Source organism: Bacillus sp. FJAT-14266 (genome assembly GCF_001719225.1).
Classification (GTDB): Bacteria; Bacillota; Bacilli; order Bacillales; family Bacillaceae; genus Bacillus; species Bacillus subtilis.
In genome coordinates this window covers 3171134-3227683 of the sequence record NZ_CP017072.1, presented here as the reverse complement: position 1 = coordinate 3227683, position 56550 = coordinate 3171134, and the positions used below count along the sequence as shown (strand labels likewise).

Genomic DNA, 56550 nt, shown 5'->3' with positions numbered 1-56550 from the left:
GTCGCTTAAGCTGAACCAAAAGAGCGAAACGGCTTCATCTGTCGGCGGATTCCTTAATTTGACCGACGTATCTGCAACCACTGTCATCTATGCTGTCATTTTCTTTTTGCTCGGATACTTTTTGTACGCGACACTTGCCGCGTTTCTTGGCAGTGTCGTCAGCAGAATAGAGGACGTGCAGCAAACGATCACGCCGATGACGCTTTTGGTTGTCGCCGGTTTTATGATCGCGATGTTCGGTTTGAATGCGCCTGACGCAGGATTTATTACGGTAACTTCGTTTATTCCGTTCTTTACGCCAATGATTATGTTCCTGCGCGTCGGCATGCTTGATATTCCGTTCTGGCAGGCGGCTGTCGGAATCGGAATCACACTGCTCACCATTGTCATACTGGCCGTTATCGGCGCCAGAATTTATAAAGGCGGTGTATTAATTTACGGCAATTCAAGCGCGTTCAAAGCGATCAAACAAGCGCTACGTTTAGCGAAAAACTGATTGGAAAACAGCCTGGGGATTCTCAGGCTGTTTCTTTTTTGACAGAACGTGCATTCGCAAGAATTCGGTGCTAAAATAAGGGTACTTCATCCTGGAAAGGAGCAGAATGTTGACTGATCTAACCTTTATTCATGCGGCAGATCTTCATCTTGACAGCCCGTTTTACGGGATATCGCACCTGCCGGAGCCGATTTTTGCCCGGATTAAAGAAAGCACGTTTGCAAGCGTGAGACATATGATAGACGCCGCAGTGAGAGAGCACGTTGATTTCATTTTGCTGGCGGGAGATCTGTTTGATGAAGCCAATCGAAGCTTAAAGGCTCAGCTCTTTTTGAAAAAACAGTTTGAAAGACTCAGAGAGTGCGGAATTTCGGTATATGTCATCTTTGGGAATCACGATCATCTTGGCGGGGAGTGGACGCCGATTGAATGGCCTGAGAATGTCCATATTTTTTCGTCCGCTGTTCCAGAAGAAAAATCGTTTTTTAAAGAAGGCAGGCGCATAGCAAGCATTTACGGCTTCAGCTATCAAGCCAGAGCAGTGACGGAAAACCAAGCCGCCCGCTATCGGAGATCAACTGACGCACCGTTTCATATCGGCATGCTCCACGGCACGCTGTCAGGATCTGAAGGACACGATCCGTATTGCCCGTTTACACATGACGACCTCGTGAAAAGCGGGATGGATTATTGGGCGCTTGGCCATATACATAAACGCCAGGTTCTATCTGCCGAGCATCCGGCAGTCATTTACCCGGGAAACACGCAAGCACGCCATATGAAGGAGACGGGAGATAAAGGCTATTATCTCGTTCATGTGACAAACGGAGATATATCTTATGAATTTCAGAGAGCGCATGATGTCCTGTGGGAAAAAGCGGCGGTTGATGTGACGGAGGCAAAGAATATGACAGCCCTCTTCCAAATGGTGGAGGACACGTTTTCGAAGCTGCGGAAAAAGGGGAGCCCTGTTTGTGTAAGGCTTGTTTTACAAGGGACGGCGCCGGAATGGCTGCTGGAGGCGCCAAAAGGCACCTTGGATGAGTTTCTTGAAGCTCTTCAGGAACAAGAAGCGGAAGAGGAACATTTCGTTTGGCCTCTTAGATTGGACGATGAGACAGAAAACGAAGCAAACCTAACAAACCTTGATCCTTTTTTTGGCGGTTTATTTGAAGACATTGATCGCAGCGATCTGTCAGACGTGCTGGAAGGGCTTGAGCGGCATCCAGTGTATAGAAGGCACGCGGACCGGTTTAGCCAAGAGGAGGTAAAGGAAATAAAAGAGCAGGCACAGATATTATTGAAAAGACAGCTTAAGGTGCTTGATACATGAGGCGGTGACAGCTTTGCGAATTATATCTTTACATATCTACCAATACGGAAAATTTTCCAATCGGACCTTTGACTTTTCCGCCTCTCCTGTCCAAGTCATCTACGGATTAAATGAGGCAGGAAAAACGACGATGATGTCATTCATTGAAAGCATGCTGTTCGGTTTTCCGAAAACGAAAAAGTATGAACCGAAAACAGGCGGTGTCTACGGCGGTGTTCTTGAAGCTGAACATCCTGAGTATGGGGTGCTGAAGATCGAACGGACGAAAGGGACTGCCGAAAAACTAAGCGTGTACACAGAAAAGGGCGAAGTAAAGCAGGGAGATGTTTTAAAGCAGCTGTTCCAGGGCACAGACAGGTCGTTGTACAAAGCCATATATTCGTTCGACGTATTCGGGCTGCAGGAAATTCACGCCTTTAATCGGGACAAGATAGGGGAATTTTTGCTCTTTTCCAGCTTGTTTGGTGCTGAAGCCGTATCAAAGCTTGATTCAAGGCTGACGAAGGAAAGCGAAAGGCTCTATAAACCAAATGGGCGAAACCCTCAATTGAATCAGGAGCTGGAAACGCTTAAGCAGCTGGCAGTTAAGCTAAAACAGGCTGAAGCAGAGGAAGCGGGCTATCATCAGCTTCTCGAGGAAAAACGAACGCTTGAAGCCCGCCTTGCAGCCGCGGAAACCGAATTGAAAGAGACGGCGGGACATATCCGAATGATTGAGGGAGCGATTGAGCGAAAGCCGCTGCTAAATGAAAAAGCGACACTCGAACAGGTGATTGCAGAATTTCCGGAACACGCAGGACAATTTCCTGCTGACGGACTGCATCAGCTGGAAAAATATGAATCCCATCTTCACCCGAAATCAGCACAGCTTGAGGCGCTTCGGGTGAAGATGGCGGAGTTGGACAAACAGAGGCAAAAGCTTATCCCCGATAAAGAACTATTGGCGAAAGAAACGCTGATACAAGAGCTTTCGGCAGCGTTTCATATGTACCAATCCTGGGGAGAACAGCTGGCAGCCATTCAGGCACAGCTGCGCCAGACGTCTGCGCAGACAGCGGCAGGGCTGGAACAGCTCAATAAAACGGATGAAAATGAGCTCCTGAATATGAACACCTCATATGATTATGAATGGCAGCTTCAGCAAGCGGTGCAGCAATATGTACAGGCAAGAGACAGAAAACGGCAGCTTGACGAGACGTTTGAACTTGCCCGGCAAGAGCTGGAAGACGCGGAAAAGGCCGTTCGTGCCGCTTCGTCCGTGATTCTTGAAAACAGCCAAAGAAAAGATAAAGAAGCAGCTCTTAGAGCATATGATGAAACACAGGGGCAGCACCAAGAGCAAGCGAAGCTCAGAGAACAGCTAACGTTTTTTGAAAGACAGCAGGCTAAACAGAAAAAGACTGTCATTGCAGCTGGTATGTTGTTCATCGTTCTCTTTTCTCTGCTGCAGCAATGGATTCCCGCCATAAGTTTCGGCGCTGCACTTATTGTGTATTGGCTTGTTTCAGGAAAATCGTCTTCTCGAAACAGCCGAGAGACAAGACAGCCCATGACGGATATTTCACCAGCAGAAGCTGAAATGCTTAGAGAAGCGTTATGGGAGGATGACCGCAATAAGCAGCACCTTCTCACACAGCGTGCAGCGCTCCAGCAAAAAGAGGCGGCGTATGAAAGGGTCATCCAGCAGTTTGAACAGTGGGAAGCCGAAATGGCGCCGTCCTTTACACAGGTTGAGCGTTTTATGAATGAGCTCGGATTTAAGGAAGATCCATCATTTTTGCTTGATGCATACAGCTTAATGAAGGATGTTAAAAAAGAAGTGAAGAAAAAGCATGAGCTGACCATAGAAGCAGGCAGGCTGAAAAAGCACCGGAGAACATTCGAAGAACGTGTCAGTATGCTTCTTCCCGTGAATCAGAGTCAGGATATCTCCATTTCGGACGCCCTTCACACATTGCGGAAAAACATTGAACGTGAAAAAGAAATTGAGAAGCAAAAAAAGGAAATTGAAACAGATATTCATTATACAAAGGAACAGATGCTTGAACTTGAGCAAGAAATACAGTATTTCCACGCACAGATTGAACAGTTATTTGCCGCGGCTGCTGCAAAAGACAGAGATGCGTTTTTTGCCATAGCCGACATCAGCAGGCAATTGAAGGATACGGAGAACAAGCTTCATCACGTAAACGCACAGCTTCAAGGCGAGCACCCGGAGGAACTTGAACTGGCGGATTCCAATACGCTTTCTGAATTGAAAGATAAGCAATTTGTTGAGAATGAAAGAAAAGAGCGGCTGACTGAGGAGATCGAGCAGCTCCGCAGCCAAATCGCACTGCTCTCAGTCAAACAGGAACAATTAGAGGCTTCGGGATTGGTCTCAGACCTCAAGCTTCAAACCGAAATGCAAAAAGAACGTGTGAAAGAAACGGCTAAAAAATGGGCCTCCATACAAATGGTCAAACAGGTGATCAGAAACAAATTGGAGCGGCATAAAAAAATCGAGCTTCCGCGCCTTCTGGAGACGGCAGGAGAATTCTTCCGCCCTCTGACTGACGGAAACTACCAAACCATTTATTTTTCCGAAACGGATGATTCGATCATGGTTATGCATCGCGATGGAACTGTCTATCATGCGGAAGAGCTGTCACAAGGGACATGTGAACAGCTGTATACAGCGATCCGATTTGCTTTGGCCGTTACGCGCCAGGATGGGTCAATGCTTCCGTTCCAGCTTGACGACAGTTTTGTTCATTTTGATCAGGAAAGGCTGAAACGTGTATTACATGTTCTGTATGATTTATCCAAAGGCGGTAGGCAGATTTTGTATTTTACATGCCATGAGCACGTAAAAGATGCATTTCATAGCAGCCAAATCATCCATTTGGTGTCATAAAAGAGGTTCTATAGCTGAAAATCGGTATGTGATATACTGGTATTATGTAAGATACGGAGGGAGCTTTAATAGAATGGCTAAAGGGATTATGCTACATGAGGTTGGCGAACAGGTGGACCAGTATCTATTGATTAAATCCTCGACGAAAGGGATTGCAAGCAATGGAAAACCGTTTCTGACGCTGATGCTGCAAGACCAGTCAGGCGATATTGAAGCGAAGCTGTGGGATGCCAAGCAAAGTGATGAAGTGACCTATGCGCCGCAGACGATTGTCAAGGTCGTCGGCGATGTTCACCATTATCGCGGACGCACCCAGCTGAAGCTAAGAAATATCAGACCGGTAAGCGAGCAAGAAAACGTCAATATTGATGATTTTTTAGAAACCGCGCCGATTCCGAAAAATGAAATGATGGATACCATCACTCAATATATATTTGAAATGAAAAATCCGAATATCCAGCGAATCACAAGGTTTTTGGTTAAAAAACACGAAGCTGAGTTTATGGATTATCCGGCGGCTACGAAAAACCACCATGAGTTTGTCTCAGGTTTGGCGTATCATGTTGTCTCTATGCTGAACCTGGCGAAAGCAATAGCAGATTTATATCCTTCTCTTGATCGTGATCTGCTTTACGCCGGTGTTATCCTGCATGATCTTGGAAAAGTGAAGGAGCTGTCCGGCCCTGTTTCCACTTCATATACGGTTGAAGGCAATTTGCTCGGCCATATTTCCATCATGGTGACAGAGCTTTCAAAAGCTGCTGAGGAGCTTCAAATCGATTCTGAAGAGGTGTTAATTCTTCAGCATTTGATTTTGAGTCACCACGGCAAAGCAGAATGGGGCAGCCCGAAACCACCGATGGTGAAAGAAGCGGAAATTCTTCACTATATAGACAATCTGGATGCAAAAATGAATATGATGGACAGAGCGCTTGAGCGCGTGAAGCCGGGCGAGTATACTGAACGTGTATTTGCGCTGGAAAACCGTTCCTTTTATAAACCGACATTTCATAAATAACTTAAAAAGGACTGATGCTGACATATTCAGCTCAGTCCTTTTTGATGCGTCTTTCCCGCACATAACTCGTCTCATTCCCGCATATGGTTAAGAATAAAGAATCTATGCAAAAGGGGGAGGAGCCCGTGTTATTTTTTCCATGGTGGGTGTATCTTTGTATTGTAGGCATCATTTTCAGCGCATATAAACTTGTGGCGGCAGCCAAAGAGGAAGAAAAAGTAGACCAGGCTTTTATTGAAAAAGAAGGGCAGATTTATATGGAGAGGATGGAAAAGGAGCGAGAACGCCGCAGTTCTCAGCAGCATGAAGAAGAAAATCAAAACCATTCCATCGCATAAAAAAAGCTGTGCGGCTCATTGAGCCGCACAGCTTTTTTATTATTTAGAATTGCTTGAAGATGAAGAAGTGCTGTTGCTTGTTGAAGATGTATTAAATGTGTCTTTCAGATCTTTATCTTTTACTTCGATGTCAGCTTTCTTCATAACTTTTTGAACAGCTTCCTGAACAGCTGCGTTGTCATTTAATTTTTGTTCAAGTACTTCAGATTTCAGTTCTTTTTTCATATCATCGTATTTGCCGCGTTCTTCTGTCTTTTTAATGATGTGGTAGCCGTATTGCGTTTTGACAGGATCACTGACTTCACCTGTTTTTAATTTGAATGCAACTTTGCTGAAATCAGCTATCATACCGTCTTTTGCGAACCAACCAAGATCCCCGCCTTTTGAAGCAGAGCTGTCTGTTGAGTATTCTTTCGCAAGGTCTTCAAACTTCTCGCCTTTTTTCAGCTTTTTCTCTACTTCTTCAGCTGTCTTTTTATCAGCAACAAGGATGTGGCTTGCACGGATTTTGCCTTTTAAGCCTTCCCAGTACTCTTTGATATCGGCGTCTGTTACTTTGATGTTATCTTTAGCCGCTTTTTGTGTCAGCAATTCATATTTTACTTGTTCTTTCAGGTAATCTTTGCCATATTGCTTTTCGAGGGCAGTATATTGATCGCCAAGCTGCGTTTTGTATTCTTTCAGCTTGTTGTCAATTTCTTTATCCGAAACTTTATACTTCTTGTCCAATACTTTTTCTTGCACTAGCTGTGTCAGTACGCTTGCGCCAGCTGTTTTCTTCATGTTTGTGTAAAGCTCGCCTTTTGTGACATCGCCTGCGTCAGTTTTTGCGATGACTTCTTTGTCGCCGCTGCTGCATGCACTGAGAGCGAGGATGCTTGTAGCAGTGATAGCTGCTATTGCGATTTTCTTCATTGTTTTCAAACACTCCTAATCATTCCAAATTAAATTACCTATGCGTATCATAACATATTGTGGCTTTCTGTAAAAAGATTTTAAATAAAGGGCATTCGTCTAGTCAAACTTTTGCTGATGACATACTTATATATTGATCAAGAAAAGGAGGTATGTAACATGAGCGGAGGATACTCTAACGGATTCGCGTTGCTCGTAGTACTGTTCATTTTGCTTATCATCGTAGGTGCAGCTTACATCTACTAAGCAGCCCGAGGATCGCTTGCAACATAAGCGATCCTTTATTTTCACTAGCGCCTAATCGTTTCAAACATGAATTGCATAACATGTAATTGGTAAATAAAGCTTATTACAGGAGGTGCTTTTTAAGATGGGTGAAGTATTTGCAGGCGGATTCGCTTTATTGGTTGTGTTATTTATTTTATTGATTATCATCGGCGCTTCTTGGCTGTACTAATCAACATAAAAAAGCATAGCTGCTTAATCAGCAGCTATGCTTTCTTTCGTATTTACACTGTAAAGGAGATCTCCACAAACGAAGAGATCAGTAAAATTAATATAGATACATTAATAAATCGGAATACCTTATCTTGCCGCTCTTCAGGAATCTCTCTGACAAGGCATAATGTATTGGTGAGCCTGTTTATGAAATATAAAATAAACACGGCAGCCACGATAAAATAGAATAAAATGATGGGAGATTCCCCCTCTCTCTGAACTGTCCCATATTACATTACCAAATATTTATTAAAAAAGATAGAATGCAAATTGAAAAATCGCCACCAGCACCAGGGTTTGACTACTTTTCAACAAGAATATCCAAGCCGTCAGCTTCCTGATCAATAAAAGCGGTTTTCGGTGCTTTTATCAGCTTGAGAGCCAGCAGGAAATCAGGCAGACAGTAGCCGGCGTGAATGCCCAAGATCATGCAGAAATAATGAGCATGATTCGGAAATGCCAGTGCTGCGTAAAACAATACCGGTGTAATCAGCAAGAACGGGCTGACGAGTGAAATCAGCATTGTTGTTTTTGGTATACGTTTCCATGTGCGCATGCGCAATATGTAAAACTTTTTTTCTATTTTTCTTTTTTTGCAGATGATTGGCAGGACATGGATGACTTTATGTACAAATAAAATAACGACGAGCAAACCGCCGAATAAAGATACATATTCATCGCTTAAGCTTGTGCCAGGCCGCAGCAGCTCAAAAGCTAAAAAGGTAGATATAAAAACCAAAATCATAAAACATACAGCAGTTAATATTATGCGAACGGCGCCATAATCCTTCATGAGATTTATGGTCTTCCAGCAATTCATCAAAGTCATCCTTCCATACATCTTGAATAGAATCTCAAAATAATTTACTCCTCCCAAGAGAAAAAATCAATGCTTTTTTAAGAAAAAATATCATCCGGCAGGTATTTTTTTGAAACAAGCAAACAAACTGCGAAATATGGGGTTAGAACTTTCTTCTCAGTGAATTATCAGCTAAAATAAGATTAAAGATAGAAAGAAGTGGTGTGGATGGATTCGATGGATCATCGCATTGAGCGATTAGAATATTACATACAATTATTAGTGAAAACAGTAGATATGGACAGGTACCCCTTCTATGCGCTTCTCATTGACAAAGGGCTGAGCAAGGAAGAAGGGGAAGCGGTTATGAGGATATGCGATGAATTGACGGAAGAGCTGGCAACACAAAAAGCGCAAGGATTTGTAACCTTTGATAAGCTCCTTGCGCTTTTTGCCGGACAGCTGAATGAAAAATTAGATGTTCATGAAACGATTTTTGCCCTGTATGAGCAGGGGCTTTATCAAGAGCTGATGGAAGTCTTTATCGACATCATGAAGCATTTTGATTAACTGTTTACAGGTTCAAGCTCTTCAGCCGGTTCATCCGCAACACTGTCCTTTGCTTTTTTCTTCAGTTTTCCGTTTACGCTTTCAAAGTCATTGTCAATATTGGTGAGTGACGTTTCGAAAATTTCCATAAAATCATCGCCGTAGATATGGCGTATCATACACATCATTTCTGCCACTTCAGGAAATTTTCCGAATAAATGATACAAAGGCTGTGACCCTTTAAAAACAGCGTTGCGTGTCGGATCAAATTCCTCAAGCAAGCTCCAGAATACCTCGGTACCTTCCTCAGTCAATTGGACATATGTGTTCCGTTTATCATTCAGCCGTTTGGAGAACCTTAAATATCCCCGTTCTTCCAGCTTTTTTGAAAAGTTGAATGCGGTTGATACGTGCATGACCCCGAACTTCGCGATTTCAGAAATGGAAGCTCCATTCAATTGATACGCAATCCATAAAATATGATGCTCATTAATATTCAGGTCATACGGTTTGAGCCATTGCTGCCAATCCTTCTCGATCGATTTCCAAAGAGCTTTGCTAAGCTGAGCCATTTTCTGGGTGAAAACCAGAGCTTCTTTCACATCATAGGGCGGTTCCACTCGATTCATTACGTCACCTGCTTCTCTTTTTCTTTTTCTCTATTATGCCAATAAAATAAAGATTAATAAAGATGAAAATGTAAGAATTTTTTAATAAATTCACAAACCATTGCGGCGGAAGGGTTTTTCGGCCAAAAAAAATACGGGTCCAATTTTGGCCCGCATTTTTTTCTTTTGAATAGGATATTAGTTTTGTAAGGTTTTCTCCAGCTGTCTGATTTTCTCTTCGATATCGGCAATTTCTTTTTGCAAATCCTGCTGGTGAGGCTTGATCTCTTCCTGCCATTTTTTAATTGATGTTTGGAGCTCGCCGCCCACGTCTTTAATAACATCCGTGCTTTCTTTTGCCGCTTTGATCAGCTGGTCTTTTAATGCAAGCCCGTCTGACTTTAAGCGTTTGATTGTTTCTTCAAAAGAATCATAGTTGGTTTTCATTTTTTCACGCAGCTGCTTTCCTGAGGAAGGTGCAGTAAGAAGAACCGCTGCTCCTCCGATGATGCCGCCTACGAATAGTCCTGTTAATAGAGAACGTCCGCTCGCCATTACAATCACCCCGTCTTTTTCTTCAAAATAGGATTCATTCAGCATTTTTCATTTTTGTTGAAAGCCTGAACTTCTATACATAGCTTGCTTTATTTTAGCATATTTTTTAAGTGAAAAGGAGGGAGAAGGTTGTCTGTCTTTTTGATTGTGTTATCTTGCATCACCCTTGCCTTCGCTTCAGGCGCTGTTTACTATATCAGACTTCTCAGCCAGGCTGCTTCTTATCCGCCCAAGAAAGTCATCCGGCAGAAAGCGCTTGTTTGTTCAACCGGAACCGCCTTTACACTATGTCTTATCTTTTTCACAAAACTCCTCGCTTAAAACATGCTGACATGCTGCGGGCGCTCTGTTCAAAAAAACCTCTCCCGGAAGCGGAAGAGGTTTTGTGTGACAATTATTTAGCAGCTTCCATAAAGCTTGAACGCCTTAAAATGGTTTGCACAATCGGATAAATAATGATCATTGAGATTGTATTCAGCACAGCGGCCGGCAGAACAACAGCCGCGAACAATGCGGCTAAACCGCCCGGTAAACCGACGATCAATAAAGCTGACGATAAAAACACAATTCCTGATAAGATGGTCCCGATCACTGTCAGCACAGCGGCTGCACCTGTTTTCCGGCTCTTTCTGAACAAGAGAAACAGGGAGAAGAACAGAAATGCTGATACGGGTTTATCAATGATGTTAGGGATCTGTCCGGCTGGAAACGCGGTTGTAAGCGCGGAAATGATTCCAGTCACGATCCCGATGACGAGTACATTTTGCACCCGCGGGAACAGCAGAATGCCCATGAACATCATGATCAGCATCATATCTGGTTTCATGCCGCCTAAAAAGGGCGGAATAATGGAATGAAGCGCTGCGCCGATTGCGGCAAACAGAGCCATAATGACTAACTCTTTTGTTTTCATAACTATGCTCTCCTCTGCTAAGCTTTTTGCCCTCCAATAATATGCTCATCATTTATTGCGAAGGCTTTACAGAATGTGTTATGCAAACAGTATACCAAACGGACGGTTTGCATAGCCAGACTTTTTACTCATTTTCCTGCTGGAATTTCTTCATGAACGCAGCTAATTTTTCACAGTCTTCGAGAGAGACCGCGTTATAAATAGAAGCGCGGCAGCCTCCCACCGAACGGTGTCCGCCAAGGCCGATCATCTTCTCATCTTTTGCTTTCTGAACGAATGTTTTCGTTAATTCGTCATCCCGAAGCGTGAAGGTGACATTCATGCGTGAGCGGCTGTCCTTTCTGGCATGTCCTTTATAGAAGCCGTTGCTTTCATCAATACAGCTGTAGAGAACCTGCGCTTTTTGTTCATTGCGCTGTTCAGCAGTTTCCACACCGCCGTTTTCCTTGAGCCACTCCAGAACAAGGCTCAGCATATAAATCGCAAATGTCGGCGGAGTGTTGTAGAGTGAATCCGCTTTGACATGCGTGGAATATTTCAGGATTTTTGGGACGTTCGCATTTTCATTTTTCAGCCAGTTTTTTTTCATGATGACTACAGTCACGCCGGAAGGGCCGAGGTTCTTTTGGGCGCCTCCGTAGATCACGTCAAATTTAGACACATCGATTTTTCTGCTTAAAATATCGCTGGACATGTCGGCTACGAGCGGAATTGGAGAATTCGGAAACTCCTGCCACTGAGTGCCGAAAATTGTATTGTTGGATGTGATATGTAAATATGCGCCGTCTTTTACATCCGTAAGGTCAACCTCTGGAATATAGCTGTAATTGTCTGTTTCACTTGTAGCGGTGATAGACGTGTTCCCGAACAATTTCGTTTCTGCCAGTGCTTTTTCAGACCAAGCGCCTGTCATGACAAAATGTGCGGTTTTTTCAGGTGTTAAAAAGTTCATCGGAAGCATTGAGAATTGAAGGCTTGCCCCGCCTTGAAGAAACAAGATATCGTAATCTTCCGGAATGCCCATCAGTTCGATTAAGAGGCTTTTCGCTTTTTGGTGCACCGCTTCATACTCTTTGCTGCGGTGGGAAAGCTCCATAATAGACATGCCGGATTCGTTAAAATCAATAAATTCTTTCTGTGCTTTTTGCAGAACTTCCAGTGGCAGCGCTGCAGGACCTGCGTTAAAATTCGTTGTACGTTCCATTATGATCTCTCCCTGTTTTCCACGTTAATGTATAAAATAATACAATTATCCTATCACAAAAATTCAGTTTTTTGATAAAAAATTAGAATTATCAAAAGAAATTGACGGATGTTTGCGAAATGTTCACAAAATAAAATAACCTCATCTTATGATGAGGCCAGGCGTTTTGCGATAGAGGAAGAGATGTTCTGCAGATCCTCCGGTTTATAATCATCAGCATGCGTTTTCCAAACCGCTCCGAATCCATCTCCTTTTCCGTAGCGAGGGATAATATGCATATGGTAGTGGAACACAGATTGTCCAGCTTTTTCGCCGTTATTGTTCAGCGTATTTAAGCCGATCGGTTCAAATTCATCCCGGATAGCGCGGGCGATTTTCGGAACAGCATGGAAATATTGTTTTGCTAATTCATCTGTAAATTCATATACATTCTCAATATGTGTTTTCGGAATGACAAGCGTATGGCCTTTTGTCACTTGGCTGATATCAAGAAAGGCAAGTACATGTTCATCTTCATACACCTTCGCGGATGGAATGTCGCCGGCGATAATTTTACAAAAGATACAATTTTCTGCACAATGCATGAGGGTTCCTCCTTATGAAATTGTTTAGTATGTATACACTCATCGTACCACAGAAATGCAGAAAATAGAAAACAGGATGAACGGCGAGCGTTCACCCTGAATGCAGAGGAAGAGCTTATATGAAGAAAATGTGTTATGCCTTTGGTAAGCACCTCATTTGTCAATAAAATGAAGACTTGTTTAATGCCTAACGATTCCTGCGATAAACACCTCATTTGACAATTTGCTTCATACATGAAGAATTCATCAATTCAGTGAAGAGAAATGGTTTGAGCATTGGACATGTTTATTTTCTATCCAACTGTTTCTAAGACGTCTTTGACAAACACCTCATTTTTCAGTTGATATGCTTTTCCTCTACAACTATTATGATGTCCAGAACCCTGTCTCTTTATGACAGCAAATTCATCATTTGTTAAAAGGGAATTGTTTCAAATCAGGCCTTGTTTTTGGTACTATGAAGAAAAACACTATAAGGGGAGAAACTATGTCTCTGCTATCGGTAAAAGACTTGACCGGCGGATATACAAGGAATCCGGTTTTAAAAAACGTATCATTCACCCTTGAACCGAATCAAATTGTCGGATTAATCGGGCTGAATGGTGCTGGTAAAAGTACAACAATCAGACACATCATCGGGCTGATGGACCCGCATAAAGGTTCAATCGAATTAAACGGTAAAACGTTTGCTGAGGATCCGGAAGGCTACCGTTCACAATTTACCTATATACCTGAAACACCTGTTTTATACGAAGAATTGACGCTGATGGAGCATCTTGAACTAACAGCCATGGCATATGGACTGTCAAAAGAAACAATGGAGAAAAGGCTGCCTCCGCTACTAAAGGAATTCCGAATGGAAAAGAGGCTGAAGTGGTTCCCGGCCCATTTTTCTAAAGGAATGAAGCAGAAAGTTATGATTATGTGCGCATTTTTGGCAGAGCCTGCGCTCTACATTATTGATGAGCCTTTTCTAGGGCTTGATCCGCTTGCCATTAACGCGCTGCTTGAACGGATGAATGAAGCGAAAAAAGGCGGGGCGAGCGTGCTGATGTCAACACACATTTTGGCAACGGCAGAACGCTATTGCGATTCGTTTATTATTTTACATAACGGCGAGGTGCGGGCGCGCGGCACGCTGTCAGAGCTCAGAGAGCAGTTTGGAATGAAGGACGCGGCGCTGGACGATTTGTATCTTGAGCTTACAAAGGAAGACGCTGGCCATGAATAATATGCTTGATATTTGGCAGTCGCGGCTGCAGGAGCATATCAAAGAAACAAGAACATACATGAAATATATGCTCAATGATCACCTCGTCATTGTTTTGATTTTTTTTCTAGCGGGCGCTGCAAGCTGGTACAGCAAATGGATACGGGACATTCCCGCTCACTTTCCATCCTTTTGGGTGATGGCCGTGCTGTTTTCGCTCGTGTTGACAAGCTCTTATGTGCGAACGCTTTTGAAGGAGGCTGACCTTGTTTTCTTATTGCCTCTTGAAGCAAAAATGGAGCCTTACTTGAAGCAGGCGTTTGTCTACAGCTATGTGTCTCAGCTGTTTCCGCTTATTGCGCTGAGCATCGTTGCGATGCCGCTTTATTTCGCAGTCACACCGGGGGCTTCGCTCGTATCGTATGCCGCGGTCTTTGTCCAACTGTTGCTGCTGAAAGCGTGGAATCAGGTAATGGAATGGCGAACGACTTTCCAAAACGACCGCAGCATGAAACGGATGGACGTCATCATTCGCTTTGCGGCGAATACACTCGTTCTTTATTTTGTTTTCCAATCTGTTTATATGTATGCGCTTCTCGTCTATGTCATTATGGCTGTTCTTTATCTGTATATGTCTTCCGCAGCAAAACGGAAAACATTTAAATGGGAAAGCCATATTGAGTCCGAATTGAGACGAAAGCAGCGTTTCTATCGGATTGCCAACCTGTTTACTGATGTGCCGCATTTGCGAAAGCAAGCCAAACGCAGAGCTTATCTCGACTTTTTGCTGCGGCTTGTGCCGTTTGAACAGCGCAAAACATTTGCCTATATGTTCACCCGCGCCTTTTTGCGTTCGAGCGATTATTTGGGCATTCTTGTCAGATTAACGATCGTTTTCGCGCTGATCATTATGTATGTCTCAGCTAGCCCGCTGATTGCAGCGGTTTTGACTGTGTTTGCCATTTTCATTACGGGCATTCAGCTTCTGCCGCTCTTCGGCCACTTTGACCATCTGGCGCTTCAAGAGCTGTACCCTGTGAAAAAAGAAACAAAGCTGAAAAGCTATTTCTCTCTATTAAAAACTGCACTTAGTATTCAAGCGCTGCTGATGTCTGTTGCATCTGCCTATGCAGCCGGCTTGACCGGTTTTCTGTACGCGCTGATCGGTTCTGCCGTTCTGATTTTTGTTGTTTTGCCTGCTTATATGACAACCAGGCTGAAAAAGCACGGAAAGCTGTGAACTGAAAAGAGGTAATCAAATGACAGATAATCAGCTGCTGATGCAGGAAGCTTTGGACTGGAAAATGCATTTTTTGCGAAAGGATTCCATGTTTGAACGCTTTTCGAAGCGTGTCCAGACGAAGGTGAATGAACGGATTCCTGAGAAAATCCATACGGTCGTCACCGAGAGTGTGAAAAAAATGGTAGAAGCGACAATGGCCGGCTCCAATATCATTACTTATAAAAAGGATACAAGTGCACTGTCGCTCAGTGAAAAAAACGAATTGGCGAAAAAAACGATTGTTTCTTATCAGAAAGTGGCAGCTGCTGAGGGAGTCGGCACCGGAGCGGGCGGCATTTTTTTAGGCATTGCTGATTTTCCGCTGCTGCTTTCAATTAAGATGAAGTGTTTATTTACCTTGTCTTCCATTTACGGCTTTGATGTGAAAGATGCACAAGAAAGAATGTTCTTGCTGCTCGTGTTTCAGCTTGCATTTTCGAGTGACGATGGCCGTAAATCGCTTTTTTCTGTCATCGAAAATTGGGAGACGGAGAAAAAGAGCATCGACTGGAGAGTGTTCCAGCAGGAATATCGCGATTATATCGACGTCGTGAAGCTTTTTCAGCTTTTGCCGGGTGTAGGAGCGGCAGTCGGCGGAATTGCCAATTATAAGCTGCTTGCTCAGCTTGGAGAAACGGCAAGACATGTTTTTCATCTGAGGATATTAAAGGAAACAGCCGGAGAATAAACACTCCGGCTGTTTTTTTATAGCTGATGATAGGTGATCGCAGCGCCGGCAAGGACCTTGGCCGCTGTCAGCATGGCTTTTTCGTTGATATCAAATTTCGGATGGTGGTGGGAATAGACTCGCTCTGGCTGTTCGGGAGCGGCGCCTGTAAAGAAAAAAGTGCCCTTCACGTTTTGTAAGTAATAAGCAAAATCCTCGCCGCCCATTTGTGGTTCACCGTCAATGACCTGCAGAACGCCCTCGGTATTCTTTGCGGTGCTCACCAAGTGGTTCGTTTCTGCAGGATGGTTCACAACCGCTGGATAACCCTGTTCATAGGTGTACTCATAGGACGCGCCGTGCATGCTGCATATTCCTTTTACAACCGCTTCAATTTCTTTCTCCAGAATGTCCCGGACATTTTCATCAAAAGAACGCGCTGTGCCGATGAGTACTGCTTGGTCTGCGATGACATTAAACGGATTGTCGGCGATGAAGGAGCCTGTCGAAATGACGGCGGATTGAATCGGATTGACTTTGCGGCTGACAATGTGCTGCAAAGAGGAAACGATTTGCGAACCGATCAGGACGGCGTCTTTTGTATCATGCGGATGAGCGCCGTGGCCGCCCTTTCCGAAGACTTTAATCGTAAATCGGTCCGCCGCCGCCATGACGGCACCGGGGCGGCAAAGAATGGTTCCGAGCGGCTCAGTTGCCCAAAGATGAGTGCCGAATATCACATCCGCGTTTTCGAGACAGCCGTCATCAATCATTGGCTTTGCGCCTCCCGGATAATATTCTTCTGCATGCTGGTGGATCATCACAAAAGTTCCCTTCAGTTCATGTCTGTTTTGGTGAAGGACCTTGGCCACTGCGAGAAGAGCTGCGGTGTGGCCGTCGTGGCCGCATGCATGCATGACACCAGGCACTTTGGAGGCGTAAGGGACATCTTTTTCATCTTGAATGGGGAGAGCGTCAAAGTCGGCCCTCAAAGCGACTGTAGGGCCGGGTTCGCTTCCTTCTATATATGCTAAAACCCCTCTGCCGCCAACGTTTGTGCGGATTGGGACTCCTAACGATTCATAATAGGAAGCAATAAATGCGGCGGTTTTTTCTTCTTGAAATGAGAGCTCAGGATACATATGAAAATGGCGCCTGATCTCAACCATTTCTTCAAAACAGCCGTCGAGCTGTTTGTTTATCTCTTTCTGCAGTGTGGATATGGACAAAGCCGCTTCCCCCTTTTCTATGCTTTTCCATGATTGTATAGAAAAAGTCTGAATATTTCAACTCATGCTGTTTCAAAGCATCATCACAGCTGCGAGGGTTGTCACCAAAAGGCCAATCGCGACGGGAATGAAGTTTTTTCTGGCAAGCTCAAAAGGATCAACTTTGCAAATGGCCGCGGCGGGAATCAACGCCCATGGGACCAGTGTGCCTCCGCCCACCCAGATGGCAGAGATTTGTCCGAGCGCGGTCAGAACGGCGGGATCGGCATGGAGAGCGGACGAAAAGAGCTTTGCGATGGAGCCGGCGAGAGAAATGCCAGAAAATCCTGAGCCGTCAAGGCCTGTTATGGCTCCAGCGGCAGTTAATGCAGCGGCGGCAAGCTCCTTTGACATAGGCATCATATGGGATAAAGCAATGCCAAGATCGTTGACAATGCCGTGGGAACCTTTAGGGAGTGAAGTGCCCAGTATGCTTTCATAGCCTGAGTCGCCAAGATAAAAGAAAGCGGCAATCGGGATGACGGGGCCGAAAACCTTAAAACCGAACTTAAATCCGTCAATAAAATAGCCGGTGATTTTTTCAAGCCCTTTATGCTTATACACGAAAAAATGAACGGTAAAGAGGATACAAATTGCAGACCCGCCAATTAACGCGGTTGCATCATTTCCTTGTAGGTTAAACAAGAGCATGCAGGCGATATCTGCAAGAAAGGCAAGCGGAATCAAAAAAGCCAGTATGGACCGCAGGCGTTTTGGCAAGTACAGCGAGTTGTCTTGTTCGCCGGAAAGAACGGGGGAAAAAGAAGCGGGATGCTCCTGTTTTTTGCGTTCGCGCTGAATCATGATAAAGGCAGCAGTTGTTGTTGTCACACCCATAATCAGCACAAGCGGAATGCTGGCCGAGACGACATCACCGACTGGAATGCCTGCTGCATCCGCAGTCAGCTTTGGCGCCGCTTGAATGACAAAGTCTCCTGACAGGGCAAAACCGTGTCCGAATAAGTTCATGGCCATGGCCGCGGCAAGAGGCGTCAAACCGGCACGTGCGGCTGCGGGGAGCAGGACGGCGCCGATCAAAGCGACACCCGGAGAAGGCCAGAAGAAGAGAGAAATGGCGAACATCAGGCCGCCAATCAGCCAATAGGCAGTCACAGGACCTCTCACAAGGCTTGCAAAGGGAGAAATCATCGCTTCATTTATCCCTGTTTTTGTTAACAAATCACTCATCGAAACGATAAAGCAAATGATGAAAATCGTGGGCAGCAGTTCGCCGGCCGCATAGATAAAGCTGTGGAATAAACTGCTGACAGAAGCTGAAAGTGAATGGCTGGACCATAGCGATATGATAAAAATGCCGAATAGAGAAATAAATGTCGTGTCTTTTCTCAGCAGCATAAATAGGATAATTGCTCCGATAAAAAACACATACAGAACATGGACAGACAAAATCCCGACTTCCATCATCGATCACTCCTTCCGCTTACAGATTATTCATAGGCGGGCGGAAGGTGCCGGGACAGAGGGGAGGGTTATGATGGAAGATGAACATTGATCTGTTTCAGCTGCTCAATCAGATGATGCCTTAATCCTCTATTCGCTTTTTGCAGATGTTTTGGGAAGCATTCAGGAGAAAAAATGACGCACCCTTCAGCAAGCCAGTTTTTTCTATAGGCGATGATGCTTTCCGATGGCTCTATATGAGTTATCCTCGTGCTGCATCTCGTAATCATCAAATCCGAACTGAAAACCGCAGCACGGGCAGATTTCATGAGAATGATTGCCTTCATGATCATATGGCGGTTCAGCCAATCCCTTAAACCCGCAGACTGGGCAAGTATGCTTCATTTTGCTTTCCTCCCAATAAAATAAGCTGCCGGACATGCCGGCAGCTATTCGACAGCGAAATATGTGGTGACATAGGAAGGCCGGGAGAAGATCGACGTTGTGTCAATTCCGGCAGATGTATCGCGTTTTTTGTGGGCTTCTTTGTAAGAACCGGACTGCTGCCAGTCTTGAAAGGCGCTTTCCGTTTCCCACAAGGTCAGAATGACATAGGTGTCACTGTCAAGCGGACGGAGCACTCGAATTGCTTCAAAGCCAGGCTCGTTTTCGACTTTTCCCGCTCTGTTTTTAAATCTGTTTTCAAACAGCGGACGCCCTTCCTGAGTGACGGCAATATTGTTCAATACTGCAAAACCGGGATGTTTGATCTCTCCGACTTGGTCAATGACTTCATAAGCGTGTGGTGCCTGGAAAACGGTATCTCCGTTTGTTTCATGAATCAAAATGGCGTTTTCCTGCCCCTGCATCAAAAGGATATTTTCTGAGGGATGCTTCTCTACGATCGTTTTTAAAAAATCGGCTGTCCCATATGTAATATAAACCTTCATATCAGCCACCTCCTGCTTGCTAGTATATCAAAACAATGGTATAAGTTTCTATTGGCGAGTGCTTCGAACATAATTCCAAACAATTTTTCCCATACTACCTTTAGAAAGGCGAGGTGAGTTCATGTTTAAGATAAAGAAAAAGAAACTTTTTATACCTATCATTATTTTAGTGTTAACTGCTTTTCTCGCTTTAATAGGATATATTTCAATTATTTTTCTCGGCCATTATGTCATAGATGAAAAGAAGCTGATACTTCATGCTTCTTCAAAAATTGTTGATCAAAACGGAGATGAGGTTGCAAGCCTGTATACAGAAAATCGCGAACCGGTCTCGATCAATGAGATTCCAAAGCAGGTCAGAGAAGCGTTTATCGCTGTTGAGGATAAAAGGTTCTATGAGCATCACGGCATTGATGCAAAATCTGTCGGAAGGGCAGTGTATCGCGATATATTAGCAGGCGGAAAGGTGGAAGGCGGAAGCACGATCACCCAGCAGCTTGCCAAAAATATTTTTCTGACACATGACAAAACGTTTCTAAGAAAAACAAAAGAAGTGATCATTGCGATTAATCTTGAACGGGATTACAGCAAGGACAAGCTGCTGGAAATGTATTTAAACCAGCTTTACTTCGGACACGGGGTCTACGGCATACAAGCGGCGTCCCACTATTATTTTAATAAAGAAGTAAAAGATTTGACTTTATCTGAAGGCGCTGTTTTGGCCGCTATTCCGAAGGCGCCTTCTACGTACTCTCCGATTTTGCACCCTGATAAAAATAAGGAGCGGCGTGATACAATTCTAGGCATGATGAATGACCAAGGCTATATTAGTGCGAAAGAGGCTGTCACCGCGCAGGGCCGGACGCTTGGACTGCATGTGAAGAAACAGTCGGAAACACCTTGGTTTGACAGCTACATTGACCTTGTGATCAAAGAGGCGGAAGACAAGTATTCCATTTCCGGAGAGCAGCTTCTTCAAGGCGGATACACGATCAAGGTGCCGCTCGATTCGAAGCTGCAGAAGACGGCTTACCAGGTGATGAAAGAGGGAAGCTATTATCCCGGAACAGATCAGAATGCCGAGGGAAGCGCGGTATTTATTAATAACAAGACAGGCGGTGTAGAAGCGGCCATCGGCGGAAGGGATTACACATCCAAAGGATATAACCGTGTCACAGCTGTCCGCCAGCCGGGTTCCACATTTAAGCCGCTTGCTGTATACGGACCGGCGATGCAGGAAAAGAAATTTAAGCCATATTCTCTATTGAAGGATGAGTTGCAGTCCTACGGAGATTATACGCCGAAAAACTACGACAGCCGGTATGAGGGCGAAGTCACTATGTCTGACGCCATTACGTATAGCAAAAACGCGCCGGCTGTCTGGACGCTGAATGAGATCGGCGTCGAAACAGGAAAATCTTATTTGAAAGCAAACGGCATTGATATCCCTGATGAAGGCCTTGCTCTCGCTCTAGGAGGCTTGGAAAAAGGCGTTTCGCCGCTCCAGCTTGCCGGCGCGTTTCATACATTTGCCGCGAATGGAACGTATACTGAACCCTTCTTTATCTCGAGCATAATAGATGAAGACGGAGAAACAATAGCCGATCATAAAGAAGAAGGAAAGCGGGTTTTCAACAAGCAGACGTCTTGGAATATGACGAGAATGCTGCAGCAGGTAGTCAAAAAGGGAACGGCCACGTCCGGCACCTATCACGGCGACCTGGCGGGAAAAACAGGTTCTACATCTTATACAGGCGTCTCCGGTGCGACAAAGGACGCCTGGTTTGCAGGCTATACGCCGAAAATAACCGGGGCAGTCTGGATGGGCTATGACAAAACGGATCAAAACCATTATTTGAAAGCCGGGAGCTCATACCCGACGCGGCTGTTTAAGGATATTTTGACACAGGCAGGAGAAACCGGTCATGTGTTCACAAAGCCTAAAAACGTTAAAGACCTGGAAAGCCCGATTGAGCTGAAGCCGGTCAAAACACTCACAGCCGATTACACATTTAAAGCAGCGGGACTCTTTACTATTGAATTAAAGTGGGACGCTCAAGAGGATGATCGGGCCGTATACAGAATTTATGTAAACAAGGACGGCGAGGAGACGCTTCTTGATTCGGTTGAAGGGAAGGGAAGCTATGAAATTCCTTATGCCAACTTATTTTCGGGCGCGTCTTATAAAATTGTGCCTTATAATACACAGACAAAAAGAGAAGGGGAAGGAACCGATTACGTTCAGCCAAAATTGTTTTCCTCTTAATGGAATTCGGCGATTTTTTGAACTTTGAGCTACATTTCTATACCATTTGCCTAAAACAAGGTATAGTGTAATAAGTCAAGAAATACGAACGTATGGTTGCCGTATGAAAGGTGGAAATCAGATGAGTAAACGAGAAACGTTTAACGAGACGTTTTTAAAAGCTGCGCGGGGAGAAAAAGCGGATCACACGCCTGTGTGGTATATGAGGCAAGCAGGGCGCTCACAGCCGGAATACCGCAAGCTGAAGGAAAAGTACGGATTGTTTGAGATCACACATCAGCCCGAACTTTGTGCGTATGTCACAAGACTGCCGGTTGAGCAATACGGAGTCGATGCTGCAATCCTTTATAAAGATATCATGACGCCGCTGCCGTCAATCGGTGTGGATGTTGAAATCAAAAACGGGATCGGTCCTGTGATTGATCAGCCAATCCGGTCTCTGGCGGACATTGAAAAACTCGGCCAAATTGATCCGGAACAGGACGTGCCGTACGTGCTTGAGACAATTAAACTGCTTGTCAATGAGCAGCTGAACGTCCCGCTCATCGGTTTCTCAGGTGCGCCTTTTACGCTTGCAAGCTATATGATCGAAGGCGGCCCGTCGAAAAACTACAATAAAACAAAAGCCTTCATGTACAGCATGCCAGATGCATGGAATCTGCTGATGTCCAAGCTTGCCGACATGATCATCGTGTACGTGAAAGCGCAGATTAAGGCAGGCGCAAAAGCGATTCAAATCTTTGATTCGTGGGTCGGCGCATTGAATCAGGCAGATTACAGAACATACATCAAACCCGTAATGAACCGGATTTTTTCAGAGCTCGCAAAGGAGAATGTGCCGCTGATCATGTTTGGCGTTGGCGCAAGCCATCTTGCAGGTGATTGGCATGACCTTCCTCTCGATGTTGTCGGGCTTGACTGGAGACTCGGCATTGATGAAGCCAGATCAAAAGGAATTACTAAAACAGTGCAGGGCAACCTGGACCCGTCCATTTTGCTTGCGCCATGGGAAGTCATTGAGCAGAAAACGAAGGAAATACTTAATCAAGGTATGAAATCAGACGGCTTCATTTTCAATCTTGGCCATGGGGTATTTCCTGATGTCAGTCCCGAGGTTTTGAAAAAACTGACAGCATTTGTCCATGAATATTCACAAAACAAAAAAATGGGTCAATATTCCTAAGCATATCTTTTGGTATCTTAATGATATCCTGTCAAAATGTTTGTATCAGATCATTAAAGAGGGTGTAAACAGTGAGTAGAAAGAAAATGGGGCTTCTCGTGATGGCGTACGGCACGCCTTATAAGGAAGAAGATATTGAACGTTATTATACACATATCAGAAGAGGCAGAAAGCCTGAGCCTGAAATGCTTCAAGATTTGAAAGACAGATACGAAGCGATTGGCGGCATTTCACCGCTTGCCAAAATCACAGAAGAGCAGGCGCATAATCTGGAACAGCACTTGAATGAAATTCAGGATGAGATTACGTTTAAAGCGTATATCGGACTGAAGCATATCGAGCCGTTTATTGAAGACGCCGTAGCAGAGATGCATAAGGATGGCATTACAGAAGCAGTCAGCATCGTGCTGGCGCCGCATTTCTCCACGTTCAGCGTTCAGTCCTACAACAAACGTGCCAAAGAAGAGGCTGAAAAACTCGGCGGCTTAACGATTACGTCAGTTGAAAGCTGGTACGATGAACCGAAGTTCGTGAAATATTGGGTTGACCGAGTAAAGGAAACATATGCGTCAATGCCTGAGGATGAAAGAGAAAACGCAATGCTCATCGTATCCGCACACAGCCTGCCGGAAAAAATCAAAGAATTTGGAGACCCGTACCCGGACCAGCTGCATGAATCGGCGAAATTGATTGCTGAAGGCGCAGGCGTTTCCGAATATGCTGTCGGCTGGCAAAGTGAAGGGAACACGCCTGATCCTTGGCTCGGACCCGATGTTCAGGATTTAACACGTGATTTATTCGAACAAAAAGGCTATCAAGCATTTGTATATGTTCCTGTTGGATTTGTCGCGGATCACTTAGAAGTGCTTTATGATAATGATTATGAATGCAAAGTGGTTACTGACGATATCGGCGCAAGCTATTACCGGCCGGAAATGCCAAATGCCAAGCCTGAATTTATTGATGCTTTGGCAACAGTCGTATTAAAAAAATTAGGACGTTAAAGAAGGCGATGAACATGAGTGACGGCAAAAAACATGTAGTCATCATCGGCGGCGGCATTACCGGTTTAGCCGCCGCCTTCTATATGGAAAAAGAAATCAAAGAAAAGAATCTGCCGCTTGAGCTGACACTTGTTGAGGCAAGTCCGAGAGTCGGCGGGAAAATCCAGACTGTCAAGAAAGACGGCTATATCATCGAAAGAGGGCCAGACTCATTTCTGGAACGAAAGAAAAGCGCCCCGCAGCTTGTTAAAGACTTAGGTCTTGAGCATTTGCTTGTCAACAATGCGACCGGACAATCCTATGTGCTTGTAAACCGCACCCTGCATCCAATGCCGAAGGGCTCCGTAATGGGGATACCGACAAAAATTGCGCCGTTTGTTTCTACGGGTCTGTTTTCCTTGTCCGGGAAGGCGAGAGCTGCTATGGATTTCATCCTGCCTGCAAGCAAAACAAAGGATGATCAGTCATTGGGAGAATTCTTCCGCAGACGTGTCGGAGATGAAGTGGTCGAGAACTTAATCGAGCCGCTACTATCAGGGATCTACGCAGGCGACATTGACAAGCTCAGCCTGATGTCGACATTTCCGCAATTTTACCAGACGGAACAAAAGCATAGAAGCCTGATTCTCGGCATGAAAAAAACAAGGCCTCAAGGCTCAGGCCAGCAGCTGACGGCAAAAAAACAAGGGCAGTTCCAGACTCTGTCAACCGGTTTGCAAACCCTTGTAGAAGAGATCGAAAAGCAGTTAAAGCTGACGAAGGTGTATAAAGGCACAAAAGTGACCAAACTCAGCCATAGCGGCTCTGGCTATTCGCTCGAACTGGATAACGGCGTCACACTTGATGCTGATTCAGTAATTGTGACTGCTCCGCATAAAGCGGCTGCGGGAATGCTTTCTGAGCTTCCTGCCATTTCTCATTTGAAAAATATGCACTCCACATCCGTGGCAAACGTCGCTTTAGGTTTCCCTGAAGGCTCCGTCCAAATGGAGCATGAGGGCACGGGTTTTGTCATTTCAAGAAACAGTGACTTTGCGATCACAGCCTGTACGTGGACGAATAAAAAATGGCCGCACGCAGCGCCGGAAGGCAAAACGCTGCTTCGGGCATATGTCGGAAAAGCCGGAGACGAATCCATTGTCGATCTATCAGATAATGACATTATCAACATTGTGTTAGAAGACTTAAAGAAAGTCATGAACATAAACGGCGAGCCGGAAATGACATGTGTCACCCGATGGCATGAAAGCATGCCGCAGTACCATGTCGGCCATAAGCAGCGTATCAAGGAGCTGCGTGAAGCACTTGCATCTGCGTATCCGGGTGTTTATATGACAGGCGCTTCTTTTGAAGGTGTCGGCATTCCCGACTGCATTGATCAAGGAAAAGCTGCCGTGTCTGACGCGCTTACCTATTTATTCAGCTAAAACCTCCGCTTTATCGCGGAGGTTTTTTTGATGTTCAATGGCAATATTGTGTAAAAAAATGATTGAATTGAACGGCAGGTTATGATACATTTGCATATGTACTTAATGACTAAAATGTTCAAACGGTCAGTTTCGAGGTGAATACAATGTCAATAGATCGAAAAAAGCTCATTTTGGAGGCGGCTACAAAGTCTTTCACGCAGTTCGGGTATAAAGCGACGACAATGGATCTTGTCGCAAAACTTGCGAACGTGGGGAAGGGAACCATTTATACTTTTTTCAAAAACAAAGAAGAGCTGTTTGACGAGATTTTCACTACTTTATTAAAGGAAATGAAGCAAAAAGCGGATGAAGCGATGGAGCCGAACCTTCCGTTCCATGAAAATGTGCACAGAGCGCTGTTTGCCATTCTGGAGTTCAGGAAAACACATCAGCTGACGATTAAAATTTTCCAAGAGAATGCCGAGATTGGTACAATGGCTGTTCAGGAAGTGATCCAGAAAATGGAGCGAGCCATACTGTCTTATATCAAAAGTAAGATTGAAGACGGGATCAAAAGCGGCGCAATCAAGCCGTGCGACCCTGAACTGACAGCCTTTGTGATGCTGAAGCTTTATATCGCGCTCATTTTTGACTGGGAAAAACAACACCCCCCGCTTGATAAAGAGACAATTGCGGGACTGCTTGAATTGTATGTTGTCAAAGGATTGTCAGCGAACTAGATAATCCTTTCTCTTTGCAAGAAAATGACCATTTTTCATGATGAGTCAGTTTTAGAATGGAGGCATCAGGATGAACACAATACGAAGTCAGTGGAAAGACATCGTAACAAGTAAAAAATTATTGATTCCCATCATCGCCATTTTGTTTGTCCCGCTTATTTACAGCGGCGTATTCTTAAAGGCTTATTGGGACCCGTACGGCACAGTTGACCAGCTGCCTGTCGTTGTCGTCAACCAAGACAAGGGAGCAACGTATGAAGGAGAAAAACTTCAAATTGGTGATGATCTGGTCAAAGAATTAAAGGATAATAACAACTTTGATTGGCATTTTTCCAATGATCTCGACCAATCGTTAAAGGACTTATTGAATCAAAAATATTATTTAGTTGTCGAGATTCCTGAGGATTTTTCTAAGAATGCCAGCACTGTATTAGACAAAAATCCGAAAAAATTGGATCTGAAATACCACACAAATGCAGGTTCTAACTATGTAGGGGCAACGATCGGCGAAAAAGCGATTGATAAACTGAAAGCCTCTGTTTCAAAAGAAGTGACCGAGCAATATACGAAAGTTATTTTTGATAACTTTAAAGATATCGCAAAAGGTTTGAGCGACGCGAGCAGCGGCGCGAAAAAAATTGATGACGGCACAAAGGATGCGAAAAACGGAAGCGCACAGCTGAAAGAAAATCTGGCGAAGCTGAAGGAAAGCACCGCTACCATCAGTGACAAAACAGCGCAGCTTGCAGATGGAGCGGCTCAGGTGACGAGCGGCATCCAATCACTTGACAGCTCGCTCGGTAAATTCCAGGACAGCAGCAACCAGATTTATGATAAATCTAGTCAACTTGCAGCAGGATCAGGCGAGCTGACAAGCAAGATGAATGAACTTCTTGCCGGACTTCAAAATGTGCAGAAGGGTACGCCTAATCTTACTAACGGGTTGGATCAGCTCAACAGTAAAGTCCAAGAAGGTTCTGAGAAAGCGGCAAAAGCGGAAAAGATCATTAATGCGCTCGATTTAACGAAGCTTGAAACTGCTGTAAACAATCTGGAAAAGTCAGAAACTGCGATGAAGGAATTTAAAAAACAGCTGACTGACTTTGAAAACAGTTTGAAAAACCGTGATCAGGCATTTAAAAATGTCATCAATTCGAGTGACTTCTTAACAGCGGAGCAAAAAAGCCAGTTGATCAATTCTGTTGAAAAGCAGCTTCCGAAAGTTGATGCGCCTGATTTTGATCAAATATTAAGCCAGCTACCTACAGCTGATCAGCTGCCTGACATCGCAACGATAAAAAGCTCTCTTGAAGACGTGAAAGCGCAGGTGGCGCAGGTGAAAGCCATGCCGGAAGCTACATCTAAGCTTTATAACGGCGCAAAAACAATCCAAGATGCGATTGACAGATTAACTGAGGGAGCTGATAAGATATACAATGGTTCTCAGAAGCTGACAGATGGCCAAACTAAACTGACAGCGGGCATCGGTGAATATAATAAGCAGTTCGCAAAAGCAAAAGCGGGCTCAGAGCAATTGGTGACAGGAAGCAGCCAAGTATCCGGCGGATTGTTTAAGCTGTTAGACGGGTCTAAACAGGTCCAAAGCGGATCATCAAAACTTGCAGACGGATCTGCATCACTTGATACAGGTTTAGGCAAGCTATTGGACGGCACAGGAGAGCTGTCTAGTAAGCTGAAGGATGCGGCTGACCAAACAGGAGATATCGATGCTGATGATCAAACATACGGCATGTTTGCGGATCCGGTTAAAACCAAAGATGATGCCATTCATTCCGTTCCTAACTATGGAACAGGGCTGACACCTTATATCCTGTCAATGGGCTTGTATGTCGGCGGCATCATGCTGACGGTTGTCTTCCCGCTGAAGGAAGCGTCAGGACGTCCGAGAAACGGTTTTGAGTGGTTCTTTAGCAAATTCAATGTCATGATGCTTGTAGGAATCATTCAATCATTGATTGTGGCGACGGTTCTTCTATTGGGAATTGGTCTCGAGGTAGAGAGCACGTGGAGATTTTACGTGTTTACGATCATTACGAGTCTCGCTTTCCTGGCGATAATTCAATTTTTGGCTACAACGATGGGCAACCCGGGGCGATTTATCGCAGTCATTATTTTAGTGCTGCAGCTGGGAGCGAGCGGAGGAACCTTCCCGCTTGAATTGCTCCCGAATTTCTATCAGGTCATCCATGGCGCATTGCCGATGACCTACAGCATTAACGGATTCAGAGCGGTCATTTCAAACGGTGACTTTGGCTACATGTGGCAGATGGCCGGCGTCTTAATCGGCATCGCCCTCGTCATGATTGCACTAAGCATTACTTACTTTACAATGTTAAGCCGAAAGGAAGAAACATCAGAAGAACAGCCGGCTTCATAAAGAAAAAGAACTTGTTTCCTTGGAAACAAGTTCTTTTTTTGTTACATTCCCCATTTAATTATCAATCCTGTATAGGTTAATCCGCCGCCAAACCCGAAAAGCAAAACGATTTGATCTTTTTGCAGCTTCCCGGCTTTCACTGCGAGATCGAGCGCCAAAACAATTGAAACCGAAGACGTGTTTCCGTAGTGCTCAACACTAGTGAGCGTTTTTTCAATCGGGAACAGTGTTTTTTCACAAATTGACTCGATCATGCGCAAGTTGGCGCTGTGAGGAACAAACCAATCGAGATCATCGGAGCTGAGTCCTGCTTTATGTAAAAGCCGTTCAAATTCGCCAGGGACGGTTCTTGCGGCCCATTTATATACCTCGCGTCCGTTTTGCACCATTTTTCCAGAACCGACAAGCTGCACACCGTTTATTTCATTTCGCAGTCCGGCACGATACAAAATATCGCCGCTGTTCCCGCTTGTTCCTTGTACAGACGCAAGAAATCCCGGCGTCTCTTCATCTCGTTCCACTAACAGCGCACCCGCGGCATCGCCGAACAGAACGCATGTCGTTCGATCGGTATAATCCGTTACCTTTGATAACGTCTCTCCGGCGATGACGAGAATTTTTTGATGAAGGCCAGATGTGATCAATCCATTTGCCAAATGGAGGCCGTAAGTCAGCCCGGCGCATGTCGCATTAATATCCAGCGCGCCGGTGCTTTCCCAGCCGAAATATTCCTGTATGCGGCATGCTGTACTCGGAAAGGCGTAATCGGATGTGGTTGTGGCAACGAGGATCATATCGACATCATCAAGTGTTCCTTTATAACGGCTCTTGAGATTCTTCACCGCTTCTATGCATAAATCAGAGGTAAATTGATGTTCATCCGCAATCCGGCGTTCTCTCATTCCTGTGCGCTGAACGATCCATTCATCAGAGGTATCAACGATCTTTTCTAAATCTGCATTGGTTAAACGTCTGCTCGGCGCATAGGTGCCGATAGCTGTAATTTTTGCTTTTGACATATGAATCACTCCTTATGGTCAGATTATAACACTAGATATTAGTATCTGGTACTAAAAAGAAGGTTTTTTTACAAAAAAAGAGAAGTGTAGATAGGAATCTATGAAAAAGAAAAAGGAGGCTGAAAAATGGTCAGTCAAGAAGCAGTAGTCTTTTTGGCATTATCCGGGGCTATTGCGTTTCTGTTGCCAATCGGGCTGATTGTATGGTTTAAGCGAAAGTATGGTGCCTCGCTTAAAGTGTTTTTTATTGGCGCTCTCACGTTTTTTGTCTTCGCTCAGCTGCTGGAAGGCGGCGTTCATGTTTATGTACTGCAAGTGAATGAAATGACGAAAGAAGCGATGCAGCATCCATTATGGTATGGCATTTACGGCTGCTTGATGGCCGGCATTTTTGAGGAGTGCGGAAGGTATTTGATGATGCGATTTTTTATGAAGCGCCATCATACTTGGGCAGATGGTCTGGCTTTCGGGGCAGGCCATGGCGGGCTTGAAGCCATCCTGATTACAGGCTTGTCCTCTATCTCACTTATTGTATACGCATTTGCAATCAATAGCGGGACGTTTGAACAGCTTTTGGTCAATGGCGACGTCAAACAGGCGCTTTTGCCGATACAGGAGCAGCTGCTGCATACTCCTTCGTATGAATGGATGCTGGGCGGAATAGAAAGAATCAGTGCCATTGCCGTCCAGATTGGTCTGTCTCTGCTTGTTTTGTACGCGGTTAAAAACCGCCGGCCGCTGTTTTTGCTGTATTCTATTCTTTTACATGCACTGTTTAATGTCCCGGCGGTTTTATATCAAAGAGGAATCATAGAGCATGCTGCAGCTGTTGAAATCATTGTTGCTCTTATAGCGGCTTTATCAGTTTATTGGATTGTAAAAGCAAAAAGGGTGTTTCAATAAAAGGTCCAAGCAGCAGCAATGCCCGCTTGGAAAAATGTGAATGGAAATATTCATTAAGCATGGGTCATCAGAATATTTCTGATTCAGTCTTTAGCAATGACAGCAAGAATGTCTGTGTTTTTTACAAGAGAAACAATGGTGTTTCTTTTTCTTCTTCTCGCAAGGGTCATGGCATTCTTTCTTTTTCTTGCAATGGTCGTGGAAATCTTTATCGAACCACTCGTCAAAGAACCAAAAATCATCGAACCAATCGTGACAACGACATTTCTGTTCATGTGAATGACGACAGCACATAGAAATCCCTCCTCTTCCCATGCTCTCTACAGCATATGAGAGATTGATAGGAAAAGATTGGACGGGTCCCTCGGGAAAAGAGTATATTTTAAGTAGAAAATAAAAGGAGGAATGCCCTATGACGTCCGTACGTAAAACGATGGAGCTCATTAAAGAACTTGTATCGATCCCAAGCCCGACAGGAAATACATATGAGGTGATCAATTATATTGAAAGCCTTTTAAAAGAATGGAAGGTAGAAACGGTTCGGAACCACAAGGGCGGCTTAATTGCAACGCTTCCAGGACGCGACACATCCCGGCATCGCATGCTGACAGCGCACGTTGACACCCTCGGCGCTATGGTGAAGGAAATTAAAGCGGACGGCCGGCTGAAAATCGACTTAATCGGCGGGTTCCGCTACAACTCGATTGAGGGGGAGTATTGCCAAATTGAAACCGCCTCGGGAAAAATGTACACAGGCACAATCTTAATGCATCAAACGTCTGTGCACGTATACAAAGACGCGGGAAAGGCTGAGCGGAATCAAGAGAATATGGAGATCCGCCTAGATGAACCTGTTCACTGCCGGAAAGATACGGAGGAGCTTGGCATTGGCGTCGGAGACTTTGTGTCGTTTGATCCACGTGTCGAGATCACATCAAGCGGATTTATTAAATCGCGCCATTTGGATGACAAAGCAAGCGTCGCCTTATTGCTCCGCTTAATTCATGAAATTCAAACAGAAGACATTGAGCTGCCGTATACAACCCATTTTCTTATTTCCAATAATGAAGAAATCGGTTACGGCGGGAATTCGAATATTCCTCCTGAAACAGTTGAATATTTGGCGGTTGATATGGGCGCTATTGGTGACGGGCAGGCGACAGATGAATATTCAGTATCAATCTGTGTGAAGGATGCGAGCGGGCCGTATCATTATCAGCTCAGAAAGCATTTAGTTCAATTAGCCGAGAAGCATCATATTGACTATAAGCTTGATATCTATCCGTACTACGGGTCTGATGCGTCAGCAGCGATCAAATCCGGGCATGATATTGTGCATGGCCTCATAGGGCCGGGAATTGACGCTTCCCATGCATTTGAACGCACCCATAAATCATCTCTTCGCCATACCGCTAAGCTTCTGTATTACTATGTACAGTCACCAATGGTATAAGGGGGAGGACCAATGAAGATTTATAAGCTGAAAAGCACATTCGGCTGGGAAGGTGATGACGGGTTGGGAGAACAGCTGATTCAGCAGATCCTTGCCGGAGAAAAAACCGCCACGTGCGCGCCGAAATCATTGTATTCAAAAGATGAATTGAGGGACGTTTATCAAACAGCGGGTCAGCTTGTTACCGTTTATGATAAACATGACAATCCAAGATGCAATATAAAAGTAACAGATGTCTTTGAAACCATCTTTGGTGCGCCTGATATGAGGTTAGTCAAAGGAGAGGGCAATGGAGACCGAATTGAGGAGTTTCAAGAGGATCATCGGATGGCATGGGCGGAACTGATCAAAAGCGGTGAACTGGAGCTGAATGAGGATACTGTTTTGATTACAGAGCTGTTTGTGCTTGTTAAAGATTAAAAAAGCCTGCGGGGCAAGAACCCCGCAGGCTTTTCATTAACCAGAAATGGTTGCGTTTTGTTCTGTTTTCGATTGGGACATAACAGTTTCTGCTTTCGCAGGATTAAACATGCCTTCCCATTTAGACATCACAACGGCAGCAAGCGCGTTACCAGTCAGGTTGACAACTGTTCGTGCCATATCCATGATGCGGTCTACGCCGGCAATAAAGGCAAGTCCTTCAGCCGGAACGCCGATGGTGCCAAGCGTTGCAAGCAAGACAACAAAAGAAGTACCAGGCACGGCAGCCATCCCTTTAGATGTCACCATTAAGACGAGCACAAGCGTAATCTGGTGCCAAATCGTCAAATCAATGCCATATACCTGTGCTAAAAAGAGTGCGGCAATCGATTGATAGAGAACGGAACCGTCTAAGTTAAACGTGTAACCGATCGGAATGACAAATGAAACAATGCCTTTCGGACATCCGATTTTCTCCATTTTTTCCATGATGCGCGGAAGAACCGTTTCAGAGCTGGACGTACTGAACGCCAGTAAGATTTCGTCCTTCATGTAAGCAAGGAACTTGAAGATGCTGATGCCGGCAATTTTTGCGACAATCCCGAAAATAACAATTAAGAAGAAAGCAAGCGCGACATAAACCAATCCGACGAGCTTTCCGAGAGAGATAAGAGAACCGAGTCCGAATTTAGACACAGTCACTCCGATAAGAGCGAAAACGCCGAATGGCGCCACTTTCATCACAAGGTTTACAACGTGGAACATGGCATGGGATACACCTTCAAAAAAGGCTAATACAGGCTTGCCTCTTTCACCGATTGCGGAAATACCCAATGCAAATAGTACTGTAAAGCAAATGATGGCTAGAAGATCCCCTTCGACCAATGACTGGAAGAAGTTTGTCGGCACAATATGGAGGAACGTTTCTGCCACTGATTTATTACTTTGTTCTTTTTCAGTTTCAACATATTGACTGATGTCCGATTTTTGAGCTTCGTGTATATTAACTCCTGTACCCGGATGGAAGATGTTTGCAAGGGCTAGTCCGAGAATAATGGCAAAAGTCGTGATGATCTCGAAGTACAGAATCGTTCTGAAGCCTAATTTACCGACTTGCTTTCCATTTCCTGCACCGGCTACACCGATGATTAAGCTGGAGACAACAATAGGAATCACTATCATTTTGATTAAGCGTAAAAAGAGATCCCCGATTGGCTGCAGGTAAGTAGGCAATGCTGGGTTGCCATACCAAATGACGCCAACAATGACACCTAGAATAAGTCCAACGAATATTTGTGTGGCTAATCCAAACTTAATTCTTTTCATAGATTACCTCCCAAAAAACAAAGTATCAACATATATCATGAATAGACATATATTTAATCTCACTATTAGATCAAATTATAATAGATAAGAAATCAATTCGTCTATAGTAAATTATATTTCGAAAATAAAGAATATTCAATGACATTATGATAATCACCAGAATTATCTAAAAACAGGTGAGCTTTGACCTAACCTGACTATTATTTCAAAATTAAGAGATATGTGAAAAAATAAGAAAATCCCACGCGTAAGGCGCGGGATTTTCGCTCATTACAAATCGTTTACTTTTATACAGTCATTGCAGATATTACCATAACACTCATGCTGCTCTTCTATCTTTTTTCCGCATTCCGCACACTTTTTCGAAGGCAGGTTTCTAAAAAATTCTGTGATTTTCCCCAGCATAACCAATCCCTCTTTCCCCTTTGTAGTGATTTCATTGTAATATAACAGATCACAAAAATCAATAACTGTTTTGATACAATGTTTAAAACATGCTTTTTTCAAGAAAAATGGGTATATTGAAGGAGGATCAATTTTTTTTGAAAAGATAGGAGGACATTATGAAAGTTACAGTTATCGGATGCTATGGCGGTTTTCCGGCCGCAAATGAAGCGACGTCAGGCTATTTGTTTCAGTCAGGTGATTACTCTCTGCTTGTTGATTGCGGCAGTGCCGTTTTATCTAAGCTGTTCGGATATGTGCCGGCGGAAAAGCTGGATGCGGTCGTTCTGTCTCATTATCACCATGACCATATCGCTGATATCGGGCCGCTGCAATTTGCCAAGCAAGTCGGTTCGTTTCTCGGTAAAGGAGAGCATACGCTTCCGATTTACGGACATGATGCTGATATAGAACAGTTTCAAAAGCTTACATATAAAACACATACAAAAGGGATCGCCTATCAGCCGGATCAGCCGTTGACTGCCGGTCCGTTTACGATCACCTTTTTAAAAACGATTCACCCGGTGACGTGCTATGCCATGCGGATTACTGACGGCAGCCACACTGTCGTTTATACTGCTGATTCCAGCTATCAGGATTCATTTATACCGTTTTCGAAAGATGCTGATTTATTGATCTCAGAATGCAATTTTTATGCCGATCAAGACGGAACAAGTGCAGGCCATATGAACAGCCTGGAAGCCGGGCGCATTGCAAAAGAAGCGGGAGCGGGAGAACTGCTGCTGACCCATTTGCCGCATTTTGGCGTGCATGACAATCTTCGCAAAGAAGCGAAAACCGTTTTTAGCGGAGAAGTGAATATTGCGAAATCAGGTTTTGTGTGGGAAGGATAAAGGAGGAGCACCATGTTATTTATAGACAATCAAAATATCAATGATCCGCGGATCAATCTTGCTATCGAGGAGTACTGTGTAAAGCATTTAGACCCTGAACAGCAATATTTGCTCTTTTATGTGAATCAACCGTCTATTATCATTGGGAAAAACCAAAATACAATAGAAGAAATCAATACAAAATATGTAGAGGAAAACGGGATTATCGTCGTCCGCCGTTTATCAGGCGGGGGAGCTGTGTACCATGATCTGGGGAACTTGAACTTCAGCTTTATTACCAAGGATGACGGGGACAGCTTTCATAACTTTAAAAAATTCACTGAGCCGGTGATTCAGGCGTTACATCAGCTTGGGGTTGAAGCTGAATTAAGCGGCCGGAACGACATTGTAGTGGATGGCCGGAAAATATCCGGAAACGCTCAGTTTGCAACGAAAGGCCGTATTTTCAGCCACGGCACCCTCATGTTTGATTCAGCCATTGATCATGTTGTATCAGCATTAAAGGTGAAAAAGGATAAAATTGAATCAAAAGGCATCAAATCGATCAGAAGCCGAGTAGCAAACATCAGTGAGTTTCTCGATGATAAAATGACCACCGAAGAATTCCGCAGCCATTTGCTTCGCCATATTTTTAACACAAACGACATTGGAAACGTGCCGGAGTATAAGCTGACGGAAAAAGATTGGGAGACCATTCATCAAATTTCGAAAGAGCGCTATCAGAATTGGGATTGGAACTACGGCCGCTCGCCGAAATTTAACCTTAATCATTCGAAACGTTATCCGGTTGGATCGATCGATTTGCGCCTAGAGGTCAAGAAAGGCAAAATCGAGGACTGCAAAATCTTCGGAGATTTCTTCGGTGTCGGTGATGTATCTGAAATTGAAAACCTGCTGGCCGGAAAACAATACGAACGCAGCGTCATCGCTGATGTGCTCGAAGGTGTGAATCTCAAGCATTACTTTGGGAACATTACGAAAGAGGATTTCCTTGATCTGATTTATTAAGGCAAAACACATCGTTTGAAAGAGCGGTTGTGTTTTTGAAATAATGGAGGCAGGAGGGATTCACATGAAAGTGTTTTTAATCGGAGCGAACGGACAAATCGGGCAAAGACTTGTCTCTTTATTCCAAGATAATCCTGATCATTCCATCAGAGCGATGGTCAGAAAAGAAGAACAGAAAGCGTCTCTTGAAGCTGCCGGTGCAGAAGCTGTGCTTGCGAATCTGGAGGGCAGCCCGGAAGAAATCGCCGCTGCGGCAAAAGGTTGTGACGCGATCATTTTCACAGCCGGTTCCGGCGGCAGCACAGGCTATGATAAAACGCTGCTGGTGGATCTCGATGGAGCGGCAAAAGCCATTGAAGCTGCGGACATTGCCGGAATCAAACGGTTTATTATGGTCAGCGCCCTGCAAGCCCATCACCGTGAAAATTGGAATGAGGCACTCAAGCCTTATTATGTGGCCAAGCATTATGCTGATAAAATTCTTGAAGCGAGCGGTTTAACCTATACGATTATCCGTCCGGGAGGCCTTCGCAATGAGCCTGGAACGGGAACTGTTTCAGCAGCGAAGGATCTGGAGCGGGGATTTATTTCCCGTGAGGACGTTGCAAAAACGGTCATTGCCTCTTTAGATGAGAAGAATACGGAAAATCGGGCCTTTGATCTGACAGAAGGAGATACGCCGATTGCCGAAGCATTGAAGAAACTATGACAGTATTGACACTCAGGGCTTTTTGCTCTTGAGTGTTTTTTTCTGTTTCTCTATAATGGAGGAGAAAGCTTGGCTTCAATAATGAATGACTATTCATTCACTTTAAGGGGTGGGAGAATGAATCTTGTTTCAAAATTGGAAGAAACAGCATCTGAGAAGCCCGACAGCATCGCATGCAGGTTTAAGGATCACATGATGACGTATCAAGAGCTGAATGAACATATTCAGCGATTTGCGGACGGCCTTCAGGAAGCCGGTATGGAGAAAGGGGACCATCTAGCTTTGCTGCTTGGCAATTCGCCTGATTTTATCATCGCGTTTTTTGGCGCTTTAAAAGCTGGGATCGTGGTTGTTCCCATCAATCCGTTGTACACGCCGACAGAAATTGGTTATATGCTGACAAATGGCGATGTAAAGGCAATCGTAGGCGTTAGCCAGCTTTTGCCGCTTTATGAGAGCATGCATGAGTCGCTGCCAAAGGTTGAGCTCGTCATTTTATGCCAGACGGGGGAGGCCGAGCCGGAAGCTGCGGACCCAGAGGTCAGGATGAAAATGACAACGTTTGCAAAAATATTGCGTCCGACATCAGCCGCTAAACAAAACCAAGAACTTGTCCCTGATGATACCGCGGTTATTTTATATACGTCAGGAACGACTGGAAAACCGAAAGGCGCGATGCTGACTCATCAGAATTTGTACAGCAATGCCAACGATGTTGCAGGCTATTTGGGAATGGATGAGAGGGACAATGTGGTCTGCGCTCTTCCCATGTTTCACGTGTTTTGTTTAACCGTCTGCATGAATGCACCGCTGATGAGCGGCGCAACTGTCTTGATTGAGCCTCAATTCAGTCCGGCATCTGTTTTTAAGCTTGTTAAGCAGCAGCAGGCGACCATTTTTGCCGGTGTGCCTACAATGTATAACTACTTGTTTCAGCATGAAAACGGAAAGAAAGATGATTTTTCTTCGATCAGGTTGTGCATTTCGGGAGGCGCGGCCATGCCAGTCGCGTTGCTGACGGCGTTTGAAGAAAAATTCGGTGTTACCATTTTGGAAGGCTACGGGCTCTCGGAAGCATCACCCGTCACGTGCTTTAACCCGTTTGACAGGGGCAGAAAGCCGGGCTCCATCGGGACAAGTATCTTACATGTCGAAAACAAGGTCGTAGATCCGCTCGGACGTGAGCTGCCCGCTCACCAGGTCGGCGAATTGATCGTGAAAGGCCCCAATGTGATGAAGGGCTATTATAAAATGCCGATGGAAACAGAGCATGCATTAAAAGACGGGTGGCTTTATACGGGGGACTTGGCAAGACGGGATGAGGACGGCTATTTTTACATTGTTGATCGGAAAAAAGACATGATCATTGTAGGAGGATACAATGTGTATCCGCGGGAGGTGGAGGAGGTGCTGTACAGCCATCCGGACGTCAAGGAGGCGGTTGTCATCGGCGTGCCGGACCCCCAAAGCGGGGAAGCGGTAAAGGGATATGTGGTGCCGAAACGCTCTGGGGTAACAGAGGAGGACATCATGCAGCACTGTGAAAAGCATCTGGCAAAATACAAGCGGCCTGCCGCCATTACGTTTCTTGACGATATTCCGAAAAATGCGACGGGGAAAATGCTCAGACGGGCACTGAGAGATATTTTGCCCCAATAAAATGAAAAAGCGAAGCGGTTAGCTTCGCTTTTTCATTTTCAATCCTTTGCTTCTTTTTTAATAATATTTAGCAGCGCCTTTGTATCATTTTTGCTTAATTTGTAGTATGTGCCATCCTTCAAAAAAACGGCTTGCTGGCTGCCGTCAATCCATAGTCTGAATGAGTCATACCGGTCTTTATGAAACTTGATTGTCCCTTCGTAATCAGGGGCTGATGTTTTTTCTGTCTTCACCTGTTTTCCCTGATTCATAATATCCAGCATATCTTTGACGTGCTGTCTTTTTTCAATCTCGATATCTTCCTGGCCGCTTGAAGACAGTGTGATCAAATCCGCGTCTACCGATTGATACACATCGCCTGATCGGCTGTAAAGATAAAAAAATGCGATAAACACAAGACCGATTACCACGATGGCTGCCACTATTTTTTTCATTTGCATCACTCCAAACATTGTTAGTTTTCCCAGCGATCGGGCTTTCCATGCTTAAAAGGGTGGAAAAGTGCGGAACACAGCTTGGTTCTAAGAATTTGAATTTATGATTACAATAGAAGTAACGGGTTGATGTGAGGAGTGAGGCGTTATGCGCAAGTGGATTGCGGCAGCAGGACTTGCTTACGTGCTGTACGGGCTGTTTTTTTATTGGTATTTTTTCCTGTCGGGTGATTCCGCAATACCGGAAGCCGTGAAAGGGACGCAGGCTGATCCGGCTTCTTTCATGAAGCCGTCTGAGTTGGCAGTGGCCGAGCAGTATTCGAATGTCAAGAATTTTTTATTTTTTATCGGGGTACCACTTGATTGGTTTCTGTTTTTTGTTCTGCTTGTCAGCGGTGTTTCAAAGAAAATCAAGAAATGGATCGAAGCGGCCGTGCCTTTTCGGTTTTTGCAGACCGTTGGTTTTGTGTTTGTGCTTTCGCTGATTACAACATTGGTGACGCTGCCTTTAGATTGGATAGGCTATCAAGTATCGCTTGACTATAACATTTCCACACAGACAACGGCCAGCTGGGCTAAGGATCAGGTTATCAGCTTTTGGATCAGCTTTCCAATCTTTACGCTTTGCGTTCTCGTTTTTTATTGGCTGATCAAAAGGCATGAAAAAAAATGGTGGTTATACGCCTGGCTGTTAACAGTGCCGTTTTCGCTGTTTCTGTTTTTTATTCAGCCGGTCATTATCGATCCTTTATACAATGATTTTTATCCGCTGAAAAACAAAGAGCTTGAAAGCAAAATTTTAGAGCTGGCAGATGAAGCCAATATTCCGGCTGACCATGTATATGAAGTGAACATGTCAGAAAAAACAAATGCGCTGAATGCCTATGTTACAGGAATCGGGGCCAACAAACGGATTGTATTGTGGGATACGACGCTGAACAAACTTGACGATTCAGAAATTCTGTTTATTATGGGCCACGAAATGGGCCATTATGTCATGAAGCACGTTTACATCGGTCTGGCTGGCTATTTGCTCGTGTCGCTCGCCGGATTTTATGTCATTGATAAGCTTTACAAGCGGACGGTTCGCCTAACCCGCAGCATGTTTCATTTAGAAGGGCGGCATGATCTTGCGGCACTTCCGCTGTTATTGCTTTTGTTTTCTGTTTTGAGCTTTGCGGTGACGCCTTTTTCTAATGCTGTCTCACGTTATCAGGAGAATAAGGCTGACCAGTATGGGATCGAGTTGACAGAGAACAGAGAAGCCGCTGTTAAAACGTTTCAGGATTTGGCCGTGACGGGGCTGAGCCAGGTTGATCCTCCGGTGCTTGTGAAGATTTTCAGAGGCAGCCATCCGTCGATCATGGAACGGATTCAACATGCGGAGAAAGAAGAGAATGCGCCGGAACATCAGGATGCTGACAAATAAAAAGAAGCAGGTATGGAGGAACCTGCTTCTTTTTACTATTATTGTGCAGCTGCTTGTACGTTGATTAACCCTTTTCCATAGTAGAAAGAGTTTCCAAGATATGTTGCAGTGCTTTCTAAACGATCACGGACTTGCGCGTTTGTCCAAGTCGGGTGCTTAGAAAGAATTAACGCTGCTGCTCCGGCAACGTGAGGAGTCGCCATGGACGTGCCGTTGTAAGCACCGTAAGTGCCTCCAGGAAGTGTGCTTTGGATGGATACGCCAGGAGCCATCACATCAAGCTCAGAACCTGCGCTTGAGAATGAAGCTCTTTGGTTGCTGCTGTTTACCGCACCTACCGCAATAGTGGAAGGATATTTTGCAGGGTAGCCGACTGTGCTTGAGCTTCCGGACGAACCTTCGTTTCCGGCAGCGGCAGCAACGACGATACCGCTGGAAACGGCTTTGTCAACGACTGTTTTCAGCGCTGTAGAACCAGTAGGTCCGCCAAGGCTCATGTTGATAACATCCATATTGTTGGAAATGGCCCACTCAATGCCGTTAATAATCCAGCTATATTGGCCGCTTCCTGTTGAATCAAGCACTTTTACTGCATATAACGATGCGCTTGGCGCTACGCCCAGAACACCGATTGAGTTATTAAGAGCGGCAATCGTACCGGCTACATGCGTACCGTGAGAACTGCCGTCCTGGTATGGGTTTGTTTCAGAAGGTACGAAGCTTGCTCCGCCTCTGACGTTTAAGTCAGGATGAGAAGAGTCAATTCCGCTGTCGATAACAGCTACTTTTACGTTAGAGCCTGTGTAACCTTGAGAGTGAAGAGCCGGCGCTTTAATTTGAGAAATGCCATAAGGAACAGATTGCGCATATTCATGTGCAATATGATCTTCTTCCACATATGCAACGCTCGGATCTTTTTTCAATTCTTTTACAGCTTTTTCATCCAATGTTGCTGCGGCCGCGTTAACATACTTAAATTGCTTTTGAACCTTTCCGCCTTTTTCAGAAATAACATCCTTTTTCTTGGCGGAACTCATGGCACTCATTGTCTGTTTAAATCCAACAATGTATTTCTTTTCTGTACTGCTTTTTCCGGCAGCCTGCGCAGACATGTTGCTGAACGCCATCGTAAAGATTAACGTTAACGCAAACAACAAGCTGATCCACAATTTTTTGCTTCTCACTCTTTACCCTCTCCTTTTAAAAAATTCAGAGTAGACTTACTTAAAAGACTATTCTGTGAATTTATTGTAATAGATGGAATAATATTTTAGTAGACCCATTTTTTTGAGATGATTTTATCTCTATTTAGGTATATCATCTCTCGCTATTTCCGTAGAGACTCGAAATAACTATTTTCATACAGAAAAGAACGAAAATAGACATGAGTAAATGTTCATTATGCTGAAATGTCATGCTTTTTTAGGTTAAATGCTCCTGAGTCCCTGCAAATTCCTGTCGAAAAAATTCGTTCAAATGACCTGCATATGCTTCCGTGAGAACAATGGATATTATCGTGATATTTTTTCAAAGCATGATGATAAAAGTATTCTGAAAAATAAACTTTACAGAAAAGGGATAGAATAAAAAAATTATTGAGAGGGAGGAAGAAATGAGATGAACATTCGCCAAGCAAAGACATCAGATGCAGCAGCCCTCGCACCGCTGTTTAACCAATATCGGGAATTTTATAGACAGGCATCCGATTTGCAAGGGGCGGAGGCTTTTTTGAAAGCTCGTTTGGAAAATCACGAGTCTGTTATTTTGATAGCAGAAGAAAATGGAGAATTCATAGGCTTTACCCAGCTCTATCCAACGTTTTCTTCTGTGTCAATGAAAAGGATCTACATATTAAATGACTTATTTGTCGTTCCTCATGCGCGTACAAAGGGAGCCGGCGGCCGGCTGCTTTCTGCTGCAAAGGATTATGCAGGGGAAAACGTGGCAAAATGTTTAACGCTTCAGACTGAGCACCACAACCGGAAGGCAAGAAGCTTGTATGAGCAAAACGGCTATGAAGAGGATACCGCATTTGTCCATTATTCTCTCAATGTGCCGGCGAAGTGAAAATGGCGGCTTGATGATTTGGTTTTTTGAACGTTCTTCGGTTACGATATAAATGAAAAGGAGTGTGCCGAATGTCAACGTTATTTCAAGCATTGCAGGCAGAAAAAAATGCCGATGATGTTTCAGTCCATGTGAAAACCATATCAACAGAGGATTTGCCGAAGGATGGTGTCCTGATTAAAGTTGCTTATTCCGGCATCAATTACAAAGATGGTCTGGCCGGAAAAGCAGGAGGCAATATCGTCAGAGAGTATCCGCTTATTTTAGGCATTGATGCTGCGGGTACGGTCGTTTCTTCCAAAGATCCGCGTTTTGCGGAGGGGGATGAGGTGATCGCGACAAGCTATGAGCTCGGTGTCTCCCGTGATGGCGGATTAAGTGAATACGCTTCGGTGCCTGGTGACTGGCTGGTGCCTTTGCCACAGAATCTTTCGTTAAAAGAAGCGATGGTGTACGGAACGGCGGGATTTACTGCGGCGTTATCAGTGCATCGGCTTGAACAGAACGGTCTGTCTCCGGAAAAAGGCAGCGTGCTAGTCACAGGAGCAACTGGCGGTGTCGGCGGAATTGCGGTTTCGATGCTGAACAAACGGGGCTATGATGTGGTGGCAAGCACCGGAAACCGGGAGGCGGCTGATTATTTGAAACAGCTCGGTGCAAGCGAAGTAATCAGCAGGGAAGATGTCTATGATGGAACGCTTAAGGCGCTGTCCAAGCAGAAATGGCAGGGAGCGGTTGATCCAGTCGGCGGAAAACAGCTTGCCTCGCTTTTAAGCAAAATTCAATACGGCGGATCTGTCGCAGTGAGCGGCTTAACCGGCGGAGGAGAAGTTCCGGCAACCGTGTATCCTTTTATTCTTCGCGGAGTAAGCCTGCTCGGAATCGATTCAGTATATTGTCCGATGGACGTCAGAGCCGCTGTTTGGGAGCGCATGTCTTCTGATCTCAAGCCTGATCAGCTGCTGACCATCGTGGACAGGGAAGTATCATTGGAAGAAACGCCGGGTGCGTTAAAAGATATTTTGCAAAATCGCATTCAAGGAAGAGTGATTGTGAAGCTTTAACAGGATCAGCTTGCAGAGAATGTTATTTTTCTGCAAGCTTTTTTGTGGACAGGATGATCAGCTGCTGAACTGCTGTGTCGCGAAACAAGATTTTCCTGTAAGCCGAACTTTCTCTTCTCATTTTAAAAATAATTGGTGATAATGATTCTCATTCCGTGTTATACTACTCTTGGACATCTTAACCATAGAAACTACCAACAGGAGAGACTGGAACATATGAAAAAAACACTGATTATTCTTACAGTTTTACTTCTTTCTGTCTTAACGGCTGCTTGCTCGTCTTCAAGCGGCAATCAAAACAGTAAAGAACATAAAGTGGCGGTAACACATGATTTAGGGAAGACAAATGTGCCTGAGCATCCGAAGCGGGTTGTTGTTCTTGAGCTAGGTTTTATTGATACACTGCTTGATCTCGGCATTACGCCTGTCGGGGTTGCCGATGACAACAAAGCGAAGCAGCTGATCAACAAGGATGTGCTGAAGAAAATTGACGGCTACACATCTGTCGGCACTCGCTCACAGCCAAGCATGGAAAAAATCGCTTCATTAAAACCCGATTTAATTATTGCTGACACGACCCGGCATAAGAAGGTGTACGATCAGCTGAAAAAAATAGCGCCGACGATTGCACTTAATAATTTAAATGCTGATTATCAGGATACAATTGACGCTTCGCTTACGATTGCAAAAGCAGTCGGCAAGGAGAAGGAAATGGAGAAAAAGCTGACGGCGCATGAAGAAAAGCTTAGCGAGACAAAGCAGAAAATCAGCGCGAACAGCCAGTCCGTGCTTTTGATCGGAAATACAAATGATACGATTATGGCCAGGGATGAAAACTTCTTTACATCGAGACTTTTAACACAGGTCGGCTATCGATATGCAATCAGTACGTCAGGCAATAGCGATTCAAGCAATGGCGGCGACTCTGTGAATATGAAAATGACACTGGAGCAGCTGCTGAAAACAGATCCGGATGTGATCATCCTGATGACAGGAAAAACAGATGACCTCGACGCCGACGGTAAACGCCCGATCGAAAAGAATGTCCTTTGGAAAAAACTGAAGGCAGTGAAAAACGGGCATGTATACCATGTGGACCGTGCGGTGTGGTCTCTGCGCCGCAGTGTAGACGGGGCGAATGCCATTTTGGACGAGCTTCAAAAAGAGATGCCGGCTGCTAAGAAATAAAAGAAAAGACAGGCAAACGCCTGTCTTTTTCTTATTTGATAAAGCCGGATAAGTGGCTGTTAATATTATAGTCTTTTATCCGCCATTTTTCTTCTGCAAATTCAATGTTGCTGAGGCAGGCGTTGACGAGACGGGTGCTTTGAAGCTCCGGGTCACCGCCGGATATTTCCGTCAGCAGGGCGTGAATTGCCGCACCGTGCGCCACGATCAGCACCTTCTTGTTTGGATACGCCTGGTTCACTTTTGCCAAACCGCCCATCAGCCTGTCAGTGAGTTCTTCTAACGTTTCCATATTCGGATAGATGTTATCTGGATAGCGCTTTGTCCGTTCCTCCAGCGGCATGCCCTCCGCATCGCCGTAATCGCGTTCCTTAAAATCATCCATCTCGACTATCGGAAGATGCAGATATTCATTAATAATTTCCGCGGTTCTTTTCGCTCTTTTCAGCGGGCTCGTCACAATAATATCCCAAGAAAAGTCCTTTACATATTCTCCGGTTTCTCTGGCTTGGCGTTCACCTGTTGTGTTTAGCGGAATATCGGTTTTTCCTTGGCATTTTTGCTGCAGGTTCCAATCGGTTTCTCCATGTCTTACTAAACAAACGGCTGTCATAAAATCCCCTTCCTGACTTTATTCATATCGCTATTATACTAAATCGAAAGCGTGTGTCCTATGAAAAAGCCTATGCAAGAACTTCAAATAATAAAGCAAGTCCAATTCCGCCGCCGCTTCCGATGGCTGCAACCACATATTGACAGTCTGTCCGTCTTTTCGCTTCATAAAACAATCTGGTTACCAGAGCTGCACCTGATGCACCGTACGGATGGCCAAGAGCTAAGGCGCCGCCGCGCACATTGATTTTTGAAAAGGGAATGCCGAGTTCTTGCGAGCAGACACAAATTTTGACGGCAAAGGCTTCATTGATTTCAAATAAACCGATATCCTCAGGTGTTACATCGTGTGTATGTAAGAGGTTACGGATCGCATCAACCGGTGCCGCGGGCGGATAGTTGGGGTGAATCCCACTGACTGCGCTGCCGATAAACCGGAGCACAGGCTTAAGTCCCAGGGCTGCCGCTTTTTCTTCTTCCATTACCAAAAGAGCCGCTGCTCCGTCTGCTATGCCGCTGCTGTTGGCTGCTGTGACTGTTCCGGAGCTGGTGTCGAAAACCGGCTTTGCACGGGGAATAATCGCTTCTATTGGCCGCGTTTTCAAAAATGCTTCGTCCGTCTCCAATTCCCCGAGAGGAACAATTTCTTCACGGTAAAATCCTCCATCATGCGCGTTCCTGCTGCGTTGATGGCTGAGAAGGGCGTACTCATCCTGCATGCTTCTGCTGATGGAATAGCGTGCAGCCGTATATTCTGCCGCAATGCCCATGTCTGGATCGCCGATGGCATCTGGAGAAAAGCGGGCCCGTTCTGAAAAAGGGGATTGGCTGCTGCTTTCTGAGCCGCCCGCGATATACATCGTGCCGGCTCCCGCTTGAATAAGGCTGCAGGCATAGCGCACAGCTTCAAGGCCGGAGCCGCACTGTCTGTCAATTGTCATTCCGGGAACTGATAAAGGCAGTCCGGCTTGAAGGGCTGACAGTCTGGCGAGGTTGCCGCCTCTGCCGGTAGCGTTTCCGAGAATGACCTCGTCAACTTGATCCTCTAGCTTTCGGCTGAGACAGCGGATGATGGGAGCTGACAAATCCTCCGGCAGGAAGGGCTTCAGCAGTCCGTTTTGATTTCCAAAGATCGTTCGTTTTGCATCAACAATAACCGCATTCATTTATACTGTATACTCTCTTCCAGCCATTTTTTCACTCTGGAACGGGCAATTTTTCCGCTGCTCGTTTCCGGCAAGCTGTCTGCAAACACCCATTTTTTCGGGATTTTGTAGGAGGCTAATTTCTGTTTACACAAGGCTTTCAGTGTTCTGGCATTAGCGTTTCCATGAATGACAGCTACAGCGATTTCTCCCCAATACTCGTCGGGAATGCCAACGACAGCCGCGCTTTCAACCTCTGGGCAGGCGAGAAGCACACGTTCAATTTCTTCTGGGAAAATATTTAATCCTCCGTACACGATCATCCCGTTTTCTCTTCCTGATATGTATAGAAAGCCCTCTTCATCAACATAGCCCATATCATCCACTGTTATCCATTCATCTGGTGTGCTGCCGTTCACATAGCCGGAAAACCGCATCGGGCTTTTGACAAATATTTTTCCGACTTCCCCTGGCTGACAGCGTTCTCCTCCAGCGTTGCGGATTTCGATCCGGACATTATGAAAAGGGCGGCCCGCTGAATGAGGCTTCCGTTTGCTGTCTTCCGGTGAAGAAAACGTAACAAAACTTAGCTCTGATGTGCCGTAAAAATCGTACAGCTTGAGATGAGGCCATGCAGCGGCAAGCTTCTCCTTGGGTTCTGCCGGCCAGTCTGCGCCGGATGAAATGATTTTGACGGGACTGTCGGGAAAACCCTCAATCCTTGTGAGGGCGTCTGTCATCGTCGGTACGGTATAGAGAACACTGATGGATTCACGGCTCAGCCATTCCTTCGTTTTGGCAGGAGAAAACTTTTTCAGCAAACAAACGGTTCCTCCGAGAAACAAGGTGCTGACAGCCCCATATAGGAAGTGAGAGGACATTAACGCTCCGGGAATCAGAACCTTATCATCTGATGAAATCGAAAAATCTGTTTCTGTACAGGTAAAGCTCTCCATCCATGAGCGGTGAGATCGCGTAAAGGCCTTCGGTTTTCCTGTCGAGCCCGACGTAAATCCCATATAAAAAGGGTGCTCCGGATCAATGGTAGGCAAGGGATCAGCGGCTGCCTCAGAAATATCTGCCATACAGTTATCCAGCAATACAACAGGTGTCTGGCTATCTGTCAGTTTGTTTTTGAAAAAGGCTAAAGTAACCACAAGATCCGCATTGCTTATGGACAGCCGCTCCTTACATTCAGCCGGGCTCCAGCGTGTGTCGATGGGAATGGCCGTACATCCAGCCGCTGCGGCTCCGGCAAACAGCTGTAAAAACGCGAGACTATTTGGGAGCAGGATCGCCACACGATTCGGCATGCTCGGCTGTGACCGCAGCCAATTTGCGGTTTGAGAGACAAGCCGATCCCAATCATGGTACGTGATTTGCTCCGATTCAGTCTGGATCGCTACACGGCCGGGCGATGTTTCGGCAGTAGATGAATAGGTATGAGTAATTGTCATGTATTGTCATCCTCCTTTTGTAAACATCGTATCAGAAAGAGACAAGGCTTGAGTGATTTTTATCGCCAGAAATGCAGATACAGCCGCTTTTATCAAATCACCAGGCACATATGCAAGGCTCATGAAGGCGGCCTGTGACAAATCAATATGCATGATAAAAGCTTGTACCGGTATACCAAGCAGATAAATAAAGATGATGCCGAATACGATATGAGTGAAAAAGAGACGCAATACTGTCACCTTCCGCAGCCTGTTAGCGGCTAAACTGATCAGCCATGAAGCGAGGGGATAAGCAATCAAAAAGCCTGCGCTCGGTCCGAAAAACACACCAAAACCGCCTCGTCCGCCGGGCAACAGCGGCGCTCCGAAGGCGACGAGCAGCAAAAAGACAAGCTGGCTTAAGAAAGCAGACTTTGGCCTGAGAATGCTGCCTGCCAACATGACACCAAGCGTTTGCAATGTAATCGGAACGGGTGTAAAGGATAAGAAGAGAGGGGGCATAAAGCCGAGCACTGCCATCAGCGCGGTGAAAATCGCAATATGCATCATGTCGATTAATTTCAGCATGTGAAATCCTCCAAAAAGTAATCAAATATGGTTATACAATAAATGCAGGTAATTATTATGTCAACTGATTTTTAATTTAAGTTTACATAATGAACGCAAAAAAACCGGCCGTATGGCAGACCGGTTTTTGATGGTTATTCTTCTGTCAGGATGACAAGCGAATCAACGGAAGCGGCCACATGGGAAACGGCGCGGCTGACTTCCTGAAGCCCTCCAAGAAAGGCTTGCAGATCGACGTCGATTTTGCCTGATTGCTCTTTGCTGATTTTCATGCTGTGGACGATTTCATCGAATAAGCGGTTAATTTGCGTCATTTTTTCTTTACTTTCGCTGACTAGCTCATTCACGTCTTTGATATGCTTGGATACAATGTTGATTTGTGTATTCGTATTGTTCACAAGCTCAGAAACAGTAGAGACGGTTTTTTTCGTATCCTCAGAAAGCTTCCGCACTTCATTTGCCACGACAGCAAAGCCTTTGCCGTGTTCTCCGGCGCGGGCGGATTCAATAGATGCATTGAGCGAGAGAAGGTTTGTTTGTTCAGCTATGCCTGTGACGATGCCGAAGATTTTTTCAATTTGCTGCGCGATTTCATCCAGCTTGACCATTTCTTTTTCGATTTGGACAAGGCTTGTGTCAATTTTGTTCATCTGTTTTTGCTGGACTTCTAGCTCTTTTTTTCCGCCGATCGACTTTTCTTCAACAGTGCTGGATGTTACAGTGCCGGCTTTGGATGCTTGAGAAATGCCTTCAGATTTGTCCACAAGCTCTTGAACTGATCTGCTTGTTTCTGAAAACAGATTGGCAATCGATCCAGAGGTTTCTTGAATTTTCTGATGAAGAAGGTTTTTCTTTTCTTCTTGTTCATCACGGGTCTGGTTGTACTCGCTTTGAAACGCTTCAAGGACAAGCTGCTGTTCTAAGTTCAAGATTTTTGTTGTTGCTTTAATGGCTTTTAGCAGTTCTTGCTGATTTGTAATGGACGCTTCATAAATGTCAATCATTGACAAAAGGAGCTCTTGAAACGCACCCATATACCATTTTGGCAAAAGGCCGATTCTTAAATGGATGGAGGCGATTCGGTTACGCTTTTCAATAAATTCATCATCGATAACGCCTGCAAACATTTCCTGAATATGCCGTTTTAACGTTTGTTTTAAGCGGTCAACTGAGCTGTGATCATTAATGATATCCATCAATGAGCTTTCATGGTCAAGGTTTTTATAAAACGCATCGACGATATTTACGATATTTTCTTGAATGAGTGGCTGAAGCTGCTCTAACACATAAAGCTCAGCATCTCCCAACCTGACCATTTTGAGCTGTTTTTTGACATCTGCATGTTTGTTTGTGAGCTGAATGCGGTTTTTTTGTTGTCCGTTTGAATCTGAAAAGTAAGCTGTTTCTTGTTTTCTGTCTTTTTTAAATAACAATACAATGATCCCCCTTGGGAAAAATATAATTTTTACTTTTTGGCTTTTTAAGCCTTTTTCTTTTTTATCGGCCAAGGGAAACATGAATGAAGCTGCAGATGAAAAATATTTGAAAAAACGTTCATTAAAATGAACGGTTTAATCGAGATCTATTTGTTTTAATGGTTTAATGGCCGGACCCTCTACAACTTCGCCAGATGGCTTAAAGCGTGATCCGTGGCACGGACAATCCCACGTATGCTCACTGTCGTTCCACTCGACCTCGCAGCCTAAATGGGTACAAGTCGTATCAACGAGATGGAGGCAGCCTGTCTCATCACGAAATGCTCCCGCTCGCCTGCCGTTTATGGTGACGGCTTTCCCTTCTCCTGGCGAAATGTCTTCAAATTGGACATCAGGCTTTTCAAGCTTTCCTTTTATCAAATGCTTGGCGACATCTGCATTGTAGGAAATCACTTTCTGCAACCCGGGATTCAGATGGAAACGGGACGGCGTGAAAATGCTTTCGTATGGGTTTTCTTTTTTCTCCACAAGGTCTGACAATAAAGTGGCTGCGACTGCTGAGGACGTCATGCCCCATTTTTTGAACCCGGTCGCTACTAGAATATTGTCCTCATTTTCCGACATCGGCCCGATAAACGGGATTTTGTCGATCGTCACTAGATCTTGGGTGGACCAATAATATGGAATGCTTTCGATGCCGATGGTGCTTTCGGCCAGTTGTCTCAGTGTTTCATAATGTGTAGACATGGCTTTTCCCTGGCCTGTTTTATGGCTTACTCCGCTGAAGAGAATCAGCTTTTCACCGTTTACAACCGTATAGCGGAGCGCCACTGACGGCTGATCGATACTCAAATACATGCCCTCGGGATACTCGATCTTCGGCTTGATGGCAAGGACATAAGATCTGTCGGAGTACATTCTCGCAGCATATAATCCGCCTCCGTCATAAAAAGGGAAGTGGGAACAGCATATGATAAAGCGGCTCTTAATGGCGTGCCGGCTTTTTGTTACCACTTCGGGCCTTTCGCCTTTTTTGATATCAAGCGCAACGGTCTCTTCATAAATTCGGCCGCCTTTTTGAACAATTTGCTCCAGAAGCGCTTTTAAGTATTGAAGCGGATGAAATTGAGCTTGATTCTTCATGACAAGCGCCAGCTTAGAACCTAAGGGAATTGGAAGATCCTTGATAAGGTCTCTTTCAATTCCGAGCTTTGTGTATGCCTCATGCTCGGTGTGGATTTTTTGAACAGCGTTTTCATTTGCCGTATAAAGATATGCGTCTTGCTCGATCCATTCACAATCAATTTGATGTTCATCCACAATGCCTTTTATGTAATCAATTGCGTTTTGGTTTGCTTCATAATAAAGCCTCGCATGGTTTAATCCGAAATGGCGGATAAATTCGTCGTATATCATGTCATGCTGTGCGGTAACTTTAGCAGTTGTATGCGCAGTGGTTCCGTTAAGAACCTGATTTGCTTCAATCAAAACGACACGGAAGCCTCTCTTCGTAAGTTCATATGCCGTTGTGATTCCCGTAATCCCGCCTCCGATAATGGTGACGTCACATTCAGTGTCCTCTTGAAGCGCAGGAAAAGAAGGCAGGTCAGTTGATGTTTTCCAGTATGTTTCAGGTGCTTCCTTTGCAAAATGTTGATTAGCCAAGCCGTTATACCTCCAATCAGATTTATTCTTAATTTTTCCATATTCTATCTTTTCATACATAGGAAGCAGGCATTGTTCATAACATAATAAGGTTGAAAAGGAGTGATTTCATTGGCGAATCAAAAAAAGAAAACATTACCGCCTCAGCACCAGAACCAGCAGCCTGGTTTTGAATATCTGATGGACCCGCGTCCGGTTTTTGATAAGCCGAAGAAAGCGAAAAAATTAGAGGGCAAAACCGCTATTATTACTGGAGGAGACAGCGGGATTGGACGCGCTGTCTCGGTGTTATTCGCAAAAGAAGGGGCTAATGTGGTCATTGTGTATTTGAATGAACATCAGGACGCCGAGGAAACAAAGCAGTATGTAGAAAAGGAAGGGGTAAAATGCCTGCTGATTGCAGGAGATGTCGGGGATGAAGCGTTTTGCAATGATGTGGTCGGGCAGGCAAGCCAAGTGTTTCCATCCATTGATATATTGGTTAACAATGCAGCTGAGCAGCATGTCCAGCCCAGCATTGAAAAAATCACCAGCCACCAGCTGATCAGAACCTTCCAAACAAACATTTTTTCCATGTTTTACTTAACAAAGGCAGTGCTGCCTCATTTAAAAAAAGGGAGCTCTATTATTAATACCGCTTCAATTACCGCCTATAAAGGCAATAAAACGCTGATCGATTATTCAGCGACAAAAGGCGCGATCGTTACGTTTACAAGGTCCCTTTCCCAGTCGCTTGTTCAGCAGGGCATACGGGTCAATGCAGTGGCACCGGGTCCCATTTGGACACCGCTTATCCCGGCCAGCTTTGCCGCAAAAGACGTGGAAGTGTTTGGTTCAGACGTGCCGATGGAACGCCCGGGGCAGCCGGTCGAAGTGGCGCCAAGCTATCTATACCTTGCCAGCGACGATTCCACATACGTCACAGGGCAGACGATTCACGTCAATGGCGGAACAATTGTGAACGGATAATAAAAAGCCAATCCTTGAAGGATTGGCTTATTCGCTCTGCTTGAGCGCTGCATATTCTTTAGAGAGCGTAAGAAACGCATCTTTATCTTTTTCGTCCAAGGCTTTGTTAATTTGGTCCGTCAGCATGGCAAGCCGACGGTTATACAAGGATTCATCGAGCACCATTTGAATGTAAATATCCGTCATTGTGACATCGAATTCTTTTGTTTTTTGCGTGTTGCGGGACTTCATGAGCTCAGTGTACGATTTTTTCTCTTTCATAAAGAATCCCCCCAATGCCTTTTTTATAGTATATGGATAACGGTCGAAAAAATCAATAAATTTTTATAATTTTTAGACAACTAATACTTGGCAATCTATCGACATATCCTGCAAAATGCCGTAAACCGGCAAGTCTTATGAAAGTAAAATCGGTTTATTACTAGTCATTTAGTACCATTAAATATCATTAAAAGATGATTTTATCTTAAATGTTAAAAAAACCTGTCGTTTTACAAAAACAGATGATAGATTATTAGTATAAATTTTGCAGAAAAAGGATGGAGGCCATAATATGAGTCAGAAAACAGACGCACCTTTAGAATCGTATGAAGTGAACGGCGCAACAATTGCCGTGCTGCCAGAAGAAATAGACGGCAAAATCTGTTCCAGAATTATTGAAAAAGATTGCGTGTTTTATGTAAACATGAAGCCGCTGCAAATTGTCGACAGAAGCTGCCGATTTTTTGGATCAAGCTATGCGGGAAGAAAAGCAGGAACTTATGAAGTGACAAAAATTTCACACAAGCCGCCGATCATGGTGGACCCTTCGAACCAAATCTTTTTATTCCCTACACTTTCTTCGACAAGACCCCAATGCGGCTGGATTTCCCATGTGCATGTAAAAGAATTCAAAGCGACTGAATTCGACGATACGGAAGTGACGTTTTCGAATGGGAAAACGATGGAGCTGCCGATCTCTTATAATTCGTTCGAGAACCAGGTATATCGAACAGCGTGGCTCAGAACCAAATTCCAAGACAGAATCGACCACCGCGTGCCGAAAAGGCAGGAATTTATGCTGTACCCGAAGGAAGAGCGGACGAAGATGATTTATGATTTTATTTTGCGTGAGCTCGGGGAACGGTATTAGAAAAATAGGAAGGAGCTGACCGAACAGGGCAGCTCCTTTCATAAAGCTATGCCGTCGGAATTCCTCCGGTGATGCCATATACCTGAGATGTCACATAGCTTGAATTCTCTGAAGCTAGAAATACATAAACATCGGCCAATTCCACTGGCTGTCCAGCGCGATTTAATGGAGCTGGCGGCGTGCCTTGTCCGAATTTCGGGATGTTTTCCGTCGGCTGTCCGCCGGAAATTTGCAGCGGTGTCCAAATTGGTCCGGGCGCAACTGAATTTACTCTGATGCCTTTGGAAGCAAGCTGTTTTCCCAGTCCGACGGTAAAGCCGATAATGGCGTTTTTCGTTGCTGCGTAATCTAACAGCATCGGGCTTGGATTATAGCCTTCAACTGAGGTAGTTGTGATAATTGAAGCTCCCTCCGGCAAATACGGAAGCGCCGCTTTTACAACCCAGTAAAGGGAAAAGACGTTCACTTCAAATGTTTTATAGATTTGTTCAGTAGGCAGATCTTCGATGTTTTCGACCGCTTGCTGTTTGCCTGCAACGAGCGCTAGCACATCAAGTCCGCCGAGTTCGTGATGCGACTGTTTGACTAGATCTTGGCAAAAGGATTCGTCGCTCAAATCTCCGGGGATCAGCACTGCTTTTCGGCCTTCTGCTTCAATTAGCTCTTTTACCTCTTCAGCATCTGGCTGTTCCTCGGGCAAGTAGTTAATGGCCACATCGGCACCTTCTCTGGCGTAAGCAATCGCGGCAGCGCGGCCGATACCGGAATCGCCGCCCGTGACAAGCGCTTTTCGACCCGTTAGTTTACCTGATCCTTTGTAGCTTTTTTCTCCGCAATCAGGGACAGGCTTCATGTTCTTTTGCAGGCCTGGCGGTTCTTGATATTGTTCGGGAAATTCATCATGAAAAAATGCTTTTATAGGATTCGTAAGATTTGAATCAGACATCAGCAACGCTCCTTTTCTGTTTGGTGTACATTCGTATGTGTACCCCTGAGCATAAGCAGAAAAACATGTTTTGGCAGTTTGAATAGTGAAGGAAAAAGAAAACAAGAAAAAACAAAGCCTTCTTCCATATTTATCTTGTCAAATAAGACTATATGAATTATGATAAATTCGAGCTATAAATCAACTAAATATTGGGTGTTGGGGGAGTGAATCGTCATGAAAAAAGCGGCGGCGGTTTTGCTGTCACTCGGTCTCGTTTTCGGTTTTTCATGCGGAGCTGACCATGTGGCGGAAGCCAAAACAAAGGTGAAGGTCTATAAGAACTGCAAGGAGTTAAACAAAGTATACAAAGGCGGAGTGGCCCGCACATCGAAGGTGAAAAACAAAGGCGGAAAAACGAAGTACAAGCCTTACGTCTCTAAGGACCTTTATGATGCCAATAAAAATAAAGACCGCGATAAAGATCTTATCGCCTGTGAACGGTAAACAAGAAAAAGCAATCTGATGACCAGATTGCTTTTTCTATTGCTTAAGCCGCCTGATCGGCCGCAGCACTTTTCGCCTTCCTTGTCATAAGGCTGACTGCCATCATGACCGTGATATTCAAAAGCAGGGCGACGATGCCGACATTCAAGTCTTTTGCGGATTGCGGCAGAGCCGGAAATAAAGTGCCGATCGTCGTTTCCGTCATTGTAATATAAGTAACTGCTCCGACACCTGCAATAATGCCGGCGAAGGCTCCTTGCTTTGTCACCATATTATGCTTGAACAGGCTGAACAAAAGGGCGGGGAAAAGCTGTGTGACAAGGCTGTAGCCCATCAAAAGCAGCGTAACGATGGTATTCCCGCCTTTGAAGGTAAAATACACCGAAATCAACGCAATCACCGGCACTAAAAACTTAGCAAGAGCCGATACTTGCTGTTCTGTCGTGCGGGGCGCGATTACCTTGTACACATTTTTTGCAAACAGTGTGGAGGCGGACATTAAGATCATAGACCCTGGCACAAGTGCTGTCAGCAGTCCGGCAGCACCGATAATTCCGACAAACCAAGGGTCAAATGCTTGCAGAGACAGTCTCAAAAGCGACAAATCCCCGTCTGCGCCATTCAGATCTGGAACTTGCAGGATAGCCGCGAAGCCGACGAAAAGGACAAAGAGCAGGACCAGCTGGTACAAAGGCATGATGATGGCGTTTTTACGAAAGACTTTTGGGTTTTCGGCTGAATACGAAGCGGAAAACGTGTGAGGCCACATGTAAAAACCAAGCGCTGTCAAGAGTACGGTTGAACTGAACCAGGCCACACTTTGTCCCGATTCGGGGAGCGTAAGAAAGCCAGGCTTTGCCGTTTCAATCTGCTGAAACATGTCTTGAAATCCGCCGTAGTAATGAATTGGCAAATACACACCTAAAAACAGAACGACAACCAGAATCATGATGTCCTTCACAACCGATATCCAGGCAGACCCGTGAATGCCTGAAACCATAACATAAACCGTGATGGAAACAGCGCCGATCCAGATGGCAGCGGTCGGGGTGATTTTGCCGTACGAGGTTTCCGATACAATCAGCCCGAGGCCTTTCAGCTGCAGTACAAGATAGGGAATGAGTGCGGCGATGCCGACCAGTGAAACGAGAATGCCAAGCAGCGGACTGTTGTATTTTTTTGTGAAAAAATCAGACTGCGACATTAGTTTATGCTGTTTCGCGTACGTCCAAACTGCTGGAAGAAGCCAGTAAGAAAGGATGTAGGCCAGACATCCGTAGGCGATGATATAAAAGGCTGGACCGCCCTTTCCGTAGGCCCAGCCGCTGCCGCCGAGAAACGTAAAAGTAGTATAAATTTCGCCTGCCATCAAAAGGAAGACGAAAACAGTTCCGAAGCCGCGCCCTCCGACCGTCCACTGCTCCAGGTTCATGTCTTTTCCTTTTTGGGCGCGTATACCGAGAAAAATACTCAAGAGCAGGACACCGAAGATGATGATGAGAGCTGCATTCATTCTGCTTCCTCCTTTTTATTTTCCTTGTCGAGGACATACACAATCGCCATCAGCGCAGAGGTCAAAAGAGCCCACATCACAATATAGGCAAGAATAAACGGCATGCCGAACACATAGGGGGTCACCTTATTTGCAAAAGGGATGCCGAGTAAGATTCCGAT

At 44.9% G+C, this 56550-nt stretch carries 59 protein-coding genes and 2 pseudogenes (2 of these 61 only partly in view); 33 read left to right on the top strand and 28 right to left on the bottom strand.

Going from position 1 to position 56550, the window contains the following annotated elements; translation table 11 throughout:
- From BGM23_RS16705 to yhaL, 5 genes are all read left to right on the top strand, one after another.
- Window positions 1-496 carry the final stretch of an ABC transporter permease gene (locus BGM23_RS16705; protein ID WP_003244912.1) on the top strand. It extends 764 nt beyond the left edge of the window, so 496 of the gene's 1260 nt are visible here — the last part of the coding sequence; its start codon lies beyond the left edge, outside the window; it ends in the stop codon at window positions 494-496.
- Between the two features lie 106 nt (window positions 497-602).
- Window positions 603-1829, top strand: coding sequence for a metallophosphoesterase family protein (locus BGM23_RS16700; RefSeq protein ID WP_046380897.1), 1227 nt, complete (start codon window positions 603-605; stop codon window positions 1827-1829).
- Window positions 1830-1833: 4 nt separating this feature from the next.
- Window positions 1834-4725 carry a DNA repair/recombination ATPase SbcE gene (sbcE, locus tag BGM23_RS16695; RefSeq protein WP_082098092.1) on the top strand — a complete coding sequence of 964 codons (2892 nt, stop codon included), beginning with the start codon at window positions 1834-1836 and terminating at the stop codon, window positions 4723-4725.
- Window positions 4726-4798: 73 nt separating this feature from the next.
- Window positions 4799-5743 carry a 3'-5' exoribonuclease YhaM gene (gene yhaM, locus BGM23_RS16690; RefSeq protein ID WP_003245698.1) on the top strand — a complete coding sequence of 315 codons (945 nt, stop codon included), beginning with the start codon at window positions 4799-4801 and terminating at the stop codon, window positions 5741-5743.
- Between the two features lie 125 nt (window positions 5744-5868).
- The gene (gene yhaL, locus BGM23_RS16685) at window positions 5869-6081 is read left to right on the top strand and encodes a sporulation protein YhaL (RefSeq protein ID WP_003233252.1); all 213 of its coding nucleotides are present in this window, start codon (window positions 5869-5871) and stop codon (window positions 6079-6081) included.
- Between the two features lie 39 nt (window positions 6082-6120).
- Here the strand turns inward: yhaL and prsA are convergent, their stop codons facing one another.
- Complete coding sequence (gene prsA / locus BGM23_RS16680; RefSeq protein ID WP_029726316.1) at window positions 6121-6996, bottom strand: peptidylprolyl isomerase PrsA; 876 nt, start codon at window positions 6994-6996, stop codon at window positions 6121-6123.
- A gap of 159 nt (window positions 6997-7155) precedes the next feature.
- Between prsA and yhzE1 the strand changes: the two genes are divergently transcribed.
- Entirely contained in the window at window positions 7156-7242 is an 87-nt protein-coding gene (yhzE1, locus tag BGM23_RS21545) for a sporulation protein YhzE1 (protein WP_003327753.1), read from the top strand.
- Between the two features lie 124 nt (window positions 7243-7366).
- Entirely contained in the window at window positions 7367-7453 is an 87-nt protein-coding gene (gene yhzE2 / locus BGM23_RS16675) for a sporulation protein YhzE2 (RefSeq protein ID WP_003155248.1), read from the top strand.
- Window positions 7454-7505: 52 nt separating this feature from the next.
- Here yhzE2 and BGM23_RS21540 read toward each other — a convergent pair whose 3' ends face one another.
- Window positions 7506-7688: a hypothetical protein gene (locus BGM23_RS21540; RefSeq protein WP_024571667.1), complete on the bottom strand. Its 183-nt coding sequence runs from the start codon at window positions 7686-7688 to the stop codon at window positions 7506-7508.
- A gap of 107 nt (window positions 7689-7795) precedes the next feature.
- Window positions 7796-8314, bottom strand: a complete 519-nt coding sequence (locus tag BGM23_RS16670; RefSeq protein WP_015715601.1) for a DUF3267 domain-containing protein — start codon at window positions 8312-8314, stop codon at window positions 7796-7798.
- Between the two features lie 207 nt (window positions 8315-8521).
- Between BGM23_RS16670 and BGM23_RS16665 the strand changes: the two genes are divergently transcribed.
- The gene (locus BGM23_RS16665) at window positions 8522-8863 is read left to right on the top strand and encodes a YhaI family protein (RefSeq protein WP_046664067.1); all 342 of its coding nucleotides are present in this window, start codon (window positions 8522-8524) and stop codon (window positions 8861-8863) included.
- On the opposite strand, the gene BGM23_RS16660 is transcribed toward BGM23_RS16665, so the two are convergent.
- Together BGM23_RS16660 and BGM23_RS16655 are read right to left on the bottom strand one after the other, a co-directional pair.
- Window positions 8860-9471, bottom strand: a complete 612-nt coding sequence (locus tag BGM23_RS16660) for an HTH-type transcriptional regulator Hpr (RefSeq protein ID WP_029726315.1) — start codon at window positions 9469-9471, stop codon at window positions 8860-8862. The two genes, BGM23_RS16665 and BGM23_RS16660, sit on opposite strands and share 4 nt — an antisense overlap.
- 177 nt (window positions 9472-9648) lie before the next feature.
- On the bottom strand, window positions 9649-10005 hold the full coding sequence (locus BGM23_RS16655; protein ID WP_003245875.1) for a YtxH domain-containing protein: 357 nt from the start codon (window positions 10003-10005) through the stop codon (window positions 9649-9651).
- Window positions 10006-10134: 129 nt separating this feature from the next.
- On the opposite strand from BGM23_RS16655, the gene BGM23_RS16650 reads away from it, so the two are divergent.
- Window positions 10135-10326, top strand: a complete 192-nt coding sequence (locus tag BGM23_RS16650) for a membrane protein YhzF (protein ID WP_014476318.1) — start codon at window positions 10135-10137, stop codon at window positions 10324-10326.
- 73 nt (window positions 10327-10399) lie between these two features.
- Here BGM23_RS16650 and trpP read toward each other — a convergent pair whose 3' ends face one another.
- The 3 genes from trpP to BGM23_RS16635 all read right to left on the bottom strand — a co-directional run bounded on the left by trpP (window position 10400) and on the right by BGM23_RS16635 (window position 12706).
- Complete coding sequence (trpP, locus tag BGM23_RS16645) at window positions 10400-10918, bottom strand: tryptophan transporter TrpP (protein ID WP_015715602.1); 519 nt, start codon at window positions 10916-10918, stop codon at window positions 10400-10402.
- 124 nt (window positions 10919-11042) lie between these two features.
- Window positions 11043-12122, bottom strand: a complete 1080-nt coding sequence (gene serC, locus BGM23_RS16640) for a 3-phosphoserine/phosphohydroxythreonine transaminase (RefSeq protein ID WP_029726314.1) — start codon at window positions 12120-12122, stop codon at window positions 11043-11045.
- A gap of 146 nt (window positions 12123-12268) precedes the next feature.
- On the bottom strand, window positions 12269-12706 hold the full coding sequence (locus BGM23_RS16635) for an HIT family protein (protein WP_003233231.1): 438 nt from the start codon (window positions 12704-12706) through the stop codon (window positions 12269-12271).
- A 487-nt stretch (window positions 12707-13193) separates the two neighbouring features.
- Here BGM23_RS16635 and ecsA point away from each other — a divergent pair, with 487 nt between their 5' ends.
- The 3 genes from ecsA to BGM23_RS16620 are packed head-to-tail and all read left to right on the top strand — an operon-like array spanning window position 13194 to window position 15886.
- The gene (gene ecsA / locus BGM23_RS16630) at window positions 13194-13937 is read left to right on the top strand and encodes an ABC transporter ATP-binding protein EcsA (RefSeq protein ID WP_003233230.1); all 744 of its coding nucleotides are present in this window, start codon (window positions 13194-13196) and stop codon (window positions 13935-13937) included.
- Window positions 13930-15156 carry an ABC transporter permease EcsB gene (ecsB, locus tag BGM23_RS16625; RefSeq protein WP_017695369.1) on the top strand — a complete coding sequence of 409 codons (1227 nt, stop codon included), beginning with the start codon at window positions 13930-13932 and terminating at the stop codon, window positions 15154-15156. Before ecsA ends, ecsB begins: the two co-directional genes overlap by 8 nt.
- A 19-nt stretch (window positions 15157-15175) precedes the next feature.
- A complete protein-coding gene (locus tag BGM23_RS16620) occupies window positions 15176-15886 on the top strand; it encodes an EcsC family protein (RefSeq protein ID WP_029726313.1) in 711 nt (236 codons plus the stop codon).
- Between the two features lie 17 nt (window positions 15887-15903).
- Here the strand turns inward: BGM23_RS16620 and sndC are convergent, their stop codons facing one another.
- From sndC to hmoB, 4 genes and pseudogenes are all read right to left on the bottom strand, one after another.
- Window positions 15904-17094 (bottom strand): N-acetyl amino acid acetylase SndC, encoded by a 1191-nt coding sequence (gene sndC / locus BGM23_RS16615; RefSeq protein ID WP_046664068.1) that lies wholly within the window; start codon window positions 17092-17094, stop codon window positions 15904-15906.
- A gap of 72 nt (window positions 17095-17166) precedes the next feature.
- Window positions 17167-18558 carry a hypothetical protein gene (locus BGM23_RS16610; RefSeq protein ID WP_080348079.1) on the bottom strand — a complete coding sequence of 464 codons (1392 nt, stop codon included), beginning with the start codon at window positions 18556-18558 and terminating at the stop codon, window positions 17167-17169.
- Between the two features lie 65 nt (window positions 18559-18623).
- A pseudogene (locus tag BGM23_RS16605) lies at window positions 18624-18939 on the bottom strand (hypothetical protein).
- A gap of 44 nt (window positions 18940-18983) precedes the next feature.
- A complete protein-coding gene (gene hmoB / locus BGM23_RS16600; RefSeq protein ID WP_024572544.1) occupies window positions 18984-19484 on the bottom strand; it encodes a heme-degrading oxygenase HmoB in 501 nt (166 codons plus the stop codon).
- Window positions 19485-19605: 121 nt separating this feature from the next.
- On the opposite strand from hmoB, the gene BGM23_RS16595 reads away from it, so the two are divergent.
- The 6 genes from BGM23_RS16595 (at window position 19606) to BGM23_RS16570 (ending at window position 28484) form a co-directional block, all read left to right on the top strand.
- Window positions 19606-21750, top strand: coding sequence for a transglycosylase domain-containing protein (locus tag BGM23_RS16595; RefSeq protein ID WP_029726309.1), 2145 nt, complete (start codon window positions 19606-19608; stop codon window positions 21748-21750).
- 121 nt (window positions 21751-21871) lie between these two features.
- Entirely contained in the window at window positions 21872-22933 is a 1062-nt protein-coding gene (gene hemE / locus BGM23_RS16590; protein ID WP_029726308.1) for a uroporphyrinogen decarboxylase, read from the top strand.
- A 71-nt stretch (window positions 22934-23004) separates the two neighbouring features.
- On the top strand, window positions 23005-23937 hold the full coding sequence (gene hemH, locus BGM23_RS16585) for a ferrochelatase (protein ID WP_014479346.1): 933 nt from the start codon (window positions 23005-23007) through the stop codon (window positions 23935-23937).
- A 14-nt stretch (window positions 23938-23951) separates the two neighbouring features.
- Window positions 23952-25364 carry a protoporphyrinogen oxidase gene (gene hemY / locus BGM23_RS16580; RefSeq protein ID WP_029726307.1) on the top strand — a complete coding sequence of 471 codons (1413 nt, stop codon included), beginning with the start codon at window positions 23952-23954 and terminating at the stop codon, window positions 25362-25364.
- Between the two features lie 146 nt (window positions 25365-25510).
- Window positions 25511-26086 (top strand): TetR/AcrR family transcriptional regulator, encoded by a 576-nt coding sequence (locus BGM23_RS16575; RefSeq protein ID WP_014479348.1) that lies wholly within the window; start codon window positions 25511-25513, stop codon window positions 26084-26086.
- Window positions 26087-26156: 70 nt separating this feature from the next.
- On the top strand, window positions 26157-28484 hold the full coding sequence (locus BGM23_RS16570) for a YhgE/Pip domain-containing protein (protein WP_029726305.1): 2328 nt from the start codon (window positions 26157-26159) through the stop codon (window positions 28482-28484).
- A gap of 41 nt (window positions 28485-28525) precedes the next feature.
- Here the strand turns inward: BGM23_RS16570 and fabHB are convergent, their stop codons facing one another.
- Window positions 28526-29503, bottom strand: coding sequence for a beta-ketoacyl-ACP synthase III FabHB (gene fabHB, locus BGM23_RS16565; protein ID WP_029726304.1), 978 nt, complete (start codon window positions 29501-29503; stop codon window positions 28526-28528).
- A 126-nt stretch (window positions 29504-29629) separates the two neighbouring features.
- Here fabHB and BGM23_RS16560 point away from each other — a divergent pair, with 126 nt between their 5' ends.
- From BGM23_RS16560 to BGM23_RS16545, 4 genes are all read left to right on the top strand, one after another.
- Window positions 29630-30406 (top strand): YhfC family intramembrane metalloprotease, encoded by a 777-nt coding sequence (locus BGM23_RS16560; RefSeq protein WP_003233198.1) that lies wholly within the window; start codon window positions 29630-29632, stop codon window positions 30404-30406.
- A 114-nt stretch (window positions 30407-30520) separates the two neighbouring features.
- Window positions 30521-30685: a hypothetical protein gene (locus BGM23_RS22035; RefSeq protein ID WP_170295641.1), complete on the top strand. Its 165-nt coding sequence runs from the start codon at window positions 30521-30523 to the stop codon at window positions 30683-30685.
- 133 nt (window positions 30686-30818) lie between these two features.
- Window positions 30819-31859: a M42 family metallopeptidase gene (locus BGM23_RS16550; RefSeq protein WP_009966936.1), complete on the top strand. Its 1041-nt coding sequence runs from the start codon at window positions 30819-30821 to the stop codon at window positions 31857-31859.
- A 12-nt stretch (window positions 31860-31871) separates the two neighbouring features.
- Window positions 31872-32279, top strand: coding sequence for an ASCH domain-containing protein (locus tag BGM23_RS16545; RefSeq protein WP_015252434.1), 408 nt, complete (start codon window positions 31872-31874; stop codon window positions 32277-32279).
- A 36-nt stretch (window positions 32280-32315) separates the two neighbouring features.
- Here the strand turns inward: BGM23_RS16545 and gltT are convergent, their stop codons facing one another.
- Window positions 32316-33605 (bottom strand): glutamate/proton symporter GltT, encoded by a 1290-nt coding sequence (gene gltT, locus BGM23_RS16540; RefSeq protein ID WP_003245579.1) that lies wholly within the window; start codon window positions 33603-33605, stop codon window positions 32316-32318.
- Window positions 33606-33875: 270 nt separating this feature from the next.
- Window positions 33876-34010: a protein YhfH gene (gene yhfH, locus BGM23_RS16535; RefSeq protein ID WP_003244802.1), complete on the bottom strand. Its 135-nt coding sequence runs from the start codon at window positions 34008-34010 to the stop codon at window positions 33876-33878.
- 158 nt (window positions 34011-34168) lie between these two features.
- Between yhfH and BGM23_RS16530 the strand changes: the two genes are divergently transcribed.
- The 4 genes from BGM23_RS16530 to lcfB all read left to right on the top strand — a co-directional run bounded on the left by BGM23_RS16530 (window position 34169) and on the right by lcfB (window position 38279).
- Complete coding sequence (locus BGM23_RS16530) at window positions 34169-34903, top strand: MBL fold metallo-hydrolase (RefSeq protein WP_029726303.1); 735 nt, start codon at window positions 34169-34171, stop codon at window positions 34901-34903.
- Window positions 34904-34915: 12 nt separating this feature from the next.
- Window positions 34916-35911 carry a lipoate--protein ligase gene (lplJ, locus tag BGM23_RS16525; protein ID WP_029726302.1) on the top strand — a complete coding sequence of 332 codons (996 nt, stop codon included), beginning with the start codon at window positions 34916-34918 and terminating at the stop codon, window positions 35909-35911.
- Between the two features lie 64 nt (window positions 35912-35975).
- A complete protein-coding gene (locus BGM23_RS16520; protein ID WP_029726301.1) occupies window positions 35976-36620 on the top strand; it encodes an SDR family oxidoreductase in 645 nt (214 codons plus the stop codon).
- Window positions 36621-36737: 117 nt separating this feature from the next.
- Entirely contained in the window at window positions 36738-38279 is a 1542-nt protein-coding gene (lcfB, locus tag BGM23_RS16515; protein WP_029726300.1) for a long-chain-fatty-acid--CoA ligase LcfB, read from the top strand.
- Window positions 38280-38317: 38 nt separating this feature from the next.
- Here lcfB and BGM23_RS16510 read toward each other — a convergent pair whose 3' ends face one another.
- The gene (locus tag BGM23_RS16510) at window positions 38318-38713 is read right to left on the bottom strand and encodes a YhfM domain-containing protein (RefSeq protein ID WP_003245187.1); all 396 of its coding nucleotides are present in this window, start codon (window positions 38711-38713) and stop codon (window positions 38318-38320) included.
- Window positions 38714-38861: 148 nt separating this feature from the next.
- Between BGM23_RS16510 and BGM23_RS16505 the strand changes: the two genes are divergently transcribed.
- Window positions 38862-40142, top strand: coding sequence for a M48 family metallopeptidase (locus tag BGM23_RS16505; RefSeq protein ID WP_003233175.1), 1281 nt, complete (start codon window positions 38862-38864; stop codon window positions 40140-40142).
- A 38-nt stretch (window positions 40143-40180) separates the two neighbouring features.
- Here the strand turns inward: BGM23_RS16505 and aprE are convergent, their stop codons facing one another.
- On the bottom strand, window positions 40181-41326 hold the full coding sequence (gene aprE, locus BGM23_RS16500) for a subtilisin AprE (protein WP_029726299.1): 1146 nt from the start codon (window positions 41324-41326) through the stop codon (window positions 40181-40183).
- 433 nt (window positions 41327-41759) lie between these two features.
- Here aprE and BGM23_RS16495 point away from each other — a divergent pair, with 433 nt between their 5' ends.
- The 3 genes from BGM23_RS16495 (at window position 41760) to BGM23_RS16485 (ending at window position 44461) form a co-directional block, all read left to right on the top strand.
- Entirely contained in the window at window positions 41760-42209 is a 450-nt protein-coding gene (locus BGM23_RS16495; protein ID WP_029726298.1) for a GNAT family N-acetyltransferase, read from the top strand.
- A gap of 71 nt (window positions 42210-42280) precedes the next feature.
- The gene (locus BGM23_RS16490; RefSeq protein ID WP_029726297.1) at window positions 42281-43273 is read left to right on the top strand and encodes an NADPH:quinone oxidoreductase family protein; all 993 of its coding nucleotides are present in this window, start codon (window positions 42281-42283) and stop codon (window positions 43271-43273) included.
- Window positions 43274-43489: 216 nt separating this feature from the next.
- Window positions 43490-44461: an ABC transporter substrate-binding protein gene (locus tag BGM23_RS16485; protein ID WP_003233159.1), complete on the top strand. Its 972-nt coding sequence runs from the start codon at window positions 43490-43492 to the stop codon at window positions 44459-44461.
- A 31-nt stretch (window positions 44462-44492) separates the two neighbouring features.
- Here the strand turns inward: BGM23_RS16485 and phoE are convergent, their stop codons facing one another.
- The 7 genes and pseudogenes from phoE to BGM23_RS16455 form a co-directional block, all read right to left on the bottom strand.
- Window positions 44493-45074 (bottom strand): phosphatase PhoE, encoded by a 582-nt coding sequence (gene phoE, locus BGM23_RS16480; RefSeq protein ID WP_017695347.1) that lies wholly within the window; start codon window positions 45072-45074, stop codon window positions 44493-44495.
- A gap of 70 nt (window positions 45075-45144) precedes the next feature.
- Window positions 45145-46239, bottom strand: coding sequence for an acetyl-CoA C-acyltransferase (locus BGM23_RS16475; protein ID WP_038427577.1), 1095 nt, complete (start codon window positions 46237-46239; stop codon window positions 45145-45147).
- Entirely contained in the window at window positions 46236-47675 is a 1440-nt protein-coding gene (locus BGM23_RS16470) for an acyl-CoA synthetase (RefSeq protein WP_038427578.1), read from the bottom strand. Before BGM23_RS16470 ends, BGM23_RS16475 begins: the two co-directional genes overlap by 4 nt.
- Window positions 47676-47681: 6 nt before the next feature.
- Entirely contained in the window at window positions 47682-48242 is a 561-nt protein-coding gene (locus BGM23_RS16465; RefSeq protein WP_003233151.1) for a biotin transporter BioY, read from the bottom strand.
- A 134-nt stretch (window positions 48243-48376) separates the two neighbouring features.
- Entirely contained in the window at window positions 48377-48892 is a 516-nt protein-coding gene (locus BGM23_RS22420; protein WP_326255844.1) for a methyl-accepting chemotaxis protein, read from the bottom strand.
- Between the two features lie 240 nt (window positions 48893-49132).
- Window positions 49133-49759, bottom strand: a pseudogene (locus tag BGM23_RS22415) (protoglobin domain-containing protein); the annotation flags it as partial.
- A 54-nt stretch (window positions 49760-49813) separates the two neighbouring features.
- Window positions 49814-51343 carry an FAD-dependent oxidoreductase gene (locus BGM23_RS16455; protein ID WP_003245031.1) on the bottom strand — a complete coding sequence of 510 codons (1530 nt, stop codon included), beginning with the start codon at window positions 51341-51343 and terminating at the stop codon, window positions 49814-49816.
- Window positions 51344-51454: 111 nt separating this feature from the next.
- On the opposite strand from BGM23_RS16455, the gene BGM23_RS16450 reads away from it, so the two are divergent.
- The gene (locus BGM23_RS16450) at window positions 51455-52312 is read left to right on the top strand and encodes an SDR family oxidoreductase (RefSeq protein ID WP_003245662.1); all 858 of its coding nucleotides are present in this window, start codon (window positions 51455-51457) and stop codon (window positions 52310-52312) included.
- 27 nt (window positions 52313-52339) lie between these two features.
- Here BGM23_RS16450 and BGM23_RS16445 read toward each other — a convergent pair whose 3' ends face one another.
- A complete protein-coding gene (locus BGM23_RS16445; protein WP_003233142.1) occupies window positions 52340-52573 on the bottom strand; it encodes an IDEAL domain-containing protein in 234 nt (77 codons plus the stop codon).
- Window positions 52574-52865: 292 nt separating this feature from the next.
- On the opposite strand from BGM23_RS16445, the gene comK reads away from it, so the two are divergent.
- Entirely contained in the window at window positions 52866-53444 is a 579-nt protein-coding gene (gene comK / locus BGM23_RS16440) for a competence transcription factor ComK (protein WP_029317573.1), read from the top strand.
- Between the two features lie 46 nt (window positions 53445-53490).
- Here the strand turns inward: comK and BGM23_RS16435 are convergent, their stop codons facing one another.
- Complete coding sequence (locus tag BGM23_RS16435; RefSeq protein WP_003245421.1) at window positions 53491-54390, bottom strand: SDR family oxidoreductase; 900 nt, start codon at window positions 54388-54390, stop codon at window positions 53491-53493.
- 216 nt (window positions 54391-54606) lie between these two features.
- On the opposite strand from BGM23_RS16435, the gene BGM23_RS16430 reads away from it, so the two are divergent.
- Window positions 54607-54876 carry an excalibur calcium-binding domain-containing protein gene (locus BGM23_RS16430; RefSeq protein ID WP_029726293.1) on the top strand — a complete coding sequence of 90 codons (270 nt, stop codon included), beginning with the start codon at window positions 54607-54609 and terminating at the stop codon, window positions 54874-54876.
- 43 nt (window positions 54877-54919) lie between these two features.
- Here BGM23_RS16430 and BGM23_RS16425 read toward each other — a convergent pair whose 3' ends face one another.
- A complete protein-coding gene (locus BGM23_RS16425; protein WP_029726292.1) occupies window positions 54920-56389 on the bottom strand; it encodes a sodium:solute symporter family protein in 1470 nt (489 codons plus the stop codon).
- A protein-coding gene (locus BGM23_RS16420) for a DUF3311 domain-containing protein (protein ID WP_003224377.1) crosses the window boundary here: on the bottom strand, window positions 56386-56550 show its 3' portion. The gene runs 36 nt beyond the window's last position; the window shows 165 of its 201 coding nt (coding positions 37-201); its start codon lies off the right edge, out of view; it ends in the stop codon at window positions 56386-56388. The genes BGM23_RS16425 and BGM23_RS16420 overlap by 4 nt, the downstream gene beginning before the upstream one ends.

Bases quoted from the DNA above. Each gene is read 5' to 3' on its own strand.
- BGM23_RS16700 (WP_046380897.1), top strand. From the start codon at position 603: ATGTTGACTGATCTAACCTTTATTCATGCGGCAGATCTTCATCTTGAC.
- yhaM (WP_003245698.1), top strand. From the start codon at position 4,799: ATGGCTAAAGGGATTATGCTACATGAGGTTGGCGAACAGGTGGACCAG.
- prsA (WP_029726316.1), bottom strand. From the start codon at position 6,996: ATGAAGAAAATCGCAATAGCAGCTATCACTGCTACAAGCATCCTCGCT.
- yhzE1 (WP_003327753.1), top strand. From the start codon at position 7,156: ATGAGCGGAGGATACTCTAACGGATTCGCGTTGCTCGTAGTACTGTTC.
- yhzE2 (WP_003155248.1), top strand. From the start codon at position 7,367: ATGGGTGAAGTATTTGCAGGCGGATTCGCTTTATTGGTTGTGTTATTT.
- BGM23_RS16670 (WP_015715601.1), bottom strand. From the start codon at position 8,314: ATGAATTGCTGGAAGACCATAAATCTCATGAAGGATTATGGCGCCGTT.
- BGM23_RS16665 (WP_046664067.1), top strand. From the start codon at position 8,522: ATGGATTCGATGGATCATCGCATTGAGCGATTAGAATATTACATACAA.
- BGM23_RS16660 (WP_029726315.1), bottom strand. From the start codon at position 9,471: ATGAATCGAGTGGAACCGCCCTATGATGTGAAAGAAGCTCTGGTTTTC.
- BGM23_RS16655 (WP_003245875.1), bottom strand. From the start codon at position 10,005: ATGGCGAGCGGACGTTCTCTATTAACAGGACTATTCGTAGGCGGCATC.
- trpP (WP_015715602.1), bottom strand. From the start codon at position 10,918: ATGAAAACAAAAGAGTTAGTCATTATGGCTCTGTTTGCCGCAATCGGC.
- serC (WP_029726314.1), bottom strand. From the start codon at position 12,122: ATGGAACGTACAACGAATTTTAACGCAGGTCCTGCAGCGCTGCCACTG.
- BGM23_RS16635 (WP_003233231.1), bottom strand. From the start codon at position 12,706: ATGCATTGTGCAGAAAATTGTATCTTTTGTAAAATTATCGCCGGCGAC.
- ecsA (WP_003233230.1), top strand. From the start codon at position 13,194: ATGTCTCTGCTATCGGTAAAAGACTTGACCGGCGGATATACAAGGAAT.
- ecsB (WP_017695369.1), top strand. From the start codon at position 13,930: ATGAATAATATGCTTGATATTTGGCAGTCGCGGCTGCAGGAGCATATC.
- BGM23_RS16620 (WP_029726313.1), top strand. From the start codon at position 15,176: ATGACAGATAATCAGCTGCTGATGCAGGAAGCTTTGGACTGGAAAATG.
- BGM23_RS16610 (WP_080348079.1), bottom strand. From the start codon at position 18,558: ATGATGGAAGTCGGGATTTTGTCTGTCCATGTTCTGTATGTGTTTTTT.
- hmoB (WP_024572544.1), bottom strand. From the start codon at position 19,484: ATGAAGGTTTATATTACATATGGGACAGCCGATTTTTTAAAAACGATC.
- BGM23_RS16595 (WP_029726309.1), top strand. From the start codon at position 19,606: ATGTTTAAGATAAAGAAAAAGAAACTTTTTATACCTATCATTATTTTA.
- hemE (WP_029726308.1), top strand. From the start codon at position 21,872: ATGAGTAAACGAGAAACGTTTAACGAGACGTTTTTAAAAGCTGCGCGG.
- hemY (WP_029726307.1), top strand. From the start codon at position 23,952: ATGAGTGACGGCAAAAAACATGTAGTCATCATCGGCGGCGGCATTACC.
- BGM23_RS16575 (WP_014479348.1), top strand. From the start codon at position 25,511: ATGTCAATAGATCGAAAAAAGCTCATTTTGGAGGCGGCTACAAAGTCT.
- BGM23_RS16570 (WP_029726305.1), top strand. From the start codon at position 26,157: ATGAACACAATACGAAGTCAGTGGAAAGACATCGTAACAAGTAAAAAA.
- fabHB (WP_029726304.1), bottom strand. From the start codon at position 29,503: ATGTCAAAAGCAAAAATTACAGCTATCGGCACCTATGCGCCGAGCAGA.
- BGM23_RS16560 (WP_003233198.1), top strand. From the start codon at position 29,630: ATGGTCAGTCAAGAAGCAGTAGTCTTTTTGGCATTATCCGGGGCTATT.
- BGM23_RS16550 (WP_009966936.1), top strand. From the start codon at position 30,819: ATGACGTCCGTACGTAAAACGATGGAGCTCATTAAAGAACTTGTATCG.
- BGM23_RS16545 (WP_015252434.1), top strand. From the start codon at position 31,872: ATGAAGATTTATAAGCTGAAAAGCACATTCGGCTGGGAAGGTGATGAC.
- gltT (WP_003245579.1), bottom strand. From the start codon at position 33,605: ATGAAAAGAATTAAGTTTGGATTAGCCACACAAATATTCGTTGGACTT.
- yhfH (WP_003244802.1), bottom strand. From the start codon at position 34,010: ATGCTGGGGAAAATCACAGAATTTTTTAGAAACCTGCCTTCGAAAAAG.
- BGM23_RS16530 (WP_029726303.1), top strand. From the start codon at position 34,169: ATGAAAGTTACAGTTATCGGATGCTATGGCGGTTTTCCGGCCGCAAAT.
- lplJ (WP_029726302.1), top strand. From the start codon at position 34,916: ATGTTATTTATAGACAATCAAAATATCAATGATCCGCGGATCAATCTT.
- BGM23_RS16520 (WP_029726301.1), top strand. From the start codon at position 35,976: ATGAAAGTGTTTTTAATCGGAGCGAACGGACAAATCGGGCAAAGACTT.
- lcfB (WP_029726300.1), top strand. From the start codon at position 36,738: ATGAATCTTGTTTCAAAATTGGAAGAAACAGCATCTGAGAAGCCCGAC.
- BGM23_RS16510 (WP_003245187.1), bottom strand. From the start codon at position 38,713: ATGAAAAAAATAGTGGCAGCCATCGTGGTAATCGGTCTTGTGTTTATC.
- BGM23_RS16505 (WP_003233175.1), top strand. From the start codon at position 38,862: ATGCGCAAGTGGATTGCGGCAGCAGGACTTGCTTACGTGCTGTACGGG.
- BGM23_RS16495 (WP_029726298.1), top strand. From the start codon at position 41,760: ATGAACATTCGCCAAGCAAAGACATCAGATGCAGCAGCCCTCGCACCG.
- BGM23_RS16490 (WP_029726297.1), top strand. From the start codon at position 42,281: ATGTCAACGTTATTTCAAGCATTGCAGGCAGAAAAAAATGCCGATGAT.
- BGM23_RS16485 (WP_003233159.1), top strand. From the start codon at position 43,490: ATGAAAAAAACACTGATTATTCTTACAGTTTTACTTCTTTCTGTCTTA.
- phoE (WP_017695347.1), bottom strand. From the start codon at position 45,074: ATGACAGCCGTTTGTTTAGTAAGACATGGAGAAACCGATTGGAACCTG.
- BGM23_RS16475 (WP_038427577.1), bottom strand. From the start codon at position 46,239: ATGAATGCGGTTATTGTTGATGCAAAACGAACGATCTTTGGAAATCAA.
- BGM23_RS16470 (WP_038427578.1), bottom strand. From the start codon at position 47,675: ATGACAATTACTCATACCTATTCATCTACTGCCGAAACATCGCCCGGC.
- BGM23_RS16465 (WP_003233151.1), bottom strand. From the start codon at position 48,242: ATGCTGAAATTAATCGACATGATGCATATTGCGATTTTCACCGCGCTG.
- BGM23_RS22420 (WP_326255844.1), bottom strand. From the start codon at position 48,892: ATGAACAAAATTGACACAAGCCTTGTCCAAATCGAAAAAGAAATGGTC.
- BGM23_RS16445 (WP_003233142.1), bottom strand. From the start codon at position 52,573: ATGAAAGAGAAAAAATCGTACACTGAGCTCATGAAGTCCCGCAACACG.
- comK (WP_029317573.1), top strand. From the start codon at position 52,866: ATGAGTCAGAAAACAGACGCACCTTTAGAATCGTATGAAGTGAACGGC.
- BGM23_RS16435 (WP_003245421.1), bottom strand. From the start codon at position 54,390: ATGTCTGATTCAAATCTTACGAATCCTATAAAAGCATTTTTTCATGAT.
- BGM23_RS16430 (WP_029726293.1), top strand. From the start codon at position 54,607: ATGAAAAAAGCGGCGGCGGTTTTGCTGTCACTCGGTCTCGTTTTCGGT.
- BGM23_RS16425 (WP_029726292.1), bottom strand. From the start codon at position 56,389: ATGAATGCAGCTCTCATCATCATCTTCGGTGTCCTGCTCTTGAGTATT.